This window comes from Devosia sp. Root413D1, assembly GCF_001425235.1.
Lineage (GTDB): Bacteria > Pseudomonadota > Alphaproteobacteria > Rhizobiales > Devosiaceae > Devosia_A.
Genome location: NZ_LMEA01000014.1, coordinates 177,195 through 232,930, shown reverse-complemented (window position 1 = coordinate 232,930; position 55,736 = coordinate 177,195). Strand labels below are relative to the sequence as shown.

The following is a 55,736-nucleotide window of genomic DNA, read 5'->3' as shown; positions in this document are numbered from 1 at the left end:
ACTTACCAATCCTACTCAGCAAAAGCCGCCAGAACCGCCCCCTCAGGGCTACGCCTGCGGCCCAAACCACCAGCCCTCGCCAACTGCGCAACAGTCCCTCAAGGGGAGAAGGTAGGTCGGTGCGCAACTGCAGGCTCTTACTGCCCCCTCCACCGCCTACGGCGGTCCCCCTCCCCCGCCACGCGGGGGAGGATCACTGAGAGGCCGGTGCCCGCGCGCGAAGGCACCCTGCCCACATTCCCATTCCCCCTCACAAAAGGAGATCGGCCATGGCTGATCGTAACGCCTATAGCCAGCCGCAGGTTGGCAACCAGGGCTTTGCCCGGACCATGAAGTGCCTTGGCGCCGATGTGGCGCTCGTCGCCGGCGACCTTGCCCTCAACAAGACCGTCGGCCTGTTCGTGGTGCCGCGCGGCTTCGTGCTCACCGGCATTTCGGTGGTGGTGCCCGACCTCGACAGCAACGGCTCACCGCTCCTCACCTTCGCCATTGGCGATGGCGGCGACGATGACCGGTTCATCGCCACCGGCGCCACCACCGGCCAGGCCGGCGGCACCAACACTACGCTGGCGGCGACGGGCCTGAACTACGAGTTCACCGCCGATACCGAGATCGTCTGGAAGACCGTCGCCGCGGCGGCCACGGCGGTCGCCGGCACCATCCAGCCGCGCTTTTTCGGCTACATGAAGTAGGCCCTGATATGGCGAAGGTCACCTACCACGCGCCCGAGGGCGACAGCGAAGTGGTGAGCCTTGCGGGGCTGCGCTTCTTCGATGGCGAGCCGCGCGAGCTCGACGATGCCGAGCACGTCGCCCTGCTCGGAAAGCTCATCCACAACCCACATTTCGGGGTCGAGGGCACGCTCACCGTGCTCGACGAAACCGACCCGCCGGCAATCGGGCTCAGGGCCATCCACAATGGCGGCGGGCGGTTCATCATCGTCCGTGGCGACAAGGACCAGAAGGTCAAGGACGGCCTCAACAAGGCCGAAGCCCACGCCTTCAACGCGCTGTCGGAGGCCGAGAAGCGGGCGTTTGTGGGTTAGGGCGCGGCCGGCGGCGAAAACTGGTTGGCCTCGCCCCTGCCCCACCCACCGGCTGTCATCCCTGCGAAAGCAGGGACCCAACTCGCCGCCCGCGCCAGCTGATGCTTGGGTCCCAGCTTTCGCTGGGATGACACCGAGTGTGGGGTGATTGCAGTGCGTCAGTTCGACTGCAGCGCAATCCCCCATCTCGCCGGCTGACTCGCACTTATCCCCTCCCACCCAGGAGCCCCCATGCCCAAAACCCGTCACGACCTCGTCAACCGTGCGCTGGCCGAACTCGGCGTCGTCGGCGCCGGACAGACCGCTGCCGCCGAGGATTTCGATGAGATTGACAACGCGGTTGCCCCTGTCATGAGCGACCTCGCTACCCGGGATATCTGGGTGTGGGGCGACCCCGATGCCTATGACGACGATGCCTTCGACCACCTCGCGGTGCTGCTCGCCAATGCCCGGGCCCGCGCCTTCGGCGTGGCGCCCGACGAGCAGAAGCGCTTCCTCGCCGAACAGCGGCTGCGTGGCCTGAAGCCCACGATCCTCTCCGGCCGCACCCAGGAAATCGAGTATTTCTGATGCCCCGATCCCCTGGCCTGCCGGCCAGGGGCCATGCCCGATGCGCTAGGCGCCTTTGGCGGCGCGCGTCTCCGTTAGTGAACGCATCCGGCCCGCGGAGTCCCCCTAGCAGCGCCACCACTCCATCGTCGCGTGGGCCAAGGCCGGCGCTACCGCCGGTTTCTCCTCCATAACCAACAGCTACGAGGTGCAATGATGGCTTGGGTACCGTTCGATCCAAAGCAGCCCCCAACGTATTCGGAAGATCCGCTGCTCGCGATCTATCTGGCCAGGGCGCAGGACGCCAACGCCAACCGTCCCGAGACTTACGGCGAAAGCTACCTTGCGCAGGGCATGTCCGGGGTGAACGGGGGCATCGGAAAGCTCCTCGGAGGGCCGGTCGATCTCGGTGCAGGCCTGATCAACCTAGGCATCGGTGGGCTGAACCTGATGCTTACGCCCGAGCAGACCCTGGCGGACCAGATCGCCGGCATACGACGGGAGCCGCCCCTCAAACCGATCGTGGACCCGGTAGGCGGCTCGCAGATGTTCAACCGCTTCATGGCCGATGTCGGCGCGATCACGCCGGAAACCGATGACCCCAGCAAGCAGTTTGTGCGCCGCGCTGGCGAGGAAATTGGCGCTTCGATCGTCCCGACGATGGCCACGATGAGCCGTGCGGCACGCCCCCTTGCCGCTGCGGCCAAGGAACTCACCCTCGCAGCCGGCGCGGGCATCGGCGCCGCTACTGCGGATCAGCTGGCCCCGAACAACCCTTGGGCCGAGCTTGTAGGACAGATATTGGGGACTGTTTCGGCAGCGGGCGCCACCAGGCTCGGCAAGAAACTCGTCACCCCATTTCCAGTTCGGGACCCCACTCAGCTCGGCGCGATGGAGATGTTGCGACGTGAGGGCATCGACCTTTCCGCGGGTCAGCAAACCGGACACAAGGGCCTGCAGAACATTGAAAGTGAATTGGCCGGTGCCCAGGTGGCGCAGCTCAGCGAGCAGCAGGCAGAGCAGTTCACCCAGGCCGTGCTCAAGCGGGCCGGCATTAACGCCAGTCGCGCAACCAAAGAGGTGCTGAAGGCTGGTTATGAGCGCCTGGGCACCGCATTTGGCGACATCGGCTCGCGCAATGACATCCTGCTGGCAGACGGAAAACTTGGCAAGAAGCTGGGCGAAGCATACCAGACGTATGCCAAGAGTACCGCTGAGGCCGATCGTCTGCCGGCGATCGATGACTTCATCATCGAAGCCGTCACGGCGATGAAATCGAAAGGTGGAGGTCACGTGATTGATGGAAGTGCCTACGCTAGCCTCAGGACCCGGGTTGGCCTGCTGGCGCATGAGACGGCCGACCGCGCACAGAAATCCGCGCTCCTGGACATCCAGCGGGCCCTGGACGACGCTATGGAGAGCAACCTTTCCAAGGGAGATATCGACGCGTTTCGGTGGGCTCGCGCTGCGGATCGCGACTTCAGCATTATTGAGAAGGCGGCATTGCAGGACCCGTCCGGCGGGCTGATCTCACCAGAGGCGTTGCAGAAAGCCGCCGTGGCCGGACAGGGAGATCTCGCAAAGCTCGCCGACAGCGGCAAGGCCTTGATGACACCCCTGCCGTCCGGCTCAGCACCTAACGTGCGAAATCTGCTCGCAACGGTGCCGGCTGTCGCTGGCGGCACTCTTGGCTACTACATGGGCGATGCGAATGGAGCGGTGAACGGAGCGGCGATCGGAGCGTTGGGCGGAGTTGCCGCGCCCTATGCCGCCGGTCGGGCAATCCTGTCGAAACCGGGACGACGGTACCTCGCTAACCAAGTGCTCAATGGATCACCTTCCGGGTCCAACGGTTTCGGACCGCTCGGTGCCATGCTAGCCGCGCAGACCAGCCAGATCAGTCCGTCGCGCGACCCACTGGGCGAGTTGAGTGTGTTAATGCATCAAGCCGGGGTCAATTGAGGTTGCCGTCCGCGGTGAGAATACGGGCGTTCCATGACCGGTCGCCGCTACATCGATCGCTCAAAGATGAGTTTCACCAGCGACTGCAATGGACGGACGACGAAGTGGTAAAAGAGTCCGCTGGCAACTATGCCGAAGAACACCCCGACCGCCACGTTCAGCGCGATCGGGTTGGTGATTCCAAACACGCCGAGTATGGAATAGAAAAACTCCTGAAGTTGCACTGTATCGCTCCCGTCGTTGCATCGCCAACGATACGGGTGCGTCTTCGGGGCAGCAATGCCTCGCGCTCGTCGTCCCACTGGATGGTGGAGCGCTCTGGTTCGGTAAGTCCTTCAACAACGCGCTGGGGAACAGCGAAACCGCTTCCCATCTTCCCGGTCAACCCGACGTTTCCCCGCGCAATCTAGCGACCTCTATCGAGCCTGTTCACCGCGATCCCGCGAACAGCGGCGAAAACTGCAGCCAGCATGCGGCCCGAAGCTGTGAGTACTCGTATCGCTGCGACGCAGATGAACCGGCCAACACCGGCCTATATCGACCAGTTGATCGCGGCGCGGGCTCTCGCCAACCGCAAGAGCCTTCTCCCGCCGGGCGGCGTCGCGGCAGCGCGGACAGCTACCCCCTCACGTTACGAAGCCACATTGCGAGGGACACGCCCAAGCCGCCGCCAAACAGCGCACCCGCAATCACCCGACCCTCAGCCGAGAACCCATCTCTGAACAGGTAGAGGGTCATCGCAAACCGCAAGCCTCGCGGCCACGATCCGCGACGTGGCGCAATCCAATGGGCTGATCTCACGTAAAGGCCGGCTGGACGCCTCGCGTACGCCCATCGTGCAGATCATCAAGTCCTTCGACGACCTCGCGGGCCGAAAGATGAGCGTCATGCAGATAAAGGCACTGCGGACCAGGCTCACCGACATTGCGAAAAGCAGCGACCCCGCCGAACGCCACATCGCCACCCAGATGCTCGAAGAGTTCGACACGTTCACGGACGCGCTGGCCGAGACTCTGAAGACGGGCAACGCACATAGTCACAGTGCCGCGAAGGGCGAGCGCATCGAAACCGCGATTGAAACTGCGGCCGAAAAGGCCAACGAGCCTGGTGGCACCGCCTTCGCGGACGCCTTGCGCATCCAATTCAGGGCCCTGCAGCACCAGATCAAAAGAGGCGAGCTTAGGGGGCTAACCGAGGCCGAGATCGATGCCATCAATAAGGTTGCCGACGGCACGCCCATCGCAAATGTACTGCGCGGCATTGGGCGGATTGCTCCTCCCGGTGCAGTCCCTGCCATGGCCCTTGGCATGGTTGCAGACGAACCCACGCTTGCCGGGTCGACTGCCATCGCGCTGGGCGCGGCGGGGATCGGCAGTCGCGTCACCGCAAATACCTTGACCAAGAACGCCGCTGAATCGGCAGCGTTGATCGCAAGGAACGGCGGCGTGGCCGTACCGCGCAAGCAACTCACTGCAGAGGAGTTGGCTCTGATCGCATGGCTGCGGCGCGGAGCAAGTCTCGAAGCAGGGCAATCGCCATTGGAGGCACCAGCGCCGTAGGCCTCGATGCGATCCGTCAGAGGCTCGCGTCCCGGGGCCCTGGACCGATTTACCCACGCCACCCCGTCCGGCGGAACAGCATGCTCCAGCCGGAGGGGTCGTGTCTTTGGACTTGATCGAGTTACTAGGGCCACCATGGCAAGTGCCACCAATCAGGCCACGCCTTGCCAAGGGCGAAAAATGCGGCCCAGGCGATGACGATCAGAACCCATCGAATGTACCGCAACTCAAAGAGCACCTCCCGATTGTTCTGCCTCATGACCAAGCGCGTCTTGTCGCCCTCGGACATGCGATCAAAGATCTCTTGTTGGCGCATAAGCTTGTCTGTGCGGGACATCGTGAGAACATATCCATGTCGAAGCGATCGGCAATATGGCCACAGGTCCTCAGCGCCGCAAGATGCTTGCGGTCCCCCTACTGCCAGGCCGAGCAGCTTCGACCATCGGCACGGCGGCCAACGACTTCAAGGTCCTGACGACGCGTTCAAGGGCCGGTCCGCCGAAGTCGGTCTCGATCCGTCGACAACGGAGAGCATGCTGTGGTCGCTAATGAAGTCAGATTACGGCGAAGCGGCCTTGCAGGCATCAGATCACCGCGAAGAAGCGGACGACACACCAAATGAACACGACCATCGATACGGCGACGAACACTGCGGCCCGCATGCGGCCAGAAGCCGTCAATGCTCGTATTGCCGCGGCGCTGATGAATCGGCCATCACCGGCCTACGTCGACCAGTTGATCGCGGCGCGGGCGCTTGCCAGTCGCCAGGGCCTACTGGCGCCGGGCGTTGCGGCGGCATTGTCGCAGCCTCAATGGCTTGAGATCGGCGGGCAGTGATCACCAGTCGAGGTGCTTCAGACTCATAGTGAACGTTCCGCCGGCCATGAACCCGAACGCGACAATCACCAAGTAGACCTGCCACTCCAAGATGTCGGTCAGAAACCCGAAATAGAACAGCGCCAAGGCCGCAAGCGCCACAATCGACATGATGCGGTTCAGCCCGCGATCAGGTCGCATGCGGTACTTCCCGTCCTCACCGCGGACCCTGTAGTCGGTCGTGTCAAGGTTGATGTCGGTAGGTCGCTTGCTTGCCATGGGCACGATTCCTATCCCTGCCTGGCTCGCGCGTGGCGTCGGCATCGGCGACAGGTCGTTCTCCATGGCACCGCCACCTCGACGCGGTGGGCCACCGATGCCGACGGCACGCTGAGCGCTGAACGAAACCACTGGCCCTTGCCGAAGCGCGCAGCATGCCGCCCGTGACTCACCCAACCCGCCCCCAATCGAGTATTTCCGATGCCCCCGATCACCTGGCCTACCGGCACCGCGCCGGGCGTGAACCCCACCGAAACCGGCGGCCGGCTGATCAATGCCATCGCCGAGCGGGCCCCAGCGGGCTCGCGCAGCGAGATCGTCTGGCGCCGCGTCGCCGGGCTGATCGCCCGCTTCACCACCACGCAGACCGCCGTTCGCGGCGCGCTGCTGGTGGGCTCGGTGCTCTATGTGGTTTCCGGCAACCGGGTCTATTCGATCACCTCGAGCTATGGGGTGACCGAGCTCACCGGCACAGTGGGCGGCGCCGGCCCCGTCACCATGGCGCGCAACATGAAGGCACCGGTGCCCGATGTGCTGATTGCTCACTCCGGCGGTATGTCCTCCATCAACATCTCCGGTGCCTCTGTCGCCGTGTTCAGCGATGGCGACCTGCCCTCGGTCAACTCGATCTGCTGGGTCGATGGCTATTTCATCGTCACCGCCGAGAACGGGCTCGCCTACCAGTCGGGGCTCAACGACACGGGTTTCGCCTCGGTCGACCGGACCACCGCCGAGGCCGACCCCGACGGGCTCTATCGCGCCATCGCCTCGGGCAGCGACCTGATCCTGATGGGGACGGCATCGCTTGAGTTCTATGCCAATGCCGGCAACCCCACCGGCTTCGCCTTCAACCGCTCTGTGGTGGTGCCGATTGGGCTCAAGGCCCCCTATGCGGTGGCCGGGTTCGAGCCGGGCTTTGCCGATACGGTGATCTTCGTCGCCAACGACAATACGGTGCGCCGGCTGCAGGGGTATGACCCCACGCCGATTTCGGGGCCCGACCTCAACCGGCTGATCGAGGCGGTGACGAACCCCGCCGAGCTGATCGCCTGGGTCTACCAGGCGGCGGGCCACGCCTATTGGGTGCTGAGCGGACCGGGCTGGACCTGGGTCTATGACGTTTCGACCGGCAGCTGGCACGAGCGGCAGAGCTATGGTTTTAGCGATTGGCGCTGCCGCTATGGCGTCGCCGCCTGGAGCAAGTGGTTCACCTTCGACCTCGAGAGCGGCAAGGCGTTCGAGCTGAACTCGGCGGCGCGGCGCGATGGCGCGAACCCGCTGGTCTGGACGCTGCGCTCCAACCAGGCGCATCGCTTCCCTGGCCGCGCCGTGATCCATAAAGCGAGCTTCGATTTCGAAACCGGCATCGGCATCGACGCCGGCATTTCGCCGATCGAAACCGACCCGGTGGTGCGGATCCGCTGGTCCGACGATGGCGGCCGCAGCTGGGGGAACCCCTTGACCCGGAAGCTCGGCACCCAAGGCGAAGACCTGCCCATCGACATCAACAATGCCGGGCTGACCGGCCGCAAGGGCCGGATCTGGGAGATGACCATCTCCGACCCCATCGAGATCGCGTTTTTCGGCGGCGCCATGGATATCGAGGAGCGCGCCGCGTGAGCACGCCGGACAGTCTCAGGCCGATCCCGCATCCGAGCGCCCGGCTGGTCGACGCCGACGGCGCGATCGCCAAGCCCTGGTATGACTGGCTGAACCAGCTGGCGACAAAACTTGCCGAGCTGACCCCGCTCGAAGCCAGCGCAACTTACGATCCGCCGGTGCTCGCCGATGGCGCCGGCGCCACCACCGACGTGACGGTGCCGGGCGCGGCGCTGGGCGATTTCGCCACGGCAGCGTTCTCGCTGGCCACATCAGGCATCACCATCACCGCCTGGGTGAGCGCCCCGAACACCGTTTCCGTCCGCTTCCAGAACGAAACCGGCGTGCCGCTCGACTATGGCAGCGGCAAGCTCACCGCCCGCGTTTACAAATAGGAGCCTCAAATGGCTGACATTTTCGAAACCATCGGCGACTGGCTGGGCCTCAACAAGGGCAAGGCCACGCAGAAGGCCGCCGAGCAGAACCGCGGCGTCATCGACCAGATGGGCAATACCGGCCGGCCGATCATCGAGGGGATCCAGGGGGTCACCGGCGATTACCTCGATCTCGGCAAGCTCGGCGCTGGACTCTACTCCGATGCCATGGGCCTCAACGGCGCCGAAGGCATTACCCGGGCGCAGGACTCGTTCCGCGCGGCGCCCGGCTACCAGTTCGCGCTCGACCAGGGGCTCGATGCGGTGGCGCGCAAGGGCTCGGCCATGGGCCGGCTCGATAGCGGCAATACCGATCTCGACCTGATGCGCTACGCCACCGGCTATGCCGACCAGGCCTGGGGCAACTGGATGAACGGGCTTTCGGGCTACAACAACATGTACGGCCAGGGCGTCGCCAACGACGTCACCGCCCGCGGCCTCGGCCTCGATTTCGAGAGCGGCCTCGCCACCAATTACATGGGCGCCAACAACCAGGTCGCCGCCGGCAAGGAAGCCGGCCAGGGCGCCATGCTCGATGCGCTGGGCGCCGTCGCCGGCATCGCCGGCCGCGCCTTCGGCGGCGGATCGTTCGGCGGCTATGGCGGCTTCGGCGGCAACTCCGTCAACCCCACCACGAAAATGCCCGCAAGCTTCTGAGGAGCCCGAAGATGGCGCTGAACTACCCCAGCTATGTCATTCCGCAGCCCTCGCAGACCAAGCCCACCGACCTGCTCGACCTGTGGGACCAGGGCGTCGCCCAGGGCAAAGCCGATCGCTACGAGCGCGAGGCGCCGCAGCAGTTCGCGAATGCCGCGGCCCCACTGTCGGAGTTCGGCCTCACCATACCGCCTGATCAGTTGCGCGCCCTGTTCGCCAATCCGCAGACGCGGCCGTTCGCGTTGCAGCAGGTGCAGGAGGCGACACAGCGTCGGGCCGATGCCTATGCGTCGCCGGGTCAGCTCGGAGGGACGCCCATGACGCCGCGGCCCACCGCATCGACCTCTCCCTACGCACCCCACCCCCTGCCGCGCGAAGCGCGGCCGACGCCGCCGGCCCGGCCCGGCATTGGCACGATCGAAGGTGGCTACCGCTATACCGGCGGCGATCCATCCAATTCTGACAACTGGGAGAAACTCTGATGGCTGGTCCTTGGGAGAACTACGGGCCCCATGTCGCAGAGCCAGCGGTGCCACCGGCGGGATTGAAGACTGGCACGCAGGGCTACCTTGATTGGGCGATCGAACAGTCGAAGGCGGGCAGGCCCCTGCCGAAGCTGTCACTAGAGGAGATGTTGCCTGCAGGCGCAACGCTCGTGCCAGGGTGGGAGACCCCGGGTGCGGGGGAGCTGCTCAGCGTTGGTCCGTTGGCTATTCCGCCGGGCATCACGGACATGATCCGCTCGCTCTATCCTTTCGAACGGAACACGAAGACAGGCGAGTACAGGCCGGCCATACCCAAGATAGTCCCCGGAATGATCGAGGGGATCGTCGACGCAGTTACGCTACCCCGCGACGTAGCGGACGGAATGTATGGCGATCTCGGCACGCCTTACTCCTATTCGCCCGAGTTGGCGGGGCGCGTCTTCAACCTCGCAACGTTGGGCGTCACAGGCCCAATGCCGAAGCTCGGTCCCGGCCGGCTGCCGCGTCTACGGCAGGAAGCCGCGACCCTGGAAGCCGACGGCTTCGGCATTCCTTTGACGTCGGGGCAAGCATCAGGCGACCTGCACCAGTTGCGGTCCGAGCAGCTGCTACGACAAGCCGATGCTTCACAGCCTCTAATGCGGACGTTCGACGATCGTCAGACTGAGGCGATCGGCGCCGCGACAGGCACAATAGGCAAGGAGTTTGGCGGCTCCGCCGATGATCTGTCTGGCACGGTTACCATTGGGTTGCAGAACAAGACCAAGTTGGCGAAAGAAGATGCCGACGCCTTCTTCGAGGTCGCGCAGGATGGCAAGCTTAAGGTCCGACTCGCCGCAGTGAAGGCGCTACCTGGCTTCGTCAAGCAACGCCTCTCGGGCGTGGTGGTTGACGATACCCTTACGCCCGCAGCGGCCACTGCGCTCCGGGAGATCGAGGGCGCGACGCTTGTCCCCTCTGGCCGTCGTTCCCCCCTGTCGTGGTCAGAACTCGAGAAGGTTCGGCGGAAGCTGGCTGGGCTTTCGGGAACCGGCCCTGATGATATCACCGCCACTCGTGGCGTGAAGCAGGCCTTTGACGACTGGCTGAGCGACGCGCTCGACCAACAACTGTTCAGTGGCGACGAGGCGGCGCTGGAGGCGCTCAACGCCGCCAGGGCGGAGTCGGTTCGGTATCTCAGCATCACCAATCCCAAGGGTGGTGATGCTGCCGGGGCAACAATCGCCAAGATGCAGCAAGGCAACGCATCAGCCGAGCAGGTCGCGAACTGGCTCTACGGCGCCGACATGGTATCACCGAACCTCGCCGCCACGGACGTGGCCAGACGCCTGAAGGCGGTGCTCGGACCCGCCAGCGAGGAATGGAAATCCGTTCGCGCCTCTGCTTGGAACAAGCTGGTTCATGACCCTGCGACCGGCGAAGCGAGAGTCCCAGCGGTGCTAACGAAGCGCCTCGACGACTTCCTCGCGAACAAGGACTCTTCTTTGGCGAGCACCCTCTTCAGCGAGGAAGAGCGCAACCGGATGAAGGCACTTTCGGCGGTCTTGAAACGAACAGTTCTACCACTCGAGGCGCGGAACCCCTCTCGCTCGTTTTTTGGGCTTGGCGACACGGTCAGAGATGTGACGGCGGCCGTCATCAGCGGCCTCGTGGGAGCCAAGTTCGGGGGTGAGATAGCAGGTATTGCGCCAGAGGTGCCGGGTATATTGGCCGCAGCAGCGGTGCCGATCTTTAGCAGGGTCACTCGCGAGGCCGAGGCGCGAGCAGCGATCGCCAACAAACTGCCCCCCAAGCCGATGTCGGACGCCCTGCTTCATGCCCCTAGCCTTGCAGCCAGAGTCGCTGCAATTACAGCCGAGCGCGAAAATGACATGGATCTTCGCAGACTCGCGCAACAGATGGTGCAGGGCGTGGCGCAACCCCAGGTCGACAACGATCTCGCCAGAGCGCTAGGCTCTATCGGGGTAAGGTACGATCCTCATGCGTCTTCGGAAGTTGATCGCGCGACACATCCTCAGCCGTTCCTGCCACCTTGGATGCGCCTAACTCAGCCGGAACCTGACCCCCTGTTTCAGTTGCACGCTTGATGCGGGTTCCGTCCAGGGCTTCGTGCAGGACGATCAGGACGATGCAAGGGGCCAGCACCACCCCCCAGGCAACCCACTGCGGGACGGGTGGGAAGAATGACAGCACCCCTGCCGCCAGGAACGGGGCCAGGATGCCGAGCGGAACAGCGAGCTTCACCAGCCAACTCATGTCACGCAAGCGATAGGTGGCCTTGCGGCGATATTGGTGTGGTTCAAGGTCGAGATCAGGCATCAGGTCACCGTGAAAGCAGCCTACAGTAGGGTCGAGCTTGGCGACATCAAGCATAGACACGTATGGCCAATATCGCGACCGCAACGATGAGAACCACCAACAGGGCAACGATCCAGCGGAGCGTCGGCTTCACCTCGAGTATGCCCAGGCTGTTCAGGACACTCATGCGCATCGCCGTCACGTGGATCCGTTCATCGTCGGGCGGCGTGGCATTGAACGTCTCCCAGTCCTGGTCCTTTGGCCCGAGGTCAGACATCCGCTGATTTCCCGTATCTTGAGACGATCACCATGGCCTGCGCCCCTTGCCGCCGCCCAACGACCGCTCGAACAAGCGGTCGCCAAGCCAGTTCTTCACGCTCCCCGCAGCCCAGCCCCAGAAGAAGGCCACGAAGGCAGCCGATACCGGGGACTGAAGCAGCGTATTGTCGGATCTGGGCATGTTGAGCGCCGGGCCGAGAAACACCAGCAGGCCCACCACGCCGCCGGCGACGGCTCCCCATAGCAGCGAGTTTGTTCGCTTCGTCCCTGGCTTTGGTTGCTGATCTGGATCTGTCATCTTCCCCCTCGCCTGAGCCCCTGGCTCGTTACAATCGTAAAGGCCGTCGGCCAGCCGCGCGAGGCTCGCTGTGAGTGACGCGGCTATCGCTACAGGCGAAACACAACGGCCAGCAGGAACAGGACCAGGCGCATGGCGATGCCAAGCGCCGTCGCGATGAGGGCACCGACGACCACCCCAACGCCGACACTTAGGGCGAGCGGGTCACTGATGCCAAGCCATGCGAATACGGCGTGCAGCCAGTCCTGGAGATTCAGGTCCGCGGGCCCAACAGCCCATTTGAACAAGCCGTAGCCACATCCCACGAGGATTGCGAGCAACAGCACAATCGCCGGTCCACGCGACCACCGAGAAGCCGCGCTGTCGTGGCTCAAATCAGACATCGTGCCCTCCCCCTGAGCTAACTCCCCGCACATTCAATGCACGGGGGCCTGAGACGCGTCCATCCCCCTCCCCGGAGACTTCCCCATGGCAGCCATCTGGCCTGGCTCGCGCGTGCCCAATTTCGGCATTGGCGACCGACTCTCTTTCTACGACACCGCCACCTCGACGCCGCAGGTGGTCTATGCCGATGGCGCGCTGAGCGTGGCGCATGATCAGCCGATCCTCGCCGATGCGCGCGGCATGTTCCCGGTGATCTACCTGAGCCCGGCGCCGGGCAGCTATCGCCAGAAGCTCACCGACGCCAATGGCGTCCTGATCTTCGACGACGACGACATCGACGTGCCGCAATCGGCCGATTACGAGCCGCCCGACCCCGGCGTCACCGACCCGACGCTGCTGGTCACCACCGGCATGCGCATCGGCTATTATGGCACCGCGGCGCCCACCGGCTGGGTACGCTGCAACGGCCGCAGCCTCGGCTCTGCCAGCTCGGGCGCCACCGAGCGCGCTAATGCCGATGCCCAGGCGCTGTTCCTCCACCTGTGGACCGCCGACGCCACGCTCGCCGTCAGCGGCGGACGTGGGGCATCCGCCGCCGGCGACTGGGCTGCCAACAAGACCATCGCGCTGCCCGACTATCGCGACCGCATCGCCATCGGGCTTGGCGCCATGGGCAATGCCGATATCAACCTGATCCCCGATGCGACGGTGGATGGTGGGGAAACCAACACCACTCTGGGCGCCACGGTTGGCACCGCGGCGCAGACGCTGACGGCAGCGCAGATCCCGGCCCATCAGCACAACGCCGGCACGCTGCTGATGCCCAACCACGGCCACCCCGCCAAGATATCTGCCAGAAACGACAGCGGACCGGTTCAGACCACATACGGTGGCATGGGGCTCATCGGGCTTGGTACCGCCAGCTACCCGGCCTACACCGGCGCGATCGGCGACACGGCGGGCCAGCAGATCGGCGGTTCCGGCACCGCGGGGATCACCGGCGCTACTGCCGACAGCACGGGCGGCGGCGCCTCGCACCCCAACGTCCAGCCCTCGCTGTTCGAACTCGTCATCATCAAACTCTGAGGCCCGGCATGTACGAGTTGCAGTTCTTTGCCACCGACGATGCCGATTGGGCGCAGCGGGTGGATTTGATCGACGACGCCACCAACCTGCCACTCGCCACGGCGGGCGTGCTGTTCGAGCTCGAGGTGAGCGAGAGCGGCGCCCGCCGGCTGTTCGCCACCACCGCCGACAACAGCATCGAGATCCCCGAGCCGGGCACCATCCAGTGGCGCTTCAGCGTGCCGCAACTGGCGGCGCTCGATATCCGCAACACGTATCGGGTGGGCTGCCGGATGACCAATGGCACCGGCACGACACAGCTCTTCACCGGCACGCTGGCCTTCGTCGGGGGCGGGTTCGGCAGATGAGCGACACCATCACCCCACGGCTCAGGATCAAGGCGCAGCCCGAATTCGCGGTGCGCGCCAAGGCCGTCCCGCCGCCAAAAGTGCGGCTGCGCGTCACCCCGGCGCTGCTACCGATGGAGATCGAGCTCAGAAACACCGGCATGATGGTGCAGTGGCGCTATCTGGGGCAGGACTGGCAGGACCTGATCGCCATCGACGACCTCGACACCACTGTCACGGTCGGCAGCGTCACCACCCTGCCACCAGGCTCGCCCGCCACGGTCGCCAATGTCGGCACCGTCAAGGATATGGTGCTCAACTTCGGCATCCCCGAGGGTATTCAGGGAATCCAGGGCAACGCCGCCACTATTGCCGTCGGTACGGTGACCACGGTCAACCCCGCCGACCCGGCTGAGGTGACCAATGTCGGCTCGCCCAACGACGCCATTTTCGATTTCGACATCCCACAGGGCGCGGCCGCCACCGTCGCGGTGGGCACCGTTACCACGCTGGCGCCGGGGGCTTCGGCCAGCGTCGTCAATGTCGGGACGCCTGGCGCCGCGGTGCTCAATTTCGGCCTGCCGCGCGGCGCGCCGGGCATCCTCACCTCGGTGGTCGCCGGCACCAACATCACCGTCGACAATACCGACCCGGCCAACCCGGTGGTCGCTGCGGCCGGCGATATCAGCGGGCCGGCGAGCGCGGTCGATAGCCGCGTGGCGCTGTTCGACGGCACCACCGGTAAGCTGCTCAAGGACAGCGGCGTGCTGCTCGGCAACGCGGCATCGCGCAATGTCGGCACTGCGGCGGGCACCGTGGCGGCGGGGGATGATGCCCGCATCACCGCCGCCATCCCGTCGAGCGCGCTGACCACGCAGGGCGACATTCTCGTGCGCAATGCCAGCGCTCCGACCCGGCTCGCAAAGGGCACGCAATACCAGGTGCTGCAGGCCGGGGCGACCGACCCGCTCTATGGCGCGCTGAACCTCGCCCAGGCGGCGGCGGTCACCGGCGTCTTGCCAGCGGCGAACCACCCTGATGCGACGACGGTCGCGAAGGGCATCTCGGAATTTGCCACGGCCGCGGAGTATCGTACCGGCACCGATACCGTGCGCGCGCTGGTCGTCGACCAGGTCTGGGCGGCGGCGGGCCTCGCCGGGCTCACGGACGGCGCCAACATCGCCGTGGATTTCGCCGCCGGCTTCAACTTCGGCGGCGCCGCCAACGCCGTGCTGGGGCTCAACGGCAACCAGAGCCTTTCGGCTCCGACCAACCTCAAGACCGGCCAGACCGGCATCCTCTGGTTCGGCGCCGTCACTTCCACCCGCATCCTGACGCTCAACGCCGCCTGGCTGCTCTGCGATGGCGTCGAGGCCGGCCCCTACTCCATCACCACGGCGCAGGAGCTGGGCATCGCCTACGTCATCCGGGCCAGCCGCACCTACGTCACAGCAATCATAAGGAGAGCCGCATGACCCTCGTTCACCAGGTCGACGGCGCCTGGACGCCGATCCACGGCGTGCAAACCCTCGAGCGCATGGTGGCGACCTGCACCGTCACCTATCACGATGGCCGCCAGGCGGAGATGTCGTGCGAGCCCTACCCGGTCGCCGAAACGCTCGACCTGGGCAAGGTCGAGCAGTTGGTGGCAGAAGGGCTGTGGGGCGTGGAGGAACTGCAGGCTTACGGGCTGCGGCCCGCCATGGCAGTGGACGTGCCGGAGGGCAAGCAGCGCGTCGGGGAGCCACGATACGTCGAGCGCAAGAACGAGGTTGTCGAAGAGTGGACACTGGAGCAGATCCCCGCACCGGCGGCCGATCCGACACCGGCCGAGAAGCTGGCGGCGTTGGGGCTCACCGTTGAGGATCTGAGGGCCTTGTTCTCCGTGGCGGGTAGTGACTAGATGTTGCCAGGCACGATCTCAGTAACAGGGGGACGTATTCGCGACCCCTACTTCGCCAACGTTGCCCTTTTGCTGCACGGGAACGGCGCGAACGGCGCCGGCATCGTCGATAGTTCGAGCAATGCGTTCAGTATCGTGGCTGGTGGAGACGCGGCATGCCGCACAGCGGTTTCGAAGTTTGGTGGTGCCTCAATCGGACTTGATGGTACTGGCGACTGGCTCGTCGCCGACTCCACGTTCGCCGCCCCAGGCAGTGGGGACATGACAATCGAGGCGTGGGTCTACCCGACGAACGGCGCGAAGCAACAATGCGTGATGGACTTCCGCCTTCAAAATGGCGACTACGAGCCACGCATAGACTTCGACAATACCTTTGATGGCGGCAACAACGACGGTTTTGTGTTCTTTGTGGGAAACGCCGCGAGGGCCGCCACCACCACCTTGGCGCTTAACACCTGGTACCATCTTGCGGTCTCGCGCAACGGCGGCGTTTGGCGCTTCTTCCTCAATGGCGCTCAGGTTGGGTCCGACTTCAGTCTGACGACCAACATGACCCGGAGAAAGTTGAGCCTCGGTACCTATTGGGACGCCCGCGGGACCAACGCGAGTTACAAGTTCCAAGGTTATGTCGATGACTTTCGTCTAACGATTGGTGTGGGTCGCTACGCGGCGAACTTCACTCCGCCGGCTTCGCAGTATCCTGATGGGTAGGCCGAGCTAGCAGGGCCGCACCCTCCTGAAGAATGCGTCCCATCGGCGATGAGGGGGGAGGACTGCCCAAGTGCAGTTTCCGATGCATCTCGTTGTACAAGTGAACAACCAGCGTCTGGGGTTGGATCAGATCCTGCAGACGCAGGGCTGGATCCCACAGCGCCCGCACGTCCGACCAATCGACCGGATAGAAGACGGCCCGTGCGCTCGCCATGTTCTCAACGTCGTGCTTGCGTGCGTAGTACTGCATGGCGCGCGGCCCCGCGGTGCCCCATTTCATGTTCTGCAGCTTTTTCGGTCTGCCCAACCAGCCCCGCAGACGGCGGTCGGCGCGCCTCCACCATGGCAACCACGGGGGGACAAAGCCGTGGTCGATTGACAGCAACTCCGCCAACAGGGGCTGTCGGGAGCGAGCTTCAGGACGGCGGTGTTCAAGCCGCTGCTTTCCTTGCCATAGATGCTGGGAGCATCAGCGATCGGCCGAATGCAGTAGCAGTCCGTGTCGACCCAAATGCCTAGCCCACGAGCGAGCATTGCGTACCGGAATAGATCGGACGCGCAAGCATAGGCCCCAGCCTCGAGGATCTCAGCCACCCGTCCCCATGGCAGCACGTCATGGGCATCCCCTGGCTCGATCCCAGGTGGAAGGTTCAGCGGAGCATATGAATACAAGACCACACGGTGGCCTTGTCGCACAAAGGAGACAAGACACGCTGCAGCACTCGGGCCCAATGCCGATCCGTGCCAGAACGACGCAATAGTCGGCAGTGCGTTTGGCATCGCGGTTCCTTGGGGCGCCCCATCGTCGCGGTCACGCGCTTCGTAGCGCAACACCCTGTCCTCGTGAAGACCGTACAACCCGCCTAAGAACTACCGTCTGACTGCCACGTAGTTAGTAATCCCAAACAGGGCCTCATCGCTGTCCCTGTACTTCTTGAAACTCGAGGGGTACTTGGCCCGCAAATGGGGGCTCACCGGCTCGCTGCGCGGCGGCCACCCATACAGAACCGCAGCCCCGCACGTCTGAGAGCCGCCGGTCAAAATTGCTCATGTGTCGGAGCTAGAGGCTTGAGCAAGCTCCACTAAATACGCTAAGTGACCGTGGTTCAGGGGGAGCCGCGTGTCAAAATCCAGAAGCTTGCGCGTCGTCACGGGGGCCAGTGCAAATCACGGCAAGTCGCTTCTGCAACTGCTGAGGTCGCTAAAGCGCTGGGAGAGAAACACTGCCGTTGCGGTTTACGACCTCGGGCTCGAAGATCATCACGTCGAAGCCGTGAGGCAGCTAGGTTTCGAACCGATCGTGTTTCCCTTCTCAGACTACCCGCCGCATTTCGACATCAGCGTCAATGCCGGCGCGTATGCTTGGAAGGTGGCAATCATAAAGCTGGAGATGGACAAGGGGGGTGCGCCGCTACTTTGGCTGGACGCCGGGAACCTCGTACGATTTCCGCTGCTGTGGGTTCGCTACTGCCTTCGCCGGGACGGTTTCTTTTGCCCAAAGACATGGTTCACCGTGACGAGGTACACCCATCCCGGTATGTATGAAGTGCTGGGCATCCCAGTCGGGTGGGCCGGTGAGCGGAAGCAACTGAACGCTGCGATTGTCGGCGTGAACCACACATTCTCTTCGACGCGGGCGCTCGTGGACGAGTGGCTCGCTGGAGCAATGGAAAAGTCGGTCATCGCGCCCCCAGGGTCTAGCCGCGACAATCATCGGTGGGACCAGTCGCTGCTTACCCTTCTCGCCTATCGTGCAGACATCCTTGAGAAGCCGAGCCGCACTGAACCCGGCATTCTGACCCACCAGGATATCCCCGAAGGTTCAGCCTAGAACCTCTGGCGGTCGTTTGACTCGACTCTATCGCCAGCCACGAGACCTGCCGCCAGGGCCAGGCGGCCCGTGAAACCGTTCCGCAACAGCGCCAATTACCAGATCAGCTCGAGCGCCTCGGCCAGATCACTCAGGTGCTTGCCCTGCTGGAATCGAGCGAGGGCACTCTGGCGCCCTGCCTGCCCGAGCCGATTGGCGAGCAATCGGTCTCGCACCAGAATTTCCACCTGCCGCTGCAGCACGGCCTGCCCGTCCTCCCCCGTCGGGTATTGATAACCGGTGACCCCGTCGACAATGATTTCCGCAGTGCCGCCGGCCGAGGTGCCCAGCACCGGGAGCCCGAAGGCCATGGCCTCTGTCGTCACGCGGCCAAAGGTTTCCCCTCTGCCTTTTGTCGCTCCCTGCGAGTTCATGATGAAAGCGTCGCTGGCGAGGTAAAACGAAGCAAATGCCGACTGCCGCAGGTAGGTTCTGGCTGGCGACAGGACGGCTTTCTCGTCCGAGGTCAGGTCCTCGAGAAGTGCCGCACGGTCGGAGCGGTTCAGGCCCACAAGCAGCAGCCTGATCGGAAGCCCGCTCTCCGCTGCCAGCCTCGCAATCGTCCGGATGAGCATCCGTTGCCCTTTCCCGGGCTCCAAGCTACCCAGGGAGAGCAGAAGAAAATCATCCTTCGACACGCCAAGTCGTCGGCGGATGTCGTCACGCGCGAGTTCCACCGGACGTTGCGTACGGGTCTGCGGCTTCATCGGAAAGGGCAGCGATGCGCGACTTGCCGTCTCCACGAAGTCATCGCTCAGCGGCGGATGCATGACGCGAACCTTTGGCGGCAACGCTACGGCTTCCTGCCAGGCGGCACGCGCCGCGTTGCTGTCGAAAATCGCAAGCGCCGCCAGCTGAAGCAGATCGGCCGCCTGCTTGAAATTCTCGATGTCGATTTCATGCACCCACCAGACCAGGCGCTGCGCCAGAAATGGATTTGCAGCGAGGCACTTACGCACCCAGGCTGCGGTTGGATCGCTCGCTGTATTGGCGATAATGGCGTCGGAAGCCGCCGCGACGGCGATGGCGCTTTCGATCGGGATCAGGGGTATGCCGAACTGGGACGCCAGGTTCCAGCCCCTCACGTCATCTGATGCGGTCGCGAGGCGGACGGTGGCGCCGCTCTCCATGAGGGCCTGAGCCGTTTCCAGCAGCAGGAGCGGCGCTCCGCTGCGGGACAGATCATGCGAAACCAGCAGTATCTTCCTGCCGGCGAAACCGGCGCCTTCACGCACCCGCGCCGCTGGTGAGGCCGGCAGAGTCGTCGTCAACATTTCGCGGGTGATTTCACCCGGCCGGTCGCCGTCCGGCAGGGCGCCGCGTTGACCAGCGACGACGAACAGCCGATCGCCGAGCCGGCCGACGACCGGAATCTTGAGCTTGTGCGGCAGGTAGCCGAACATTGACCAGCGATCCGCCAGCGGATCGTAGGCTTGTATTGCGTCGGTCAGCCTCAGGTAAAATTGCTCCGGGTCTTTATAGACCTGCCCGCCGATCAACAGAATCCGGCCATCGACGACTATGGTCGAGAAGTCGGCATGGGATACTGCGATGGGAAGGTCTGCAACTCTGGTCCACGGGCCCGAAGGATCGGACAGGCGGAAGGCGGAGGACAGATAGGTCTCCGGCGTGCGCCCCGTACAGGTGCAGTCCGGATCGCCTGGAATCGCCTGGAAATCGCCCTGCTGGCCGCCGAACACGTAGAGACTGTCGCCCAGCACAGCGCTCGATCCGTGCATTCCGGCAACAGGGATCGGCTGCTCGGCCCGCCAGCCCGCCTCATCAGTTCGCCCGCCCGACACGGCAAGGCTCCAATGGTCGGCCCTTGCTGTCCAGCGGTCCTCGTCTGCACCTCCGACGAGGTGCAAGCGTCCGCGCCAGTACTGCATTGCAGCAGCGTATCGAGAGGCCGGAACTGGCGGCAACTCGTGCCACCGATTTTCGCGGGTATCATACGAAAAGACACTCGGAACCGCTGGCCGGCATTGGGGCCCGAGCTGTCCAGACGCGAAGTAGATGTAGCGATGCCCGTCGGAAGCGACCGCACAGTGAGAATGCGCCAGCCCTGAAGGCGTCGCTATGCGGCCAACCCAGCGTTCCCTCTGCATATCGAACACGAAGATCGCTTCGTTCGCCGCGTTCGGGGATTTGTAGCCGCATGCAACGTAAAGCAAATTGCCGATCTGAGCACCGCCGGCATCCAACAGCGGTTCGGGGCACGGCGCGCCATTTTTCCATTCCAGCCCATCCCGCAGCGCCCTTCGCCTGAGCCACCAGGCTTCAGCTCGGCGCGCCCAATGCTCAGGCTTCTTCAGCCACGCGGAGACCCGGGCCATACTATCCTCTGGTTGATTGCGGCTCGGCACCGCTCGGCAAACACCACAGCGCCATCAGTTCATCGACCATCGCAGGGTGCGTGCGCTCTTATCCGGCCGGTATCGCGATGTCGATCTCGATCGGCCGCGGCAGTTCGGCAACTGGCGGCCGGCGAAACTCTCCCGGACGTCGATCACGCCGGCTGACCGCCGATCGATGCTCGCTCGGATGATCTTCACCGCTGCCGCGCCCCCCTGAACGCCCCGCAAGCTCGTGCGGCGCGAACTACCTCGTCAACATCGGAGAACCCCATGAACCCCAACGTCCCCCGCGGGGCGGCGACGCTGCTCGACTTCATCGCCGGCCTCGAGACCAACCGGCCAGGCCGGGCCGGCTATGAGACCATCATCGGCTATCGCAACGAGAAGCCCGGCGCGCTGCCCAAGCCCATCACCGAGATGACGCTCGACGAGCTGTTGGTCGAGCAGAAGCGCTGGGTCCGCAATCTCAAGGCGCCGAGCGGCGCGGCCGGGCGCTACCAGATCATCCGGCCGACCCTCCTCAGCCTCATCGCCGAGCTGGGCGTGCCGCTCTCGGCGACGTTCACGCCCGAGCTGCAGGACCGCTTCGGCCTCGCCCTGCTGCAGCGGCGCGGCTGGAGCCAGTTCGCCGCCGCCACCTTGTCGCTGCGCGATTTCGGCAACCGCCTGGCGCGCGAATGGGCGAGCTTTCCCGTGCTCAGCCGGCAGCAGGGCGCCCATCGCCCGGTGGAGCGCGGCGAAAGCTATTATGCCGGCGACGGCATCAACGCCTCGCTGACCAAAGCCACCAACGCCGAAGCCGTGCTGGCCGAAGTGCTGAACGAGCTTTCCCGCGCGCCGGCGCCGGCTAAGCCCACGCCGGTCCCGCTCCCAACCGACCCCGCGCCCACCCCAGAACCAACCCCGCCCCGCAAGGGCTGGGGCCCGCTGGGCTGGTCCATCCTCGGACTCGCCATCGCCGTGAGCCTGGTGGTCGCTGCCTTCACCCTCCCTCTCCCCTTCTGAGGACACTTGAAATGACCGCGTTTCTCTCTTCCGCCGCCCTCGGCTGGTTCCTCCGCCGCATCCTCGATTGGGGCGGCTGGCTCGGCGCCGCCTTGCTCGCCGTGATCAACTTCTACAACGCGCTGCCGCCCGAGCTGCAGGTGGTGATCACCAAGATCGTCGCCGGCAACTGGCAGGAGATCACCCTTGGGGCCGTGCCCGGGCTCGTGGCGCTGCTCTGGAGCCAGATCCAGTCGTTTCGCGCTACGGTCAGGCCTCAGGTGGTGATCGATGGCCAGCAGCTGCCGATCAACAAAATGCCCCACCGCGAAGCCACCGGCGTCGAGGAGCTGAGCCCCACTGCGCTGGAGAAGCGCGGCGAGACCCTGGTCGAGAAGCTGCTGAAGCTCAAGCTGGGGAGGCCGTGATGCCCACCCCCCGCTTCGATCTCACCATTAACCTCGGCCACGTCATCACCTTCGGCGGCCTCCTGGTTACCATGGCCGTCGGCTGGGCCACCTTCGATGGCCGGCTGCGGGCGGTGGAGCGGACGCTGGAAACGGCGACCGCGACACTGGTCGAGCAAGTGCGACAGGGCGCGCAGCTGGCGGCGGTGTCCGATCGGGTGACGCGGCTCGAGCGGGTCGCCGAAACGGGCCGATGAGTCCGGCGCGTCAGGCCACTCAGGTCAGCCCCGATGCCGTCTCCCGGGTCACCCACTGGTCGCTGCTCCAGTCGCGCACCGTCACCGAGATCTGACCGTTCTCGATGTCGATCAGGTTGTAGCCATTGGGCTCGCCCCGCAGCCGGGTCGAGATCGTCGACGACGCCTGCGCCACGAGGATCGGGGCGCTGGCGGCCTGGCGCAAGCCCTGCGGCGCCCCTTCGGCCACGCTGCCCGGCCGCTCGTGCTTGCGCACATAGGACAGGTGAAAGTGCCCCGAGAGGACCAGCCGCACCCCCAGCTCCGAGAAGGTCTCGAGCGCCTGGTCCGCTCGCTTCACCAGCCGCATCGGTTTTTCGCCCGCCGTTTCGGGCTGCATCAGCGGGTGGTGCGCCACCACCACCCTGAGGGCGTCGGGCGAGGCCTTGTCGAAGCGCGCCGCGAGGCGGCGAAGCTGCCCGCGGTTGATCGCGCCATGCGCCCAGTTCAGCCCGGCGCGCAATCGCCGTGAGGTTTTGAGCCCGGCAATGGCGACACCGCCGAGTTCCACAAACGGTTCGAGCTCGGTGTCGATATAGCGCCGGTAGAGGCCATAGGGGTCGAGGAAGCGGCGCATCAGGTTGACGGCCGGCACGTCATGATTGCCGGGCACGGCAAACACCGGCGCCTCGAGCGTATCGAGAAACGCCCGGGCAGCGCGAAACTCGCTCTCGGAGCCAAGCTGGGTGAAATCCCCACTGACCACGACGATGTCGGGGCGCTGCGCCGCGAGATCATCGGCCAGCCCTTCGGCCACGCGCGCATCGTGATGGCCGAAATGCAGATCAGAGAGGTGGCAGATGCGCATGGTTCAACCGGCCTCCGGCTCGGGCTCGACCAGCCCTGGTTCGGTCTCGGCCACCGGCGGCGCCAGCACCGACAGCGCCAGCGGCAGCGAACGGAAGCGCAGTGGACCCTGCAGCGTTACCACCTCCCCATCCAGCATCGCCCGGACCAGCGGGCGGCGGGTCCGCACTACCACGGCGCGGACGCTCTCCATCTCGAGCACTTCGTCGTTCCGCCATGAGCCAAGCACCATCTCCGTTGCCAGGCGCAGCGCATCGCGCAGGCGCAGCTGCCGCAACAGGTAGAGGCTCAGCATTCCCTCATCGAGGCGCGGCCGGTGAAACACCTGGCCCAGCCCCTCGCCATAGTCGTTATTGGCAACGGCGATCGATTGCACCCGCTCGATCCGTGGCTCGCCGGAGCGCGGCGTGATCTCAGCGGCAAAGCGGCGAAGCCGCGACAGCCGGCGCACGAAGTGTCCGAGAAAGGCGATCCGGGCGGCAAACCCATCGCGACCGCGCAGCTTTTCCCGCGCCGCAGCGATGCCGGGCACGGCGCCGATCACCACCTTGTGGAGAAATATCTGCCCGTTCACTTCCCCCACGTCGATCTTGCGCGGCACCATGTCGCCGAGCGCCTCGAACCAGGCTTCGAGCGCCGTCGGGATGGCAAGGTCGCGGGCGAGGAGGTTTGCGGTCCCCAGCGGCAGCACGGCGAGGCTGCGTCCGGTGGCAATCGCCACCTCCGCCAGGGCGGTCACCGTGCCATCGCCTCCGGCCGAAAGCAGAACTTCTGCCGGGCTGTTGCGGGCGGTTTGCAACCGCTCGGCGAACGTCCGGCTGGCATCGGCATCGACACTGACCGCAATGCCGCGCTCGGCGAACAGCCCGTGCAGGCGCTCGGCGGTGATACCCAGCCGTGTCGCGCCGCCCGAATTGGCATTGAGCACGATATGAAACTTCGTCTGTAGCACGGCGCGCCTTCTGGAGGAGCACTGGCTCCGTCGTCCTCAACGAAGCCGAGGAGCCATCGGTTCCGGTCAAGCCGGCTTGCGCCTGGCTCCGGGCCAACTGCCCATTCCCAATCACCGCCATGGAACTTAATCGCCGGTTCCGGCATTTATGGCGCTGCGCGAGGGGGCATTTGGGATATGGCAGACCGTCCGGCTTCGATGAAGCTGCGTCCACATGTTGTGGCCGTCGGGGCGATCCTGGCTTTGCTGCTGATGCTGATCGGGGGCACCGCTTACCTACTGACCTCGAGCTATTTCGATACAAGGCGGGCCGTGCATGATGATGCGGGCTCGTCCTCGCAGGTGGTGGCGGCCAACGCCAAATGGGCCTTCGAGACGGCGCGCCAGACGCTGCTCAGGGTCGACGATACGCTCGGGGCCGACATCTCGGCACCGCCACCAGGTGCGGCTGCGCAGCTCAAGGAGGCGATCTCCACTCTGCCCGGCCAGCCCAGGATCTATGTGGTCGATGCCGCCGGCGCCACCAGCCTCACCACCGACGAGCAGTTCAAGCCGATCGATGTGCGCGACCGGGAGTATTTCGCCGCGGTCGCCGCCGGCGAGCCGTTCCACGTCTCGGCACTGCTGGTCAGCCGGCTCAACAGCGAGCAGATCTTCACCATCAGCAAGCGCATCGAGCGCAACGGCCAGTTTGCCGGCGCCGCCATCATCTCGTTCAACTCCGAACTGCTCGAGGAGGTCTGGCAGTCGCTGCATCTCGACGGGCAATCGACCGTGGGGCTGCTGCGCGAAGACGGGCAGCTGGTCTCGCGCTACCCGCTGCCGCCCGGACCGCAGGATCTCAGCCAGTACATCCTCTTCACCACCTATCTGCCGCAGGCGCCGAGCGGCAGCTATGACGCGGTCTCCCCCACCGATGGCGTGCACCGCGTTGTCGGCTATCGCCGCGTCCCCGGCACCAACCTCATCGCGCTGGCTTCGGTCAGCAGCGACAATGCCTTCGCCTCCTACTGGGCGGCGACCTGGGGCGTGCTGGCGCTGGTGATCCCGGCGCTCGTTGCTTTGGTGCTGATCGCCTGGGGCACCTTCCGGCTGCTGCGCGCCGATGCCCGGCAGCGCGAAGCCGAAGCGCAGTTCCGGGTGTTCGCCGAGGCCATGCCCAACCATGTCTGGAGCGCCCGGCCCGACGGCAAGCTCGACTGGTTCAACTCCGGCGTCTACCGCTATAGCGGCCGCAACGAAGGCGAGCTCGACGGCGACAACTGGACCAGCATCATCCACCCCGACGATCTGCCCGAGGCCGGCAAGCGTTGGGCCGCAGCGCTCCGGGTCGGCACCCCGTACGAGGTGCAGTTCCGGGTGCGCGGCGCCGATGGCAGCTATCGCTGGTTCTTGGCGCGGGCCGTGCCGCTGCGCAACGCCAGGGGCGAGATCAGCAAGTGGATCGGCACCAATACCGATATCGATGACGAGAAGGCGACGCTCACCCGGCTGGCCGAGAGCGAGGCGCGGTTGCGGCTCGCCATCGAGGCCGGCCAGCTGGCGATCTGGGAGCTCGATATCGACGCCCTGCAGATCACCCCGTCACCGGCCCTCAACCGGCTCTATGGTTTCCCCGAGGAGGCCACCCCGACGCTGGCCGAATATCAGTCGCGTTACGCCCCCGGCGAGGCCGAGCGGGTGGCGGCGATCAGCGCCGCCGCCGTGGCGCGCGGCGATCTCGATCTCGAGGTCGAGTTGAAGCATGTCTGGCCCGATGGCACCGAGAAGTGGCTGCTGATCCGCTCGCAGCTGAAGCCGGGTTCGACCGTGAGTTCGGGGCGTGCCATCGGCGTGGTGATCGACGTCACCGAGCGCCGCCGCATCGAAGAACAGCTGCGCCGCAGCGAACAGCGCTTCCGGCTGAGCCAGCACGCCGCCGGCATCGCCTCGCTCGAGGTCGATATCGCGACGGGCACCATCCAGGGCTCGGAAAAGTTCTGGGAGCTGTGGGGCCTCGAACCGCGCGACAAGGCGCATGTCAGCCTGTTCGAAAGCATCGTCGTGCCCGAAGACAAGGATGTCCGCTCCAACGACGAGACGCGCCGCTCGGGAACCGCGACGCCCAATGTCGAATACCGCATCCGCCGGCCGGACACCGGCGAGCTGCGCTGGCTCAGCCGCCACATGGAGTTCATCCATGACGAGACAGGCAAGCCACTGACCATGTTCGGCGTGGTGCAGGATATCACCGAGCAGAAGGAAGCCCGCTCGCGCCAGGAAATGCTGACGCACGAGCTGTCGCACCGGATCAAGAACATGCTCGCCATGGTGTCGGCGCTGGCCACCCAGACGCTGCGCGACACCACGCTCGAAGCCGGCAAGGAAGCGCTGATCCAGCGCCTCGGCGCCTTGGGCACTGCCCATGATGCGCTGCTCGGGCGGAACTGGACGGATGCACCGATGCAGGCCGTCATCGCGGCGGCAACCGCCCACCTGCCATCGGAGCGCATCACGATCGGCGGCCCCAGCTTTGCCCTGTCGCCCAAGATGGCGCTGTCGATGGCGCTGGCGGTGAACGAGCTCGGTACCAATGCGCTGAAATATGGCGCGCTTTCCAACGAAACCGGCCGCGTATCGATCGACTGGTCAGTGGAAAGAGACGAGCGCGGCGAGCGAACCCTCACCTGGACGTGGCGAGAGACGGGTGGCCCGCCCGTGGCCCCGCCGACCCGGCGCGGCTTCGGCTCCCTGCTGATCAAGCGGGTGCTGGCCTCGGATTTTGGTGGAGAGGTCGACGTGGCCTACGCCCCCGAGGGTCTGACCGTGACGTTGAGCGCACCGCTCGAACCACCCGATGCGGGAGCTGCCCCATGACGACGATGCACAATACCACCGTGTTGGTGGTCGAGGACGAAGCGCTGCTGCTCTACTCCATCGCCGACGAGCTGCGGGATCAGGGCTTTGACGTTGTGGAGGCCCGCAACGCCGCCGAGGCGCTGCGCGCACTGGAGGCCAACCCTGAGATCCGCCTGCTGTTCACCGATGTCGACATGCCGGGCACCATGGATGGGCTGGCGCTCGCCGCGGCGGTGCGGCACCGCTGGCCACCGATCAAGATCATCGTCACCTCCGGCAAGGGCCGCCCAGCGCCTTCGGCACTGCCGGACGGGGCATTTATCCCAAAACCATATACGTCGATCGCGATATCAGAGGTGTTTCGCCGCCTCGGGGGGTAGCAGGAGAACTGTCGGCCCTCACCCCCGCCCCACCAGCTTCGCCAACCTCACATAATCCACCTTCGAGTGATGCCGCCGATCGAGTGGCATTGCCACCTTCACCGCTCGTGCCCCGAACGCCCGCTGCGCCAGCTCGGTCCACTGCTGCGGGCCGAGTTCCTCGCCTTCGAGCGCGATCACCATCGGCTCGGTGCCGGGCACCAACGCCGCGCGGCGGACGCCGGGCCATTGGCGGGCGACGGTCTCGACTTCGAACGGGTAGTGCCCCGCGGCAGCGGCCGAGAGGCGGCCGCGGAGCCAGAGGTTGCCATCTGCGTCGAGGCGGCCGGCGTCGCCGGTGCGGTGCCAGATTTCGCCATCTCGCCAAAGCTTGTTCTCGGCGTCGCCGATGCCGTCCATATAGCCCTTATTCACATGCGCGCCGCTGACCACGATCTCGTCGTCGACGATCTCGAGCGCCACTGCAGGCACCGGCTTGCCGGCGAGAATCCCGCCCCCCTCCTCCATCTGCTGCCATTGGTCGGCAGTGATGTCGCGCACGTGCAGATGGGCGATCGGCTCGGCTTCGGTCGAGCCGTAGACGGCGACGATATCGGTGCGCGGCAGCACCTGTGACAGGCGCTTGAGCAGATCGGGGAATACCGGCCCGCCACCGGTAAACAGCACGTCGAGCGCCGCCGCTTCGCCGCTATCGGCCACCCGTTCGGCGATCACTGGCGGCACCATGGCGCGGGTAACGCGGTGCGCTGCGAGGTGGCGCAGCAGCGCGGCGCCGCCGGCCTCGTCATGGCGGCTGAGCCGCCAGTTCGGCAGCACCGAGGTGGTGCCGAGCGACAGGTTGGCGATGACGAACACCGGAAAGGCGACGAGATCGGTTTCGTCGTCGCGGCGCGGCGCGATGAGATCGTGGAGCGCGGCGTTCTGCGCCGCGAGAAAGCCGTGGCTCCGGACGATCCCCTTCGGCCGGCCGGTCGAACCGGAAGTAAAGGAGATCAGCGCCGGGTGTTCCGGTGCCAGCTCCTCGAGCGGGTCGCCCTCGGCATAGCCGAACTGCAGCCGCCTGGTGCCCCAGAGCTGCGGCACCAAGTAGGGCAGCAGCCGATAGACCCCGCCGACCAGCACCGCCGCGGGCGCGGCAATCTCCACGGCGCGCTGCACCCCGGCAAACCCCATTGCCGGCTCGGGAAAGACGATCGTCGCGCCCAGCCGCCACAGTGCCGCGATGGCGAGATAGAGCTCGATGCCGATCGGCAGCGCCACCAGCACCCGATCGCCGCGTTGCACCCCCTGCCCCCGCAGCGAAGCGGCAAGCCGTCCGCTCCTCAGCGCCAGTTGCTCATAGCTGATCGTCTCGCCGGCGCCGGTGATGATCGCCGGTCGCGGGCCGAGCTCAGCGGCTTTGTCGAGAAAGCCGGCGATCAGGTTCATGGGCCGAGGTCGCGGCCCATCAGCGCATAGCGGCGGAACACGCTGGCGCTGTGCCGCTCGCTGCGCTGGCGCGAGACGTTATCCTCGTGCATCAGCGCATGGATCACCTCGGTAAAGCCGAGATCGAGGGCGCTCCGATGATAGCTGTCGGCCAACAGGTGCCCGACGCCGCGCAGGCCGCTGGCATAGGTCTTGAGGATGGCGGTGGGGATGGCCGACCCGTGGTCCGGCATGCCGAACAGGAAGCCGACTAACTGCGCCCCCGGCCCATAAGCGAAGAGAATGTGGCGCGGGTCGAGCAGCGGCAGCAGCGGCCGGTAGAGCTCGAGAAAGGCCTCGCGGCTGATCGGCTTGAAGAAGCGGTTGCCGGCAAAGGCCGAGCCGGACATATCGAACAGCTTGCCGATCAGCAGCTCGGCGCCCTGGCCGTCCCAGGCGGTGACGGTTACCCCGGCCATACTGACCGGGGTGTCGCCGATAGTGTCGACGAGCCGGGCCCGCGACGAGACATAGCTGGAGATCGGCGCGTAGCCGGCGGCGATGAAGGCAGCGTGATCGTGCGGGCCACTCTGCGGCTCGAGCGCGAAGGGCGGCGTGCCGTCGCTCTCCGACACCAGCCGGTACTTGTGCCAGGTATCGCCATCCATCGGGCCGATGAGCGCTTCGAAGCCCTCGGCGTGGAGCTCGGCCGCGGCGCGCGAAAGCAGCTCGGCGCCCGCCTCGAGCGAGCCGAAGGCCACCGCGCCAATGGCGGCGGTGCGCTTGCCATCCCAGCTCGGCGAATCGCGATAGAGCATCGCCGTAGCATCCTGATGCGTGATGGGCGTCGGCGTGGTCATAGGAACATTCCCCTGAAATAGAAGACCAGCGGCACCAGCATCGCCACGGCGAACAGCTTGGCGCTGCGACGCGTGGTGAACCACTCGGGCCGGAGCATGGCGAGCCCCGCCGGCACCGCCAGCGCGGCGACCAGCCAGGGCCAGTCGGCATCGAACCAGGGCGGGTGCCATGGGGTGTTGAGTTTGGCGACCCAGCTGAACAGCCCACCGATCGCGAAGCCCAGCGGCAACAACACCAGGCGCCACCAGCCGCGCGTCGCCAGCGCCGCAAAGCCGAGCGCCACGGCGGCGAAGGTGAGGTTGAACAGGGCAAGCACCGAGCGCCCGGCGAGCTCGCCGGCGATGAGCCAGAACAGCGCCACCACCGCGGCGACCGCCAGGAGGTCGAGCTCGGGCCGCTGGCTGGTGCCAGGCCGCCTGGCGCGCGCCCATACCTGGCCGACGATCACCAGCCCGGTCAGCAGCGCATTATGCGGCGCCATCAGCGAGATCATCAGGAAGAGCAGGATCGCATAGCCCCGCGCGGCGCGCGGCGGCAGGCGCAGCGCCTCGGCCACCAGCAGCATCAGCCCGAGGAACAACAGGAACCCGACCGCCACCACCACCAGTTCGGCGGAGCTGCTGGCAAGATATTGCTGCAGCAGGAGATGCGCGCCGACGGGGACGAAGAGGTTATCGAGCCCGCGCCAGGAATCGGCCTCGACCAGCGCGCAGAAGGCGGCAACGAGGAAGGACAGCACCACCACGTTGAGCCGCGGCGCATCGGTGAGCAGCAGCAGGGTCACCAGCGCCACCAGCCAGGTGACGACGAAGAACGCCGCCACGCCCTCGAGGCTTTTGGAGCCGTCCTCGACCGCGAAGCGGCGCTTGCCATACTCGGTGCCGACCAGCGCCGACGCGGTATCGGAGAGGGTGATCACCAGCAGTGGCAGCACGTAGAGGATCGGCTCGCCCAGCCCGCGAAAGAAGGTGAAGGCGATGGCCAGCGCCAGGTAGATTTCGCCCCACGACTCGCGCTTCACCTCATGCAGCACCCCGCCGACCGAGGCGAGCATGGGGCTGCGCAGCGCCAGCATCAGGATCACAGCCGCGCCGATCAAGAGGAACACCGGCAGGGCATTCGAAAACAGCAGCGGGAAGAACAGGGCGGCGGTGCCGGTCGCCACATGCACGAGCTTGCGCTGGGTTTCCGGCCCGATGCTGTAGCGCCCGGCGAAATAACGCACGCCGCCCATCAGCGACAGCATGCCGACGATCACCGCGGCGATGAAGATGCCGTCGCGCCAGGTGAGGCTCACTTCACCGCCTCGACCACGAAATCGGAATAAAAGAACGCCTTGTCCGCCGCCTTGCCGGCAGCGATCTCCGGCTCGAGCCGGGCTACGCGGTGAGCATGCGCGGCCGGTACGCGGCGCGGCACCATCATGTTCCAGTAGACCAGCCGCGCCCCGGGATTGGCGGCGGCGAGGATCGCGCCATAGACGGTCTCGAACACCTCGGGGCTCATATATTCGAAGATATCGGAGAGGTTGAAACCATCGGCCGTCTCGCCGCTCTCGACCAGCGTTTCGAGCGCCCCCTCGCGGATATCGAGCCGGTCGAGCCGGGTGCGGATGGTGTCGTAATGCTCGGCCCGCCAGGCCAGCGGCAGCGCTGCGCCGTGTCCCGGCTTGAGGATCCAGTGCAGATACGGGTTCTGCGAGGGGTCGAGATCGACCGCCGCATGCCGGAGCCGGCCCGCGACATGCTCGGCAAGGCTGCCCTCGACATGCTGGAAAAACGCCGGATCGCGCCCGAGCCGCCCCATGACGAAATTCGAAAAGAACAGCTTCAGCAACAGGTTCCAGCGCCAGTTGTTCCAGCGCCGATCGAGGAACTCGGCCCGTGCCGCGAGCGGCTTCGACACGAACACCTCGTCGATCGTCGCCCGGCTATGCACCAGCGGCAGCAGGCATTGCCTGAGGATGCGGAAATAACGTTCGAACTTGCCGACGCCGCCCAGCCCATACGCCACTACGGCCTCGCGCCGCGCGCCCCAGAAGGCTGCAAGCTCCGCGGGAAGACCCACGGCGGCCATGTCGAACAGTTCGCCACGGCGCTCGGAGGGCCGCGAGCCCATCAGTTCGACAAAGCCCTGGTGATCGAGCGCCCGATAAGCCGCGACCCGCAGCTTCAGGCAGGCGACCTGCGCCGGCGAGAGATCGATGGTGATGACCTTGGCCGGGTCGAGCAGCAGCATGCCGAGCGCGTTGTCGCCGGCCGAGCAGATCGAGACCAGCACCTTGCCGTGCTGCTGCCCGAGCGCCGCGTTCAGCACATCGGCATCTTCCCACAGCTGCGCATAGCGAATGTCATCGAAGCGCGCGTGGCTCGAAATCTCGGCGCCGTTCATTTGACCCTCCGGACCTGGCCCGTTGCGCCATCCACTTCGATCATTTCCCCGTCGGCGATCCACTCCATGGCGCCCTTCAGCGCCACGACGCAGGGAATGCCCAGTTCGCGCGCCACGATGGCCGAGTGCGACAGCGGGCTGCCCCGCTCGACGACGATCGCCGCGGCATTGGTGAACAGCGCGATCCAGCCCGGATCGGTGTGCCGCGCCACGAGGATCTCGCCGCGCTTCAGCGTCCCGGTGCGCGGATCCGCGATCACCCGCGCCACTGCGCGGACGACGCCCGCACTGCAGCCGACGCCACTCCGCTCGCGCGCCTCGTCCCGGGCCCGCGGCGCCAGCGGTGCGATGGCACTGCCGACGGTGGCGACGGCGCCCTTGAGGCTGAGCCGCTCCGGCGGATCGCGGCGCGTCGCGGCCGCCGCCATCTCGGCGCGCCGCAAGCGGGCGAGCGCCGCAAGATCATGGCTCACAGCAAAGCCCTCGATCGCCCCCAGCACTTCGGCAACGGTGAGCATGAACACGTCGTCGGGTGTATCGAGCAGGCCGAGCGCATGGAACTGCACGCCGACGGCCCGGAACAGCCGCCGCCCGCGCCCGAAGATGCGGGTCCGCTCGAACCGCAGGTTCTCGCGATCCCGCACCCGGCGCTTGGCGATCCCCAGCACCACCCCGGCAATGGCGCGCCGCAGCGGGTGCCCCTTGAACAGGCGGTCGAGCGCCGCCACCGGGTCGACCCGCTCGACGGCATGCCCCGGGCCGGCCGCCGCGGCAGCGGCGATTGCCTTGTAGAGCGGCGACGGATCGCGATCGAGCGTCACGCTCTCGAGCTTCAGCTCCTCCGGGCAGCGATCGGCGAAGCGGTCGAGATAGTCGCGCACTGCCTGCTGCAGCGCCGGGTTGCGTGCAAGCCCTTCGCCCTGCCCGGCCTCGAGCTCGGCCACCAGTTCCGGATCATCGCCCAGCAGCTTCCCCATCGCGCGGATGCGCTGCGCCGGCTCGGCCGAGACGATATCGCCCTGCCCGATCATGATGTCCGAATGCACGGCGAGCCCGGCCTCGCCGGCCCAGCCCTGCATCAGCTTCCGCGAGCCGCCGAAGGCGATCATGCAGAGGAAATCGTTGACCAGCGGCGCGTCCCAGCGGTCGAGCAGGTCGGCCTCGATCCGCCGATACTCGGCGGCGAGCGCCGTCAGCGGCTTATAGTCCAGCGTCGTCGCCGGCTCGGCCAGGGCTGCCCCCAGTCGTGCGTAAAATCCCCGCTTGGTGCGGCCCAGCCTGAGGCTCGCGCCGGCCAGCGCCAGGCCGATGCGCGCCATGCCGAGGGTGCGGCGGAACCGCGATTGCGGCGGCGCTGCCATGGCGGCAACCAGCTCCGCCGGCAGCGGCTCGCTCACCCCCATCATCAGTTCCATGCTGGCGCTGTTGCTTGAAAACCCCGGCAGCAGCGCCAGCGCCCGGTACCAGTTGCCGAGGTTGTAGTAGACCCGGGCATCGACCCGGCTCAGCAGGTTGTCGAACAAAGCCGCATGGCTGCCGATCGTCGCGGCGTCGATCCCCACCAGCCGCATGAAGGCCCGATAGACCCGCGCATAAGCATATTGGGCAAAGCTGAAGGTGAGCGGCGAAACGAGCCCGGGATAGCTCTCGACGATATTGGAATTGTCGAGCACCACCAGCACCTCGTCGGCGATCGGCGCCGGCCGGAGGCTGGTGGTGATCGGCCGCGCCTGTAAGAGGTGCAGCCGCTGGCCGGCAAAGGCCCATTCCATATCCTGTGGCGCGCCGAACGCCGCCTCGGCGCTGAACGCCAGGGCCCGGAGCGCTGCGAGATCGCTGTCGGTCAGGCTCGCCTCCGCCGGCCGCTCCAGCACCTCGCCGCTGGTTTTGCCCAGCACGTAGCGCTCGCCATCTTCCTCGCCGCCGACCAGCCGATCGGCGAGCCCGGCTATGGCCGAGACGACGATGCGGTCGCGGCGGCCGCTGACCGGATCGGCGGTGAACAGCACGCCGGCGCAGCGCGCATCGACCATCTGCTGCACCACCACGGCCGGGGCGCCGCCATCGGCGCCGAGCTGGCGCGAGCTGCGATATTCGGCGACGCTTTCGGCCGCGCCGCTCTCGAACACACTTCGCGCGGCCGCGGGGACGTCCTCTGCCCTGACATTCAGCAGCGACAGGAACTGCCCGGCATGCGAGGCGGCGCTGCCATCCTCTTCGCGCGCTGACGAGCGCACCGCATAGGGCCCGGGGCCGATGCCCGTAAGTTGCACCAGCAGCGCCGCGCCGGTTGCCGCCTCGGCAGCGGCCGACGTGAAGGCCGCCGCCTCGACCACGACAAAGGCCGGCACGTCGAACCCCAGCCCCGCGAGCCGCATCAGCGTCGCGCCCTTGCCGCCGACAACATCAGCCCCTGCGGCGCTCCGCATGTCATGGATGAAGCTGGTCACGACAGCGGCCCCGCCAACCCCACCATGACGTAGCAGGCAAATACCCAGAGCCCCGCAGCGAGATCGATCCGCTTCTGCCCCGCCACGTCCGGCTGCCGCATGAACCGGCCGGCCAGCCACAGGATCGGCAGCAGCGCCGCGAGGCCCAGGACCCAGATAATTATGCCGGCGCCCGCCAGCGTGCCGATGCAACCGACGAGGATATAGGAGAGGGCGCAGCAGCCGGCCCAGATGGCGGCCGAGCGCCCCGGGCCATAGAGCGCCGAATAGGTCTCGACTCCCGGCCGCTCGCTCTCGGGCGCCCAGGTCTTCCGGCCGAACTCCAGGACGCACCCATTGACGCAGCTCAGGATGACGAAGATCCAGATCCCCGGCGGCGGCAGCGCCGCGTGCGGCAGCCACTCGGCGGCGGTGACGTAAAAATCGATGAAGGCCATGATGGCCATGTGCGAGACAAGGTAGAGCAGCGGCCGCGCCTTCAGCCAGGCCGGCACGAAGAACTCCGCCGTCATCAGCCCCAGCCACAGCCAGACCAGCGCCAAAGGCAGCAGCAACAGCGGCGAGATGCTCAGGCTAAGGACGATGGCGAGCCCGCCGGCTCCGAGCCCCAGGCGCCGCAGCAGTTTGAGGCTCACCAGCCCGCGCGGCACCGGCCGCTCCGGACGGTAGCGGCTATCGTCGTCAAAATCCTTGAACTCGTCGGCGACCCGCAGCTGGAACAGAATGCCGATCGCCACCAGCCACACCGCGACGAACACCCAGATCGACGGCAGGGGCCGCCCGCCAAGATGCGCCGAGAGGCTGAGGCCAGCGGCGGTGAACACGGCGAGCAGCACGGCGGTCTTGCCAAGCGGGAAGCGCTCGGCCTGGTAGATCCAGAGTCGCTGCATCAGGCTCAACTGAGCCTCGGCGGTGGTGCTCATCTGAGCCGCGCCAGCTTGTGATGTGCCCGGGTGAACTGCCCGCCGGCAATCGCCGCGATGATCGAGATCTCGCCGCAGAGGCATAGCGCCGCCACCACTTCGGCCAGAGCCGCGGCCTTGCCTGGTCCGGCCAGCCCCAGCAAATCGAGCGCCGCCGACTGGCTGGGCAGCCCGGTGCCGCCGCCGACCGAGCCGACCAGCACATTGGGCAGCGTCACCGAAAAGAACATGCCCTTGTCGCGCGGCTCCATGCGGGTGAAGCCGACCGCCGATTCCGACACGCAGGCCGCATCCTGCCCGGTGGCGATGTAGAAGGCGGCGAGCCCATTGGCGTAATGGGCCTGCGAGCCGAGCTGGCCGCTCAGCACCGCGCCCAAAGCCGCCACCCGCCCATAGGCGACCAGCGCCTCGGGCGTCACGCGGAGGGTACGCGCCATCAGCTCGTAGGGCAGCTCGACGCTGGCCGAGACTTTTCGCCCGCGACCCGCAAACATCCCCAGATACGAAGCTTTCTTGTCGCCCGAGAAATTGCCCTCGATGAACGAGAAGCGCGGGCGGATCGGCGAATGCGCAGCGATATAGGCGCAGATCGCCTCGGTCGCGACGGTCACCATGTTCTGCCCGGCCGCGTCGCCGGTCGAGTAGCGGCAGATCACGAACACCGTGTCGCTGTCCATGAACGGCTCGAGCGATTGCAGCTTGCCATGCCGCGTCGTCGCCTCGGCCACGCTCCGCAACTGCTCGGCATTCTCAGCGATCCAGCTGATGAACGCGCCGCATTCGTAAAGCCCGCTGAACACGAACGCCGGGGTGCGCAGCACGCCCTCGCCCAGCATGCCTGCGCTCACCCCGCCGGCCAGCGACACGATATCGGCGCCGCGACCGTAGGAGGCGACCAGCGCCGCCTCGGTGGTCGCCAGCGGCACGTAATAGTCGCCGCTGGCATGGACGCCGTTGACCCTGAGCGGCCCGATCACCCCCACCGGCACTTTTACCGTGCCGACAAAATTCTCGATATTGCGGCCATAAGTTTCGGCCGCCGCGAGGCTTCCCGCGTCGGCCAGCCGGTCTTTCGATGAGGCGGGCACCCCCGCCTCGATGAGGTGCGACCACACTGCCTCGGCCGATGCGCGATCGCTGCTCTGATGCATGCGCAGCCGCTTCGGCCGCCCGGCCCCAGGCGACGGGCGCAGCCGGGCCGCGAGATCGGCAGTTGCCGACTTGGCCCGCAACAGCTCAAGCATGTTCAGCACTCGTGCCGGCAACAGCGACGCCAAGATTGCCCCCAGTTTGGTCAGCCAGACAATGCGGAGCCAATACTGAAAGGCTCGCTAACGCAACGCGGACGCAACTTTCGAGCTGCAGCAAGCAGTTAACGGCGAGACTATTTGCAGCCGCTATTGCCGGTGATGCTGGCCAATCAGAGCACCGTCACCTGGAACAACCGGACCAGGATACGCTGCTGCTTCAGCTCAGCCTCCAGCGTTTCGCGATAGTGGCGCCACCAGGCGGTATCGACGTCGGTGACCATCACCTCGAAGATGGCGATCCGATCGTGGATGGCCTCACCGCTCAGCGGCTTCCAGGCGCCTTCGGCCGGCGATTGCAGGAACGCCGTCACTCCGCCAAAACTCTCGGTCAGTTCGGCCTTGGTGCGCTCGAACACATCAGGCGGAATCGGTGCGCCGTCGGGCAGCTCGAGCGGTAGATAGATCTGGACGACAAACATCTCGCAGCCTGAATAACACCCGGGACCAGCAACCTGCCAGTGTGCATGGCGGATCGTCCAGCCCCGTCTCCGGCGGGTGCGCGCTTATCCCGGGCAGAACTGGACTGCCCGCTCATGGCGCTATTCTAGCAACCAATATCGGCGGGGCAGCTCCCTCTAGCATGGGCAGCCACCGGCCTCGGCCCGAGTAAAAAGCCCTTCCAACCCATTGCGGCGTCTGGGCGCGAGGGGCACGTTTCAGCCCAAAGCCGGGGGCAGATGACCCACCGGCCAATGGAGAAGAAACATGAACATCCTCAAGTCCGTGCTGGCGATCGGCCTTGTCGGCCTTGGCCTTTCGACCCCGGCGCTGGCCCAGACGGCGCTCGACCAGGTCAAGACTGCGGGCGCGCTGCGGGTCGGCACTGAGGGCACCTATGCCCCCTTCACCTTCCACGATGCCTCGGGCGCGCTGGTCGGCTTCGACGTCGAGATTGCCGAAGAGATCGCCAAGCGCATCGGGGTGAAGGCCGAGTTCGTCGAAGGCCCCTGGGATGGGCTGATCGCCGGCATCGATGCCAATCGCTATGACGTGGTGATCAACCAGGTCGGCATCACCGACGCGCGCAAGGAGAAGTACGATTTCTCCGAGCCCTACATCGCCTCGAAAGCGGCGCTGATCGTCAAGGCCGACAATGCCGACATCACCTCGTTCGAGACGCTGAAGGGCAAGAAGGCGGCGCAGACCACCACCTCCAATTTCGGCAAGCTCGCCGAAGCCAGCGGCGCCGAGATCGTGCCCACCGACGGGTTCGACCAGTCGATCGCGCTGGTGATCCAGGGCCGCGCCGACGCCACCATCAATGACAGCCTGTCGTTCTTCGATTTCAAGAAGCAACAGCCCGACGCGCCGGTGAAGATCGCCGCTACCCAGGCCAATGCCGACTATTCCGGTGTGCTGCTGGCCAAGGGCAAGCCCGAGCTGCTGGCGGCCATCAACGAGGCGCTCGCGGCGATCAAGGCCGATGGCACCTATGCGACGATCTCTCAGAAGTACTTTGGCGAGGACGTCTCGCAGTAGTCGAGCAACTGCCAGCTATTGTATGGATCGGCCTTGAACGAGGCCGATCCATTCTCTTTTGGGGGACGTGCGATGATCTTTTGGGAAGTGCCGCCCTGGCTGAACCTGATGCTCGAGTCGCTGCCCTCGCTCCTCTGGGCCTGCCTGCTGTTCACCGTACCGCTGACGCTCCTGAGCTTCGCCTTCGGCCTTGCCGTCGGCTTCGGGGCTGCACTGGTCCGGCTGTTCGCGCCCTGGCCGTTCGCGGCGCTGATCCGCTTTTATGTCTGGATCATCCGCGGCACGCCGCTGCTGGTGCAGCTATTCCTGATCTTTTACGGGCTGCCCAGCGTCGGCATCACGCTCGATGCGTTCCCCGCGGCGCTTATCGGCTTCACCCTGAATGTCGGCGCTTACACTTCCGAGATCATCCGCGCCACGCTGATCTCGGTGCCCAAGGGGCAGTGGGAAGCCTCGTTCTCCATCGGCATGACCTGGACGCAGGCGATGCGCCGCATCATCGTGCCGCAGGCTGGCCGCGTCGCCGTGCCGCCGCTTTCCAACACCTTCATTTCGCTGATCAAGGATACCTCGCTCGCCGCCGCCATCACCGTGCCCGAGCTGTTCCGCGCCGGCCAGCGCATCGTCGCGACCACCTATGAACCGCTGATCCTCTATGTCGAAGTGGCGCTGATCTACCTGGCGGTCAGCTCGCTCCTGTCGATGCTGCAGGGCCGGCTCGAAAAGCGCCTGGCGCGTTACGGCGGCTTCATTGGAGCCGCGTCATGATCGCGCTCGAGGCCATCCACAAGCAGTTCGCCGATGTCGAGGTGCTGCGCGGCGTCTCCGTGCGGGTGCCGGAGCGCAGCGTCACCGCGCTGATCGGCCCCTCCGGCAGCGGCAAGAGCACGCTGCTGCGCTGCGTCAACCTGCTCGAGCTGCCGCAATCGGGCAGCGTCACGGTCGGCGCCAACCGCCTCGAATTCGGCGCCGGCTCGCACCACTCGCGGGCCGAGATCCTCACCATGCGACGCTCGACCGGCATGGTGTTCCAGAACTTCCAGCTGTTCCCCCACCTGACGGTCGAGGAGAACGTCATGGAAGGGCTGGTCACGGTGCTGCGCTGGCCGCGCAACGAGGCGCGCGCCCATGCCCGGGCGCTGCTCGACAAGGTCGGGATGGCGGCGAAAGCCGAAGCCTGGCCGGCCAACCTCTCTGGCGGCCAGCAGCAGCGCACCGCCATCGCCCGGGCGCTGGCGCCATCGCCCGAAGTGCTGCTCTGCGACGAGCCGACCTCGGCGCTCGATCCCGAACTCGCCGGCGAGGTGGTCGAAGTGCTGGCCCAGCTGGCGCGCGAGGGCACCACTATGCTGATGGCCACCCACGACCTGCGCCTCGCCTCGACCATAGCCTCGGACGTGGTGTTCCTCGACCGCGGCGAAGTGGTGGAAGCCGGCCCGGCGCAAAGCCTGTTCCGTGCCCCGCAAAAGGAGCGCACCAAGCAGTTCGTCGCCAGTCTCTCGGGCTAGAGCGTTTCGCCGCTTCGCTTTCGAACCGGAAAAGTCTGCAACTTTTCCTGAAAGCGCTCCAGCCGAAAGGCGCCTCCGAAATAATTCCGGCTCGCCTGTCGATCTCGCCTGACCTCCGTTCGACCGATCGCCGGTAGCAACTGCCAGCATATGGAGATGACAATGCAGTACCTGCTGATGATCTACGGCGACGAAGCGGCGATGGGCGCGGCGACGGCGGAACAGGGCAAGGCCATGGGCGAGGCCTATGCGCGCTTCACCCAGGATATCGTCAAGAGTGGACACCTGAAGGGCGGCGACAAGCTGAAGCCGTCCAGCACCGCGACCACCATCCGCCGCGGCGACGGCAAGTCGCTCACCACCGACGGGCCGTTCGCCGAAACCCGCGAGCAGCTGAGCGGCTATTACATTGTCGAGGCCAGCGATCTCGACGAAGCGCTGGCGATTGCCGGCAAAATTCCGTTCAGCGCCGGCGCGGTCGAAGTCCGGCCGATCGACAGCTTGTCGCGCATGTACTGAGTGCGTGCATGCTCGACCGGGCGGCCATCGAAACGGTCTATCGCCACGAGGCGGGGAGAGTGCTCGCCACTCTCATCCGCCTTGTCGGCGATTTCGAGCTCGCCGAAGAAGGCGCGCAGGATGCGTTCGAGGCGGCGCTGACCCGCTGGCCGCAGACCGGCCTGCCCGACAATCCGCGTGCCTGGCTGGTCAATACCGGCCGGCACAAGGCCATCGACCGTCTCAGGCGACGCATTTCGCTGCGCGGCAAACTGAAGGTGCTGGCCGCCGAAACCGCAGTCGCACCGCAACCGGATGCCGAGGACATCGAGGATGACCGGCTGCGGCTGATCTTCACCTGCTGCCACCCGGCGCTGGCGCTCGAAACCCGGGTGGCGCTGACCCTGCGCACCGTCTGCGGGCTCGCGACCTCGGCGGTGGCCAGCATCTTCCTCGTCAGCGAGGAAACCATGGCGCAGCGCCTGGTGCGCGCCAAATCGAAGATCCGCGAAGCCGCCATTCCCTATCAGGTGCCGGATCGCGAGCACCTCGCCGAACGGCTCGCCGGGGTGCTGGCGGTGGTCTACCTGGCGTTCACCGAGGGCTATGCGCCGAGCGCCGGCACGGCGAGCACCCGGCCAGAACTCTGCGCCGAGGCGATAAGGCTCTGCCGGCTGCTCGACCAGTTGCTGCCGGGCGAGCCTGAAATCGCCGGCCTCCTGGCGCTGATGCTGCTGCACGCGGCGCGGCTTGGCGGCCGCAGCGACGGCGCCGGCGAATTGCTGCTGCTCGAGGAGCAGGATCGGACGCGCTGGGATCGGGCTGCCATCGGCGAAGGCAAGGCGCTGGTCGAACGCGCCCTGGCGCAGCCCGGCCGCATCGGCCCCTATGGCGTGCAGGCGGCGATTGCGGCGCTCCATGCCGAGGCCCCAAACTTTGCCGCAACCGACTGGCCACAGATCTCGGGGCTTTACCAGGTGCTGCTGCGGCTGCAGCCCTCTCCGGTGGTCGAGCTCAACGCCGCCGCGGCTTTATCGATGGTCGATGGCCCGGAGCGGGCGCTGCAGCTGGTCGAAGCCCTGGCCGCCGCCGGCACGCTCGACGGCTACTGGCCGCTGCACGCGGCGCGCGCTGACCTGCTCAATCGGTTGGGGCGCGGGGCGGAGGCGCAGGCGGCTTATGCCAGGGCGTTGCCGTTGGTGCGGCTCGAGGCGGAGCGGCGGCTGCTGGAGCGCAAGATGCGGGGGTGAGGGCGGCTGGGTGCGGTTCAGCGCGTGGGGCACCCACGCTCAAACCTACTTCGCAAACCGCCGCGCCCCCGCGACGCAGCCGATCACCGCCACAGTCACCAGCAGCATCGCCGGCGTCACCGTCTCGCCCAAGAGGCTTGCCGCCAGCGCCAGCCCGAAGAACGGCTGCAGCAATTGCAGTTGCCCCACGGCCGCGATGCCGCCCTGCGCCAGGCCGCGATACCAGAACACGAACCCGATCAGCATGCTGAACAGCGACACGTAGCCGAGGCTGAGCCAGGCCGGCAGACTGACCGCGGCGAACGACTGGGGCCAGTAAACCACCGTCAGCACCGCCATCAGTGGCAGCGACAGCACCAGCGCCCACGAGATCACCTGCCAGCCGCCCAGTGTGCGCGACAGCTTCGCCCCCTCGGCGTAACCGAGCCCGCAGACGATGATCGCCGCCAGCATCAGCCCATCGCCGAGCGGCGAGGCCTCGCCGCCCTGCGCCAGCGCGAAGCCGGCGACCAGCGCGCTGCCGGCGAGCGAGAAGGCCCAGAAGGCGGGTTTCGGCCGCTCGCCGCCACGGATCACCCCGAAGATCGCGGTCGAGAGCGGCAACAGCCCGATAAAGACGATGGAATGCGCCGAGGTGACGTGCTGCAGCGCCAGCGCCGTCAGCAGCGGAAAGCCGACCACTACCCCGAAGGAAACGATCACCAGCGACAGCAGGTCGCTCGCCTTTGGCCGCGGTTGTCGGAACACCAGCAGCAGGCCGAGCCCGAGCAGCCCGGCAATGCCGGCGCGGGCGACGGTGAGGAATACCGGATCGAAGGCCGCGACGGCGAGCCGGGTCGCCGGCAGCGAGCCCGAAAAGATGATCACCCCGATCAATCCGTTGATCCAACCGCTCGTCGACCGGTCCATGGCGCACTCCCGCGGAGCGCTTTCAGGAAAAGTTGCAGACTTTTCCGGTTCGAAAGCGCGACAAAACCAACAACCTTCCCCGCCGCCTTATCGGTTGCCGACGCCAGCCGCGCCAGCTACAGTCCAGTACAGTCCGAGCAAACTGTTATGTTAACGGATACAGCACAATCTGCTCCACCAAGCCGGATCGAACACCTCATGGCGACCATGCGCGCCCGCATTGCCGCGCGCAGCCTCGTCGCCGGCGCCCGGCTGCCCTCGGTGCGGGCGCTGGCGAAATCCTCCGAGGTCTCGGTCTCGACGGTGGTCGAGGCCTATAGCCGGCTGGTGGCCGAGGGGGTGCTTGTCTCGCGCCCCGGTTCGGGCTTTTACGTCGCCCCGCAACTGGCGCCGATGCAGCTCTCGGCGGTGGGGCCGAAGCTCGATCGCGCCATCGACCCGCTCTGGGTCTCGCGCCAATCGCTCGAGGCCGACGATACGGCGCCAAAACCCGGCTGCGGCTGGCTGCCCGCCGCCTGGATGGCCGAACAGAGCCTCCGGAAAGCCCTGCGCACCGCCTCCCGCGCCAGCGTCGATACTCTCACCAACTACGGCGCGCCGCTCGGGCTTCCGCCGCTGCGCCAGCTGATCAGCCGAAGGCTGGGCGAGCGTGGCGTCGAGGCGGCGCCCGACCAGATCGTCCTCACCGAAAGCGGTACCCAGGCCATCGACCTGATCTGCCGCTTCCTGCTCGAGCCGGGCGATACCGTGCTGGTCGACGATCCCTGCTACTTCAACTTCCAGGCGCTGCTGCGCGCCCATCGGGTGCGCGTCGTCAGCGTGCCCTATACGCCCAACGGACCCGATATCGAGGCCTTCGCCGCGACGCTCGTGGCGGAGAAGCCGCGGCTCTACATCACCAATTCGGCCATCCATAACCCCACCGGCGCGACACTCTCGCCGACGACCGCGCATCGCGTGCTGAAGCTCGCCGACCAGCATGGGCTCACCATCATCGAGGACGATATCTTCGCTGATTTCGAGCACAGCCCGGCGCCGCGCCTCGCCGGCTTCGACGGGCTCGACCGGGTGATCCAGATCGGCAGCTTCTCCAAGACCCTCTCCGCCTCGGTGCGGTGCGGCTTCATCGCCGTGAAGCGCGACTGGCTTGAGCCGCTGATCGAGCTGAAGATCGCCACCATGTTCGGCGGCGCCCGGCTCAACGAGGAACTGGTGCTGAACGTCCTCAGCGACGGCCGCTTCCACCGCCATGCCGAGGCCCTGCGCACCCGGCTGGAGCGGGCCCGTCGCAGCGTCGGCGAGCGGCTCGGCGAACTCGGCATCACCCCCTGGCTCGAGCCGCGCGCCGGCATGTTCCTCTGGTGCGAACTGCCCGACGGTCGCGACAGCGCCGAACTCGCCCGCGCCGCCCTGGCCGAGGGCATGGTGCTGGCCCCCGGCAACGCCTTCAGCGCCGCCCAAACCGCCGGCAACTTCATGCGCTTCAACGTCGCGCAGATGGATGAGGGGAGTTTTGCGGTGTTGCAGCGGTTGCTGTAGTCGCTCTTAACATTCACCCAAGCTCGCAGTCGGCGCACCCTCTCCCGCTTGCGGGCAGGGCTATCGCATATGGCGGATGGGCACCTCTAGCCTTCTCCCCTTGTGGGAGAAGGTGCCCGAAGGGCGGATGAGGGGTCCGCGCAACGAAGTGTAGCGCGGCCGGAGCGAAGCGACGCCGGCCTTCGGCCACCTTCTCCCACAAGGGGAGAAGGCCATCCAACTACTGTCAGTGCTCCATATGCGATAGCCCTGCGCTTGCGGGGGAGGGGGGACCACGCGAAAGCGTGGTGGGAGGGGGGCCCCACGCACTGATCGTAAGCAGATGGGGCAGAGGCCAGAGTTTGTGGCACCCCCCTCCCACCAGCCTGTCGGCTGGTCCCCCCTCCCCCGTAAACGGGAGAGGGCCGCCAACTGCTGGTCGCGGTGAGCCGCCCCTACTCCGCCGCTGACTGCACGGCCACGGCCACCGGTCCTTCATCCTCCGGCTCGTCGAGCACCGGCGGTTCGGCTTCGGCTTCCTGCTTGGGCTCGACCAGCAGCAGGCCGAGGAAGACCAGCGCCAGCGCGCCCCAGGTCAACAGCGGCACGGCCTCGCCCAGCAGCAGCATGCTCCAGCCGATACCGGCAGCGGTGCCGGCATAGGCGGTCTGGCTGCCGAACACCGCGCCGGTGGTCTTGATCAGCCACATGAACAGCAGCATCGCCGCGTTCGAGGCCACCGCCATCAGCAGCACGATGATGCCGGTCTGGCCGCTCAACTGTTCGAACGGCACGAAATCATTGGTCACGAAGGCGATCGGGATCAGCGTTGCGACCGAGACGACCTGCACCAGGCCGAACAGGGCGATGGTGTCGATCCTGGCCGGCCGCCGCTCGGCGATGAACAGATCCTCGGCGGCATAGGTCACCGGAATGAGCAGGGCGAGGCCGACCCAGAGCCAGTTGGCGGCGATGTTCACCGGCATGCCGAACAACAGGATCACGATGATCCCGACGAGGCCAAGGCCGAGGCCGGCGAAGCGCTTGAGGCTCGCGACCTCCGTGCGCATGAGCGCGGCGAACAGAAAGACGATGAAGCCTTCGAGCACGATGACGATCGAGACGATGAAGGCCGGCAGCTGGCTCGCCATCCAGTAGACCAGCACCTGGTTCAGCACTGCGCTGAGCAGCGCGAACAGCACGATGAAGCTGATATCGCCGCGCCCGAGGCTCGACAGTTTCGGCAGCGTGCCGCGTTTGAGGCTGATGCCGATGCAGAGCACGGCCCCCAGCGTATCGATCAGGATGGCGAGACCTACCGGGTGCGCCTCGACTTCCGACGCGAGCTTGGCCAGCGGCACCACCAGTCCCCAGAGCACCCCGCAGGCGATGAGGATCAGCGCACCGCGAAACGTCCGGATGCTCTGGCGGAGCTTGCGTTCCCGCTCGTAGACGCTCTGCGCCATGGTGGAGAACACCTTGGCGAGCGTGCCGAGCCCGTCGCCCCGCGCCGCGACCTCGTTAATCCCCAGTTTTTCCGGGTTGAACTTGCCCAGTTCCAGCGTCGACGCAGCGCGGGTGAGCTTGGTCACCTCGCGCAGGTATTCCTTCTCGTTGTCGCGCAGCCGCTTCTTTTCGACCGAGGTCGAAAGCCGCGCCCTGAGCAGCGCCACCTCGAAATCCTTGGGCAGAAAATCCTCGGCGCCGAGCTCGATCGCCTTGACCACGCTGCTCATCTCTTCATCGAGCGCCGAAATGACGATCACCGGCAGGTCGCGGGTGCGGGTTGAGGCCTTCAGCGCTTTCAGCACCTCGAAGCCATCCATCTCCGGCATCACGATATCGAGCAGCACCACGTCGAAGGCCGCGCCGCCCAGCCGCTTCAGTGCTTCGGCGCCACTGCCCACGGCTTCGGCCGCATAGCCCAGCGCCTCGACGGCCTTGCTGAGCTTGGTCCGCACCATGGCGGAGTCGTCGACAATGAGGACCGTGCCGGCGCCGCTCATTGTGCGACCGCGGGGAACGCAGCGCGCAGCTCGCTCGCTGCTTCGGCCAAAGCACGGCGCACCGCCTCGACGTCGGCCGCGCCGGGCAGGACGCCGGCCGCGCATTGCGCCTCGAGCTCAGCTGACAGTTGGGCCAGCTCGCCTGCCCCCATGTCCCGGGCGTTCGATTTGAGCGAATGCGCCGCCCGGCGTGCGCCCTGAAGATCACCCGAGCCCTGCGCTGCGGCCAATGCTTCGACGAGTTGCGGGGCTTCTTCGAGGAAGGAGTCGATCAACTCGACCAGATCAGCCGGATCGCCGCCGACGATTTCCTGCAGCTTGTCGAGTGCCTGCCTGTCGATCGTCACCACGCCCTCACTACAACATTTCGCCATCACATTACTGAACTGGCGTCCCGCACTTTTTGTGGATTGCACGCCGATGGCTTGTCAATGGAACCGGAGGTCTGATGTCCAGCAGATAGCGACCAGCGCACAACTTGCTGTGGCTTGGCTGATTTGTTGGGGCCGATGCACTTCCCAGAGCCGCCGTCAGTGACCACAGGCCATCCGCCAGACGAGCTCACGGCCTCACCCACGCACCGGATGTCATCCCAGCGAAAGCTGGGACCCATTCCTCAGCCCGCGCCAGTGGAGAGTTGGGTCCCTGCTTTCGCAGGGATGACACCGAGTGGGCGGAGCAAACGGTGCCCACTAAGGCCCGCCGCCCTACCCCCGCGCCGCTGCAAAGGCGCGTCGCAGCGATGCCACCAGTTCCTCGATATGCAGGGGCTTGCTGACATAGTCGTCGAGCCCCGCCTCGAGGTAGCGCTCGCGGTCGCCGGACATGGCGTTGGCGGTGAGCGCCACGACATAGGGCTGGTGTGCCGCGCCGGGGATCGAGGCGCGGATCAGCCGCGTTGCGTCGATGCCATCCATGTCAGGCATCTCGATATCCATCAGCACCACGTCATGCGCACCGCGGCCGTAAGCCTCGATGGCCGAATGGCCGTCCGAGGCCATATCGGCCCGATAGCCCAGCCGTTCCAGCACCTTGGAGGCCAGCTTGCGGTTGGTGGCGTTGTCGTCGACGAGCAGGATGCTGAGCGGATACTGGCGCGCTGTCTCGGCCACCGCCACGTCCTGGCTCTGGCCCGCCCGGTCGACGCGCAGGGCAGCGCCCGCGAAGATCGCCATGAACGCATTGAGCAGTGGCGAGGCCTTGATCGGCCGGTTGAGCACCACGGCAAACCCAACCGTCTCCATCTCTCGCTTCTGCCGCTCCGACAGCGGCACCATGGCGCTGAGCAGCACCAGCGGCATGCCGCCTCGCGGCCCAAGGGCGCGGATCTGCCGGGCCAGGGTAATGCCGTCAGTGCCACCGAGGTCCATGTCGAGCACCACGACGTCGAACGTCTCACCGGCTGAAAGCAGCGCCAGGGCCTCGGCCGCCGAAGCGCTGGCGCTCGGCGCCATGCCCCAGGATTGCGCCAGCTGCGTAACGATCCGCTGGTTGGTCAGGTTGTCGTCGACGATCAAGAGCCGCTTGCCGCTCAGTTCGCGCGCCGGCGGCAGTTGCGGCCGGCTGGCTGACGCGGCCGGCGTGGTGAGGGTGAAGCTGAAGGTCGTGCCCTTGCCCTCGGCGCTCTCGACCGACACTTCGCCGCCCATCAGTTCGATCAGTCGCTTGCTGATGGCGAGGCCGAGGCCGGTGCCGCCATAGCGGCGGGTGGTCGAGGCATCCACCTGACTGAACGACTTGAACAGTCGATCCATGCGATCGGCCGGAATGCCGATGCCGGTATCGCGGATGGCAAAGCGCAGCGCCAGCTGGTCGCTGCCGGCACTCTCCGCCTCGGGCAACGGCATCACCGACAGGACGATCTCGCCTCGCTCGGTGAACTTGACCGCATTGTTGAGGAAGTTGAGCAGCACCTGGCGCAGCCGGTCATTGTCGGCGACCACCAGCTCGGGCGTCCCCGGCTCGATCACATAGCCGAGGTCGAGCCGTTTTTCCGCCGCCCGCGGCGCGACGAGGTCGATGGCGCTCTCGAGGCAATCGCGCAAGACGAACGGGCGCTGCTCGAGATCGAGCTTGCCCGCCTCGACCTTGGAGAAATCGAGGATGTCGTTGATGATAGTGAGCAGCGCCTCGGCGCTGTCATTGACGGTCTGGCCGAGATCGCGCTGCTCGGCATTGAGCTTGGTGGCGAGCAGCAGGTTCATCATGCCGATAATGCCGTTCATCGGCGTGCGGATTTCGTGGCTCATGGTGGCGAGGAACGTGCTCTTCGCCTCGTTGGCCGCCTCCGCCGCTTCCTTGGCCTGCTGCTGCGACAGCGAAAGCTGCAGCGTCTCGGTATAGAGCTGGGCATTGTGCAAAGCCGCGCCGGCATTGGCCGCCATGGTCGAGAGCAGCCGCACCGAATTGTCGTCGAACATCCCCTCGCGTGTCGTGCTCTGCACGCTGATGACGCCCATGGTGCCCTGCACGGTCTTGATCGGCACGCCGAGATAGGACGCGGCGTTCTTTCCCACGCGGGTGGCGCCGATCTGGGCGCTGCGCTCGTCGAGATCCTGGTTGATCAGCAGCGGCTCGCCGGTTTCGATGATCTTGCTGGTCAGCCCTTCGCCCAACTTCAGCGTCGGGAACTCATCGCCAAACTGATACGGGAAGTCGATCAGCCCGGTCTCGGGGTCGAGCAGCGCCACATAGACGATATCGGCCTCGAAGATGTCGCGCATCTGGTTGCCGATCAGCTGGATGGTGCTGTCGAAGTCGGCCTCGGCAATCAGCGCCTCGCTGACCTTGCTGATGGCGCCAAGCTCGGCGGCGCGCTGTTCGGCCTGCTTGAGCAGGCGCTGCGTCTCGTCGAACAGGCGGGCATTGGCGATGGCGACGCCCATGCTGGCCGAGAGCCCCTGCAGCAGCCGCACATGGGTCTCGTTGAAGGCATTCTGCTCATAGGCCTGGACGCTCACCACGCCCAGCACCTCGTCGCCGGCAATGATCGGCACGCCCAGATAGGCCTCGGTGCGGTCGTCCTCGGTGGGGATCAGTGCCCCCAGCGCCACCTGTTCCTCGCTCGAGCGGAGCAGCAGCGGCTGGCCTGAAAGGATCACCTTGGAGGTCAGCCCCTCGCCCATCGCGAAGGGCTCGGGCTCATGATAGACGCCATAAAAGGCGTAGGGCACGACGATCATCGCCGCGCTGTCCTTGAGCAGGATCTCCACCACCTCGACCGAGAAGATCTCCCGCACCTTGTCCCCGACGATGCGGGTCACCGTCTTGACGTTCAGCGCCTTGCCCATCGCCTCGCCGACGCTGTTGAAGATGGCGAGTTCCTTGCTGCGCTGGTCGATCTCCTGCGTGGCGTGGATGAAGCTCCGCGCCAGGGCGGCGACATCGTCATTGCCCTCGGCCAGTTGCCTGAGGCCGTCGAGGTCGAGCGGCTCGGCGCTCGCTGCCCGCAAGGCGCTGAGGCGATCGGCGGGTGGCATGGGGCTGGTGCGCGGAGGCAAGTCGTCGGCGACGGTCATCCTGAACTCCACTGCCCCCTGGAGCACGTCCGGCAGGCGCGCCACTCTGCTGCGCCCGTGAAAGTCCGTCAATTGCGGGTGAAGCCGACCGCCGGCGGTGCGGCTGGTCCTCCCCCGCGGGGCGGGGGAGGGGGACCATCCGAAGGATGGTGGAGGGGGGAGCAAGAGTCGCCAGTTGGTTTGCCCGCCCCCTCCACCAGCTTCGCTGGTCCCCCTCCCCCGCCTCGCGGGGGAGGATACCGACTGCCCACCTCAGCGCAGCCCCTAACTCCCCCACACCAGCTTCGCATTGGTCAGCTCCCGCGCCCCGAGCGGTCCGAGCTCCCGCCCAAACCCGGAACCCTTCACCCCGCCGAACGGCGCGCGTGGGTCGGAGCGGACGAAATCGTTGATGAACACCGCGCCGGCTTCCAGCCGGTCGGCAACCCGTTGCGCCCGCACGGCATCACTGGTCCATACCGCGCCGCCCAGCCCATATTCGGTGGCATTGGCAAGGCTCACCGCCTCGTCCTCGCTGTCGAACGGAAACAGCAGCGCCACCGGCCCGAAAAACTCTTCCTGGATGATCGGTGCATCCGGGTCGGCGCCGACGATCACGGTCGGCTCGTAATAATTGCCCGGCCCGTTCAGGCGCTTGCCGCCGGCCACCACCCTGCCCCCGGCCGCCACCGCGTCTCGCACCTGCCGCTCGGTGGTATCGACCAGGTCGGCGCGCGCCATCGGCCCGAGCTTGGTGGCCGCATCCATCGGGTCGCCGATCGCCAGCGCGCTTGCGGCTGTGGCGTAGCGCGAGACATAGGCGTCGAACACGCTGCGCTCGACCAGGAAGCGCTTCGCGGCGATGCAGCTCTGGGCATTGTTTGAGTAGCGCGACACCACGCCCAGCTGCACCGCCTTGTCGAGGTCGGCATCGGCAAAGACGATGAAGGCGTCCGAGCCGCCGAGTTCGAGCACCACTTTCTTTCCCACCGAGCCGGCAGCAGCCGCCACGGCGCGACCGGCGCCGGTCGAGCCGGTGAGGGTCACGGCGCGAATCCGGTCGTCGAGCACGATCTTCCGGGCCTCGTCGGCAATCGTCTCATTGGGGATGGCAAGGTTGGTGTAGAGCCCGGCCGGACCGCCGGCATCGCGCACCAGTTGCTCGATGGCGCGGGCCGCCCCCTGCACTGTCTCGCCGTGCTTCACCAGCACCACATTGCCGGCCAGCGCCGTCGGGATGAAGAAGCGCAGCACCTGCCAGAACGGCAGGTTCCACGGCATGATGCCGAAGATCGGGCCGAGCGGCTGGTAGCGCACCAGCGATGGCGTGCCCGCGATCGGCTGGTCGGCGAGATAGGCCGGGCCCTCGGCGGCGAAATGCCGGGCCCCGGATGCCGCTTTCAGCACCTCGGCCTTCGCCTCGCCGATGGGCTTGCCCATCTCAGAAGTAATCAGCCTGGCGTAGTCGTCGGCCCGCTGCTCGAGCAGGTCGCCGAGCCGCAGCAGCAGCGCGCTGCGCGTGGCCAACGGCGTGCGGCTCCAGGCCTGCCAGCCCTCCCAGGCCGCGGCGAGCTTCTGCTCGATCTGCTGAGCCGTATCGGCGGGATACTCGGCAATCAGTTGGCCGGTGGCCGGGTTGATCGACTTGAGCGGCATATATTCCTCCTCATTTCGGCGCCCACCAATGCGGCGTCACAAATTCCAGAACATGGCGAGGCCGAGCAGCGCCGTGCCCGCCGCAGCGGTGGTGAGCCGCCGCGCCGGCGCCAAAGCCAGCGCCAGCATCCAGACGGCGCACAGCGCCATCCAGCCGAGCTCCATGCCTCCGATCAGTTGCAAGGCCACCATCGCGGCGCCGGCACCCAGCCGCATGGGACCAGCCGGCAGAGCGGCTTCGGCAACCAGCGCGCTGCCGGCGATCGCCAGCAATATCGGGGCGCCGAGCGCCACCGGCGTCAGCGCCATGCCGAGGCCGATGGCGAGCAGCGTCGGCGGCGCGATGCAGACGAGGGTCAGCCTCGCGGCGGCGCGCCAGCCCTGGCGGGCGGCCGCGGCGATGTCGTGGATGGCGCAGGGCAGCATCATGGTCGCGGCCATCAGCCCCCACATCAGCGCCGCCCCCACCAGCAGCGGCAGGCCGCTGCCGCCGCAGATCGCCTCGATCCCGCCGGCGCTGAGGGCCATGAGCCCGGCCCAACCCAAAGCCGTCGCCGCCGCGATGGCGGCGAAGGCGGGCCATGGAGCCGGGCCAGACATCAGCAGTGGCAGGCGATGCTGCCATCGGCCAATACGCTCGCCGTATTGGTTTCACGCGGCAGGTCGTTGGAGGGGTTGAGGTTGAAGAACCCCGACGGCATCAGCGCAAAGCCCGCCGACATGGTGGGCTGCACCGGGAAATCCTCCGGCCGCACCACGTGATGCAGCCCGAAGCAGTGCCAGACCACGATATCGGTATTCTCCACCGGCCGGTTCTGCTTGACGATCTCGGCCAGCCCATCCGAGCCGTCGGAATTGCAGACATACTCGCCCGCCGGGTAGCGCTCGTCCGGGTGGAAGGGTGTCACCCACACATGGTTGCGCACGAAGTTGGAGCGCGTGCCCGATGGCCCGTTCTCGGCGAGGAACGGCGTGACGCAATCCTTGGCGTGCAGCCGGTAGCCGACCGGCTTGCCCACGGCGTTCAGCTTATTGGGGTTGATCACCTTCCAGGTGCGGTGCGTCTCGGCACTGGCGCGGCGGCCGGCTTCGAGCTCGGTTTTGAGCACCGTCTCGGTGGCAAAGAAGCCATTGCCATGCGGATTGTTCGGCCCCACCGGCTCGGCAAAGCTGTTGACCTCGACGAGGCTGTTGCCGCCCCCATCCAGTGCCATATCGAGCCGGGCGCAGAAGATGTGCTGATGAATTGGCGCGGTCAGCCCCGGCGCGATCTCGCTCACATATTTGCTGGGGCGACCCGGCTCGCACGCCATGGTGTTGACGATGCCGGTGGCCTTCACCTCGAAGCTGATCTCGCCGGCCTGGTCGAGATACCAGTATTGCGCGTACTCGTAATTGCCGACGGTGTTGACGCAGGAGATCACCAGCCGCCGGCCACGACGCAGTTCGGTGCGATCGGCGCGGAAATCCCAGTGCTTCCAGAGGATTCCGGTATCTTCCTCATGGATGCAGATGCCCTTCTCGATGGTGATCAGCCCGCCATCGAGCCCACAATAGTGGCTATCGAGATAGTGAATGGCGCCAAGGCAATCGCAGCCGAGCTTCAACGAGTGGTTGAACTTGCCGAAACCGTATTCGCCGATATCGAAGATGTTCTTGCGATAGTGACCGCGCTCCGGCGAGCCATAGGGCACCACCAGTTCGCCGAGCGCCGCACGGCGCACCACCGGGCGACCGGCATAGCGGATATCGTGCAGGATGATGCCGTCGCGCGGCGAGAAACCAATGCCGAGCGTCCACTTGTCCCAGGCGATGGCGTGGCCATCGAGGGTGAAGCTGGTGCCTTCGGGCTGGATAACATTCAACGGCTTCAGCGGCGCCCGTGCCGGCGGCATGAACTCGGGGTCATAGGGAGTATCGGTCATCGGGATCGGCGGGCCGCCATGATCGTCGATACGCAGCACCTCGCCGGTCTTGACGTCGACGGCGACGTTCAGCCCGTCGATCGGGTGGGCGTAGAAATTCTCGTTGGCGTAAAGCCGCAGCCAGCAATGGGCATAGGAGACCATGTGGCCCTCCTCGCCCGCGTCGCCGAAATTGCCGCCTGACCAGCTGTCGACGCAGACTCCGGTCATGTCGGTAATGCCACGTTTGCGGCAGGCCTCGATGAAGCGCGGATCGGCCTTCACCACCCGCTCGACATCGAGCAGCTGCTCGACCTGGAAGGCGGATTTGGCGGTGGGGAAATGCCGGCGCGATACGATCGTATTGGTCTCGAGCGAGACGATCACCATCCACACTCCGGGGCGATCCTTATGCGAGATGTTGAGCCGCGCCTCGCGCTTCAACTGCGTGCCGGCAAGGTGGGCGCGCCATTCATCCGGCGTCGGCTCGCGCAGGTCGAGATTGCCATAGAGCGCGCCGGGCCCGAGCTCGGCATCGGCCTTGATCACCGCCACCGCGGCATTGATCTCGGCGGCACTGAGCGGCGCCAGCGCCCGCAGGTAACGCGGCGGCGGCAGCGCCGCGACCCCGTGGGAAACGGCATGGGCCGCGTGGGCGTGATGGTGGCCTTCGTGAACTTGCGTCATGACAATCGCCTCGTCTCGAAACTAGGGATGCGGGCTCATTTGCCGTAGCCGGCGCTGAGCCCGCGGATGAACTGGCGGGAAAAGATGGTGAAGAGCACGACCAGCGGCAGCGCCCCCAAAGTCAGCGCCGCGAGCAGCGCCGGATAGTCGTTGAGGAACTGGCCGACGAATTGCTGTACCCCCAGCGTCACCGTCTGGTTGGCCTTGCCGGGCGCGAGGATCAGCGGGAACCACAGGTCGTTCCAGATCGGCAGCATGGTGACGGTGGCGACCGCCGCGAGCCCCGGCCGCACCAGCGGCAGGATGATCGAGAAGGTGCGGAACTCGCTGGCCCCATCGACCCGCGCCGCTTCCTTGAGCTCGCCCGGCACGGTGCGGAAATAGGTCATCATCAGCGTGACGCCGAGCGGGATGCTCATCGCCGTGTAGACGAGGATCAGCGCCCACAGCGTATCCATCAGCCTCAGCCCGATCATGATCTGGATCAGCGGGATGGTGCCGAGCCTGATCGGCAGCATGACGCCGACGATGAACAGCCCGGCGAGCAGCGGCACGAAGCGCACCCGGTACTCGACCAGCGCGAACGCCGCGAGGGTCGAAAGCCCGACGGTGAGCACCACCGAGACCAGCGTGACGATCAGGCTGTTGCGGTAGTTGAGGAGGAAATTGCCGCGGGTCAGCACCCGCTCGTAGCCGGCAAGGCTGAACGTCTCGGCGGTGGGCAGCGCGAACGGCCCGCCGAAGATCGCCGGCGTGGTCTTCAGCGAATTGAGGATGACGATGAGGATCGGCCCGAGCGCCAGCGCCACGAAGGCCACGAGCACGGCGTGCACCGCGATGCGCTCGACATTCCAGCGCCGGCGTTCCCTGGTGAGGCGGCTTTCGTGGGCGAGTTCGGTGGTCACGGTTGTCATCGCCGCCTCCTAAGCCGAATGGGCTTTGAGCCGGCGTTGCACCAGCCAGAAATAGGCGGTGGTGACGCAGAGCATCAGGGTGAAGATCACGGTGGCGACGGTAGCGCCGAGATCGAGGTCGGCCACCTGGCCGCTCGAGCCGAAAAAGGTGCGGTAAAAGAACGTGCCGAGGATATCGGTCGAATAGTTCGGGCCGGGCGCCGAGCCGTTGAGCGCGAACACCAGGTCGAAGCCGTTAAAGGTCCAGATGAAGGTGAGGATCACGATCAGCCCGAACTGCGGCAGGATGAGCGGGAACTTGATGCCCCAGAAGATCCGCCAGGGGCTGGCGCCATCGATCCGCGCCGCCTCGATCACGTCATTGGGCACCGCGATCAGCGCCGAATAGAGGAACACCATCGGGATGCCGACATATTGCCAGACCCCCATCAGCGAGATGGTGGGCAGCGCCGTCAGCTGGTTGCCGAGCAGCGGGAAGCCGACGAGGCCCCAGAGCGGGTTGATGATCAGCCGCCAGATGAAGCCGACAATCACCACCGACAGCGTCGCCGGGATGAACAGCAGCGTGCGGTAAATGCCCTCGCTGCGGCTCAGCGTGCCGCCGGTCAAGAGCGCCGCAAGCAGCAGCCCGATCGGAATCTCTACGGCAACATGAATGGCGAAATACTTGAAATTGTTGAACAGCGCATTCCAGAACCGGGCGCTGACCACCGGCTGGGTGAACAGGTAAATGTAGTTGCCCAGGCCAATGAAACCGGTCCCCGACTTGCCGGTATCGAACAGGCTCATGAAGATCGAGATGAGCAGCGGCAGCACCGCAAAGCCCAGGTAGATGGCGAGGGCCGGCAGCACGAAGATCAACAGGCTGCGGCGAGCCGTTGCAGGACGTATCACGCGAGCGTTCCTCTGGAGTCAGGGCAAATAGCAGTCATTGGTCAGTTCCGTTCACCGGCCTCTCCTTGATCCTCCCCCGCGTGGCGGGGGAGGGGGACCGCCGAAGGCGGTGG

The 55,736-nt window shown here is 66.2% G+C and carries 54 protein-coding genes; 28 read left to right on the top strand and 26 right to left on the bottom strand.

The window, feature by feature from the left end:
• The first annotated feature begins 269 nt into the window (after nucleotides 1-269).
• From ASC89_RS28020 to ASC89_RS28005, 4 genes are all read left to right on the top strand, one after another.
• A complete protein-coding gene (locus ASC89_RS28020; RefSeq protein ID WP_055877244.1) occupies nucleotides 270-692 on the top strand; it encodes a hypothetical protein in 423 nt (140 codons plus the stop codon).
• Nucleotides 693-700: 8 nt separating this feature from the next.
• Nucleotides 701-1,045: a hypothetical protein gene (locus ASC89_RS28015; RefSeq protein ID WP_055877247.1), complete on the top strand. Its 345-nt coding sequence runs from the start codon at nucleotides 701-703 to the stop codon at nucleotides 1,043-1,045.
• A gap of 231 nt (nucleotides 1,046-1,276) precedes the next feature.
• Entirely contained in the window at nucleotides 1,277-1,615 is a 339-nt protein-coding gene (locus ASC89_RS28010; protein ID WP_055877250.1) for a hypothetical protein, read from the top strand.
• 195 nt (nucleotides 1,616-1,810) lie between these two features.
• Complete coding sequence (locus tag ASC89_RS28005; protein ID WP_156384808.1) at nucleotides 1,811-3,556, top strand: hypothetical protein; 1,746 nt, start codon at nucleotides 1,811-1,813, stop codon at nucleotides 3,554-3,556.
• Between the two features lie 47 nt (nucleotides 3,557-3,603).
• On the opposite strand, the gene ASC89_RS28660 is transcribed toward ASC89_RS28005, so the two are convergent.
• Nucleotides 3,604-3,780, bottom strand: a complete 177-nt coding sequence (locus ASC89_RS28660) for a hypothetical protein (protein ID WP_156384807.1) — start codon at nucleotides 3,778-3,780, stop codon at nucleotides 3,604-3,606.
• Between the two features lie 549 nt (nucleotides 3,781-4,329).
• Between ASC89_RS28660 and ASC89_RS28000 the strand changes: the two genes are divergently transcribed.
• Complete coding sequence (locus tag ASC89_RS28000; protein ID WP_056004433.1) at nucleotides 4,330-5,115, top strand: hypothetical protein; 786 nt, start codon at nucleotides 4,330-4,332, stop codon at nucleotides 5,113-5,115.
• 618 nt (nucleotides 5,116-5,733) lie between these two features.
• Entirely contained in the window at nucleotides 5,734-5,952 is a 219-nt protein-coding gene (locus ASC89_RS27990) for a hypothetical protein (RefSeq protein WP_056004428.1), read from the top strand.
• Here ASC89_RS27990 and ASC89_RS27985 read toward each other — a convergent pair whose 3' ends face one another.
• On the bottom strand, nucleotides 5,953-6,276 hold the full coding sequence (locus ASC89_RS27985) for a hypothetical protein (RefSeq protein WP_055877266.1): 324 nt from the start codon (nucleotides 6,274-6,276) through the stop codon (nucleotides 5,953-5,955).
• Between the two features lie 135 nt (nucleotides 6,277-6,411).
• Between ASC89_RS27985 and ASC89_RS27980 the strand changes: the two genes are divergently transcribed.
• The 5 genes from ASC89_RS27980 to ASC89_RS27960 all read left to right on the top strand — a co-directional run bounded on the left by ASC89_RS27980 (nucleotide 6,412) and on the right by ASC89_RS27960 (nucleotide 11,472).
• A complete protein-coding gene (locus tag ASC89_RS27980) occupies nucleotides 6,412-7,830 on the top strand; it encodes a hypothetical protein (RefSeq protein WP_056004425.1) in 1,419 nt (472 codons plus the stop codon).
• Nucleotides 7,827-8,204: a hypothetical protein gene (locus ASC89_RS27975; RefSeq protein ID WP_056004422.1), complete on the top strand. Its 378-nt coding sequence runs from the start codon at nucleotides 7,827-7,829 to the stop codon at nucleotides 8,202-8,204. Before ASC89_RS27980 ends, ASC89_RS27975 begins: the two co-directional genes overlap by 4 nt.
• Before the next feature lie 9 nt (nucleotides 8,205-8,213).
• Nucleotides 8,214-8,900: a hypothetical protein gene (locus tag ASC89_RS27970; protein ID WP_056004420.1), complete on the top strand. Its 687-nt coding sequence runs from the start codon at nucleotides 8,214-8,216 to the stop codon at nucleotides 8,898-8,900.
• Nucleotides 8,901-8,911: 11 nt separating this feature from the next.
• A complete protein-coding gene (locus tag ASC89_RS27965) occupies nucleotides 8,912-9,382 on the top strand; it encodes a hypothetical protein (RefSeq protein ID WP_056004417.1) in 471 nt (156 codons plus the stop codon).
• A 62-nt stretch (nucleotides 9,383-9,444) separates the two neighbouring features.
• Nucleotides 9,445-11,472: a hypothetical protein gene (locus tag ASC89_RS27960; RefSeq protein WP_156384806.1), complete on the top strand. Its 2,028-nt coding sequence runs from the start codon at nucleotides 9,445-9,447 to the stop codon at nucleotides 11,470-11,472.
• Nucleotides 11,473-11,750: 278 nt separating this feature from the next.
• Here the strand turns inward: ASC89_RS27960 and ASC89_RS27955 are convergent, their stop codons facing one another.
• The 3 genes from ASC89_RS27955 to ASC89_RS27945 all read right to left on the bottom strand — a co-directional run bounded on the left by ASC89_RS27955 (nucleotide 11,751) and on the right by ASC89_RS27945 (nucleotide 12,643).
• Complete coding sequence (locus tag ASC89_RS27955) at nucleotides 11,751-11,960, bottom strand: hypothetical protein (protein WP_056004410.1); 210 nt, start codon at nucleotides 11,958-11,960, stop codon at nucleotides 11,751-11,753.
• Between the two features lie 27 nt (nucleotides 11,961-11,987).
• Nucleotides 11,988-12,260 (bottom strand): hypothetical protein, encoded by a 273-nt coding sequence (locus tag ASC89_RS27950; RefSeq protein ID WP_156384805.1) that lies wholly within the window; start codon nucleotides 12,258-12,260, stop codon nucleotides 11,988-11,990.
• A gap of 89 nt (nucleotides 12,261-12,349) precedes the next feature.
• Entirely contained in the window at nucleotides 12,350-12,643 is a 294-nt protein-coding gene (locus tag ASC89_RS27945; RefSeq protein ID WP_156384804.1) for a hypothetical protein, read from the bottom strand.
• Between the two features lie 85 nt (nucleotides 12,644-12,728).
• Between ASC89_RS27945 and ASC89_RS27940 the strand changes: the two genes are divergently transcribed.
• From ASC89_RS27940 to ASC89_RS27920, 5 genes are read left to right on the top strand one after another with little or no spacing between them, the layout of a single operon-like run.
• Nucleotides 12,729-13,730, top strand: coding sequence for a hypothetical protein (locus ASC89_RS27940; protein ID WP_055877291.1), 1,002 nt, complete (start codon nucleotides 12,729-12,731; stop codon nucleotides 13,728-13,730).
• An 8-nt stretch (nucleotides 13,731-13,738) separates the two neighbouring features.
• Nucleotides 13,739-14,077: a hypothetical protein gene (locus ASC89_RS27935; RefSeq protein ID WP_055877294.1), complete on the top strand. Its 339-nt coding sequence runs from the start codon at nucleotides 13,739-13,741 to the stop codon at nucleotides 14,075-14,077.
• Nucleotides 14,074-15,531, top strand: coding sequence for a hypothetical protein (locus tag ASC89_RS27930; protein WP_056004401.1), 1,458 nt, complete (start codon nucleotides 14,074-14,076; stop codon nucleotides 15,529-15,531). The genes ASC89_RS27935 and ASC89_RS27930 overlap by 4 nt, the downstream gene beginning before the upstream one ends.
• Nucleotides 15,528-15,959, top strand: coding sequence for a hypothetical protein (locus tag ASC89_RS27925; protein WP_056004398.1), 432 nt, complete (start codon nucleotides 15,528-15,530; stop codon nucleotides 15,957-15,959). Before ASC89_RS27930 ends, ASC89_RS27925 begins: the two co-directional genes overlap by 4 nt.
• Entirely contained in the window at nucleotides 15,960-16,670 is a 711-nt protein-coding gene (locus ASC89_RS27920) for a LamG domain-containing protein (RefSeq protein ID WP_056004395.1), read from the top strand.
• Here ASC89_RS27920 and ASC89_RS29265 read toward each other — a convergent pair.
• Nucleotides 16,636-16,950 (bottom strand): hypothetical protein, encoded by a 315-nt coding sequence (locus tag ASC89_RS29265; protein WP_407065089.1) that lies wholly within the window; start codon nucleotides 16,948-16,950, stop codon nucleotides 16,636-16,638. The genes ASC89_RS27920 and ASC89_RS29265 overlap by 35 nt on opposite strands.
• 840 nt (nucleotides 16,951-17,790) lie before the next feature.
• Here ASC89_RS29265 and ASC89_RS27910 point away from each other — a divergent pair.
• Nucleotides 17,791-18,501: a DUF1647 domain-containing protein gene (locus ASC89_RS27910; RefSeq protein WP_156384803.1), complete on the top strand. Its 711-nt coding sequence runs from the start codon at nucleotides 17,791-17,793 to the stop codon at nucleotides 18,499-18,501.
• Nucleotides 18,502-18,596: 95 nt separating this feature from the next.
• Here the strand turns inward: ASC89_RS27910 and ASC89_RS27905 are convergent, their stop codons facing one another.
• Entirely contained in the window at nucleotides 18,597-20,876 is a 2,280-nt protein-coding gene (locus tag ASC89_RS27905; protein ID WP_082533663.1) for a glycosyltransferase, read from the bottom strand.
• 291 nt (nucleotides 20,877-21,167) lie between these two features.
• On the opposite strand from ASC89_RS27905, the gene ASC89_RS27895 reads away from it, so the two are divergent.
• Genes ASC89_RS27895 through ASC89_RS27885 form a run of 3 tightly spaced genes read left to right on the top strand, consistent with a single transcriptional unit; the run spans nucleotide 21,168 to nucleotide 22,545 of the window.
• On the top strand, nucleotides 21,168-21,902 hold the full coding sequence (locus ASC89_RS27895) for a hypothetical protein (RefSeq protein ID WP_056004377.1): 735 nt from the start codon (nucleotides 21,168-21,170) through the stop codon (nucleotides 21,900-21,902).
• A gap of 11 nt (nucleotides 21,903-21,913) precedes the next feature.
• Nucleotides 21,914-22,309 carry a hypothetical protein gene (locus tag ASC89_RS27890; protein ID WP_056004374.1) on the top strand — a complete coding sequence of 132 codons (396 nt, stop codon included), beginning with the start codon at nucleotides 21,914-21,916 and terminating at the stop codon, nucleotides 22,307-22,309.
• A complete protein-coding gene (locus tag ASC89_RS27885) occupies nucleotides 22,309-22,545 on the top strand; it encodes a hypothetical protein (RefSeq protein ID WP_056004372.1) in 237 nt (78 codons plus the stop codon). Before ASC89_RS27890 ends, ASC89_RS27885 begins: the two co-directional genes overlap by 1 nt.
• Before the next feature lie 19 nt (nucleotides 22,546-22,564).
• On the opposite strand, the gene ASC89_RS27880 is transcribed toward ASC89_RS27885, so the two are convergent.
• Entirely contained in the window at nucleotides 22,565-23,392 is an 828-nt protein-coding gene (locus tag ASC89_RS27880) for a metallophosphoesterase (RefSeq protein ID WP_056004369.1), read from the bottom strand.
• A gap of 3 nt (nucleotides 23,393-23,395) precedes the next feature.
• Entirely contained in the window at nucleotides 23,396-24,343 is a 948-nt protein-coding gene (locus ASC89_RS27875; protein WP_056004366.1) for a diacylglycerol kinase family protein, read from the bottom strand.
• Nucleotides 24,344-24,520: 177 nt separating this feature from the next.
• Here ASC89_RS27875 and ASC89_RS27870 point away from each other — a divergent pair, with 177 nt between their 5' ends.
• Together ASC89_RS27870 and ASC89_RS27865 are read left to right on the top strand one after the other, a co-directional pair.
• Nucleotides 24,521-27,199, top strand: a complete 2,679-nt coding sequence (locus ASC89_RS27870; RefSeq protein WP_082533662.1) for a PAS domain-containing protein — start codon at nucleotides 24,521-24,523, stop codon at nucleotides 27,197-27,199.
• Nucleotides 27,196-27,561, top strand: coding sequence for a response regulator (locus tag ASC89_RS27865; protein ID WP_082533661.1), 366 nt, complete (start codon nucleotides 27,196-27,198; stop codon nucleotides 27,559-27,561). Before ASC89_RS27870 ends, ASC89_RS27865 begins: the two co-directional genes overlap by 4 nt.
• A gap of 18 nt (nucleotides 27,562-27,579) precedes the next feature.
• Here the strand turns inward: ASC89_RS27865 and ASC89_RS27860 are convergent, their stop codons facing one another.
• The 8 genes from ASC89_RS27860 to ASC89_RS27825 all read right to left on the bottom strand — a co-directional run bounded on the left by ASC89_RS27860 (nucleotide 27,580) and on the right by ASC89_RS27825 (nucleotide 37,322).
• Nucleotides 27,580-28,989, bottom strand: a complete 1,410-nt coding sequence (locus tag ASC89_RS27860; protein ID WP_056004360.1) for an AMP-binding protein — start codon at nucleotides 28,987-28,989, stop codon at nucleotides 27,580-27,582.
• Complete coding sequence (locus tag ASC89_RS27855; RefSeq protein ID WP_056004357.1) at nucleotides 28,986-29,828, bottom strand: hypothetical protein; 843 nt, start codon at nucleotides 29,826-29,828, stop codon at nucleotides 28,986-28,988. The genes ASC89_RS27860 and ASC89_RS27855 overlap by 4 nt, the downstream gene beginning before the upstream one ends.
• Complete coding sequence (locus ASC89_RS27850) at nucleotides 29,825-31,126, bottom strand: diacylglycerol/polyprenol kinase family protein (RefSeq protein ID WP_056004354.1); 1,302 nt, start codon at nucleotides 31,124-31,126, stop codon at nucleotides 29,825-29,827. The genes ASC89_RS27855 and ASC89_RS27850 overlap by 4 nt, the downstream gene beginning before the upstream one ends.
• On the bottom strand, nucleotides 31,123-32,220 hold the full coding sequence (locus ASC89_RS27845; protein WP_056004351.1) for a DUF3419 family protein: 1,098 nt from the start codon (nucleotides 32,218-32,220) through the stop codon (nucleotides 31,123-31,125). The genes ASC89_RS27850 and ASC89_RS27845 overlap by 4 nt, the downstream gene beginning before the upstream one ends.
• Complete coding sequence (locus ASC89_RS27840; protein ID WP_056004348.1) at nucleotides 32,217-34,670, bottom strand: PEP/pyruvate-binding domain-containing protein; 2,454 nt, start codon at nucleotides 34,668-34,670, stop codon at nucleotides 32,217-32,219. The genes ASC89_RS27845 and ASC89_RS27840 overlap by 4 nt, the downstream gene beginning before the upstream one ends.
• A complete protein-coding gene (locus ASC89_RS27835; protein ID WP_056004345.1) occupies nucleotides 34,667-35,593 on the bottom strand; it encodes a UbiA family prenyltransferase in 927 nt (308 codons plus the stop codon). Before ASC89_RS27835 ends, ASC89_RS27840 begins: the two co-directional genes overlap by 4 nt.
• A complete protein-coding gene (locus ASC89_RS27830) occupies nucleotides 35,590-36,837 on the bottom strand; it encodes a hydroxymethylglutaryl-CoA reductase (RefSeq protein ID WP_055877341.1) in 1,248 nt (415 codons plus the stop codon). Before ASC89_RS27830 ends, ASC89_RS27835 begins: the two co-directional genes overlap by 4 nt.
• A 176-nt stretch (nucleotides 36,838-37,013) precedes the next feature.
• A complete protein-coding gene (locus ASC89_RS27825) occupies nucleotides 37,014-37,322 on the bottom strand; it encodes a hypothetical protein (protein ID WP_055877344.1) in 309 nt (102 codons plus the stop codon).
• 286 nt (nucleotides 37,323-37,608) lie between these two features.
• On the opposite strand from ASC89_RS27825, the gene ASC89_RS27820 reads away from it, so the two are divergent.
• The 5 genes from ASC89_RS27820 to ASC89_RS27800 all read left to right on the top strand — a co-directional run bounded on the left by ASC89_RS27820 (nucleotide 37,609) and on the right by ASC89_RS27800 (nucleotide 41,638).
• A complete protein-coding gene (locus tag ASC89_RS27820) occupies nucleotides 37,609-38,382 on the top strand; it encodes an amino acid ABC transporter substrate-binding protein (protein WP_056004342.1) in 774 nt (257 codons plus the stop codon).
• An 87-nt stretch (nucleotides 38,383-38,469) separates the two neighbouring features.
• On the top strand, nucleotides 38,470-39,150 hold the full coding sequence (locus ASC89_RS27815) for an amino acid ABC transporter permease (RefSeq protein ID WP_055877370.1): 681 nt from the start codon (nucleotides 38,470-38,472) through the stop codon (nucleotides 39,148-39,150).
• Nucleotides 39,147-39,890 (top strand): amino acid ABC transporter ATP-binding protein, encoded by a 744-nt coding sequence (locus tag ASC89_RS27810; protein WP_056004339.1) that lies wholly within the window; start codon nucleotides 39,147-39,149, stop codon nucleotides 39,888-39,890. Before ASC89_RS27815 ends, ASC89_RS27810 begins: the two co-directional genes overlap by 4 nt.
• A 162-nt stretch (nucleotides 39,891-40,052) precedes the next feature.
• Nucleotides 40,053-40,409 (top strand): YciI family protein, encoded by a 357-nt coding sequence (locus ASC89_RS27805; protein ID WP_056004336.1) that lies wholly within the window; start codon nucleotides 40,053-40,055, stop codon nucleotides 40,407-40,409.
• Between the two features lie 8 nt (nucleotides 40,410-40,417).
• Nucleotides 40,418-41,638 carry an RNA polymerase sigma factor gene (locus tag ASC89_RS27800; protein WP_056004334.1) on the top strand — a complete coding sequence of 407 codons (1,221 nt, stop codon included), beginning with the start codon at nucleotides 40,418-40,420 and terminating at the stop codon, nucleotides 41,636-41,638.
• A gap of 45 nt (nucleotides 41,639-41,683) precedes the next feature.
• Here ASC89_RS27800 and ASC89_RS27795 read toward each other — a convergent pair whose 3' ends face one another.
• Nucleotides 41,684-42,547 (bottom strand): DMT family transporter, encoded by an 864-nt coding sequence (locus ASC89_RS27795; RefSeq protein WP_056004331.1) that lies wholly within the window; start codon nucleotides 42,545-42,547, stop codon nucleotides 41,684-41,686.
• Between the two features lie 198 nt (nucleotides 42,548-42,745).
• Here ASC89_RS27795 and ASC89_RS27790 point away from each other — a divergent pair, with 198 nt between their 5' ends.
• Nucleotides 42,746-44,086 (top strand): PLP-dependent aminotransferase family protein, encoded by a 1,341-nt coding sequence (locus tag ASC89_RS27790; protein WP_244488580.1) that lies wholly within the window; start codon nucleotides 42,746-42,748, stop codon nucleotides 44,084-44,086.
• Nucleotides 44,087-44,520: 434 nt separating this feature from the next.
• On the opposite strand, the gene ASC89_RS27785 is transcribed toward ASC89_RS27790, so the two are convergent.
• The 8 genes from ASC89_RS27785 to ASC89_RS27750 form a co-directional block, all read right to left on the bottom strand.
• Nucleotides 44,521-46,071 (bottom strand): response regulator, encoded by a 1,551-nt coding sequence (locus ASC89_RS27785; protein WP_056004325.1) that lies wholly within the window; start codon nucleotides 46,069-46,071, stop codon nucleotides 44,521-44,523.
• On the bottom strand, nucleotides 46,068-46,418 hold the full coding sequence (locus tag ASC89_RS27780; protein ID WP_056004322.1) for an Hpt domain-containing protein: 351 nt from the start codon (nucleotides 46,416-46,418) through the stop codon (nucleotides 46,068-46,070). Before ASC89_RS27780 ends, ASC89_RS27785 begins: the two co-directional genes overlap by 4 nt.
• Nucleotides 46,419-46,778: 360 nt before the next feature.
• Complete coding sequence (locus ASC89_RS27775; protein ID WP_056004319.1) at nucleotides 46,779-49,589, bottom strand: response regulator; 2,811 nt, start codon at nucleotides 49,587-49,589, stop codon at nucleotides 46,779-46,781.
• Between the two features lie 264 nt (nucleotides 49,590-49,853).
• Nucleotides 49,854-51,224 (bottom strand): aldehyde dehydrogenase family protein, encoded by a 1,371-nt coding sequence (locus tag ASC89_RS27770; protein ID WP_056004316.1) that lies wholly within the window; start codon nucleotides 51,222-51,224, stop codon nucleotides 49,854-49,856.
• Nucleotides 51,225-51,260: 36 nt separating this feature from the next.
• On the bottom strand, nucleotides 51,261-51,824 hold the full coding sequence (locus ASC89_RS27765; RefSeq protein ID WP_056004313.1) for a hypothetical protein: 564 nt from the start codon (nucleotides 51,822-51,824) through the stop codon (nucleotides 51,261-51,263).
• Entirely contained in the window at nucleotides 51,824-53,815 is a 1,992-nt protein-coding gene (locus ASC89_RS27760; protein WP_082533658.1) for a primary-amine oxidase, read from the bottom strand. Before ASC89_RS27760 ends, ASC89_RS27765 begins: the two co-directional genes overlap by 1 nt.
• A gap of 35 nt (nucleotides 53,816-53,850) precedes the next feature.
• On the bottom strand, nucleotides 53,851-54,729 hold the full coding sequence (locus ASC89_RS27755) for a carbohydrate ABC transporter permease (RefSeq protein WP_056004310.1): 879 nt from the start codon (nucleotides 54,727-54,729) through the stop codon (nucleotides 53,851-53,853).
• A 9-nt stretch (nucleotides 54,730-54,738) separates the two neighbouring features.
• Nucleotides 54,739-55,623 carry a carbohydrate ABC transporter permease gene (locus tag ASC89_RS27750; protein WP_056004308.1) on the bottom strand — a complete coding sequence of 295 codons (885 nt, stop codon included), beginning with the start codon at nucleotides 55,621-55,623 and terminating at the stop codon, nucleotides 54,739-54,741.
• Nucleotides 55,624-55,736: the final 113 nt, after the last annotated feature.

Excerpts from the sequence above, each read along its gene's own strand:
- ASC89_RS27760 (WP_082533658.1), bottom strand. The coding sequence starts at position 53,815 with ATGACGCAAGTTCACGAAGGCCACCATCACGCCCACGCGGCCCATGCC.
- ASC89_RS27805 (WP_056004336.1), top strand. The coding sequence starts at position 40,053 with ATGCAGTACCTGCTGATGATCTACGGCGACGAAGCGGCGATGGGCGCG.
- ASC89_RS27870 (WP_082533662.1), top strand. The coding sequence starts at position 24,521 with ATGGCAGACCGTCCGGCTTCGATGAAGCTGCGTCCACATGTTGTGGCC.
- ASC89_RS27765 (WP_056004313.1), bottom strand. The coding sequence starts at position 51,824 with ATGTCTGGCCCGGCTCCATGGCCCGCCTTCGCCGCCATCGCGGCGGCG.
- ASC89_RS27865 (WP_082533661.1), top strand. The coding sequence starts at position 27,196 with ATGACGACGATGCACAATACCACCGTGTTGGTGGTCGAGGACGAAGCG.
- ASC89_RS27785 (WP_056004325.1), bottom strand. The coding sequence starts at position 46,071 with ATGAGCGGCGCCGGCACGGTCCTCATTGTCGACGACTCCGCCATGGTG.
- ASC89_RS27770 (WP_056004316.1), bottom strand. The coding sequence starts at position 51,224 with ATGCCGCTCAAGTCGATCAACCCGGCCACCGGCCAACTGATTGCCGAG.
- ASC89_RS29265 (WP_407065089.1), bottom strand. The coding sequence starts at position 16,950 with ATGAAATGGGGCACCGCGGGGCCGCGCGCCATGCAGTACTACGCACGC.
- ASC89_RS27810 (WP_056004339.1), top strand. The coding sequence starts at position 39,147 with ATGATCGCGCTCGAGGCCATCCACAAGCAGTTCGCCGATGTCGAGGTG.
- ASC89_RS28020 (WP_055877244.1), top strand. The coding sequence starts at position 270 with ATGGCTGATCGTAACGCCTATAGCCAGCCGCAGGTTGGCAACCAGGGC.
- ASC89_RS27930 (WP_056004401.1), top strand. The coding sequence starts at position 14,074 with ATGAGCGACACCATCACCCCACGGCTCAGGATCAAGGCGCAGCCCGAA.
- ASC89_RS28005 (WP_156384808.1), top strand. The coding sequence starts at position 1,811 with ATGGCTTGGGTACCGTTCGATCCAAAGCAGCCCCCAACGTATTCGGAA.
- ASC89_RS27885 (WP_056004372.1), top strand. The coding sequence starts at position 22,309 with ATGCCCACCCCCCGCTTCGATCTCACCATTAACCTCGGCCACGTCATC.
- ASC89_RS28015 (WP_055877247.1), top strand. The coding sequence starts at position 701 with ATGGCGAAGGTCACCTACCACGCGCCCGAGGGCGACAGCGAAGTGGTG.
- ASC89_RS27945 (WP_156384804.1), bottom strand. The coding sequence starts at position 12,643 with ATGTCTGATTTGAGCCACGACAGCGCGGCTTCTCGGTGGTCGCGTGGA.
- ASC89_RS27970 (WP_056004420.1), top strand. The coding sequence starts at position 8,214 with ATGGCTGACATTTTCGAAACCATCGGCGACTGGCTGGGCCTCAACAAG.
- ASC89_RS27790 (WP_244488580.1), top strand. The coding sequence starts at position 42,746 with ATGGCGACCATGCGCGCCCGCATTGCCGCGCGCAGCCTCGTCGCCGGC.
- ASC89_RS27795 (WP_056004331.1), bottom strand. The coding sequence starts at position 42,547 with ATGGACCGGTCGACGAGCGGTTGGATCAACGGATTGATCGGGGTGATC.
- ASC89_RS27800 (WP_056004334.1), top strand. The coding sequence starts at position 40,418 with ATGCTCGACCGGGCGGCCATCGAAACGGTCTATCGCCACGAGGCGGGG.
- ASC89_RS27830 (WP_055877341.1), bottom strand. The coding sequence starts at position 36,837 with ATGCTTGAGCTGTTGCGGGCCAAGTCGGCAACTGCCGATCTCGCGGCC.
- ASC89_RS27755 (WP_056004310.1), bottom strand. The coding sequence starts at position 54,729 with ATGACAACCGTGACCACCGAACTCGCCCACGAAAGCCGCCTCACCAGG.
- ASC89_RS27835 (WP_056004345.1), bottom strand. The coding sequence starts at position 35,593 with ATGAGCACCACCGCCGAGGCTCAGTTGAGCCTGATGCAGCGACTCTGG.
- ASC89_RS27955 (WP_056004410.1), bottom strand. The coding sequence starts at position 11,960 with ATGTCTGACCTCGGGCCAAAGGACCAGGACTGGGAGACGTTCAATGCC.
- ASC89_RS27925 (WP_056004398.1), top strand. The coding sequence starts at position 15,528 with ATGACCCTCGTTCACCAGGTCGACGGCGCCTGGACGCCGATCCACGGC.
- ASC89_RS27940 (WP_055877291.1), top strand. The coding sequence starts at position 12,729 with ATGGCAGCCATCTGGCCTGGCTCGCGCGTGCCCAATTTCGGCATTGGC.
- ASC89_RS27880 (WP_056004369.1), bottom strand. The coding sequence starts at position 23,392 with ATGCGCATCTGCCACCTCTCTGATCTGCATTTCGGCCATCACGATGCG.
- ASC89_RS27990 (WP_056004428.1), top strand. The coding sequence starts at position 5,734 with ATGAACACGACCATCGATACGGCGACGAACACTGCGGCCCGCATGCGG.
- ASC89_RS27985 (WP_055877266.1), bottom strand. The coding sequence starts at position 6,276 with ATGGAGAACGACCTGTCGCCGATGCCGACGCCACGCGCGAGCCAGGCA.
- ASC89_RS27845 (WP_056004351.1), bottom strand. The coding sequence starts at position 32,220 with ATGAACGGCGCCGAGATTTCGAGCCACGCGCGCTTCGATGACATTCGC.
- ASC89_RS27920 (WP_056004395.1), top strand. The coding sequence starts at position 15,960 with ATGTTGCCAGGCACGATCTCAGTAACAGGGGGACGTATTCGCGACCCC.
- ASC89_RS27935 (WP_055877294.1), top strand. The coding sequence starts at position 13,739 with ATGTACGAGTTGCAGTTCTTTGCCACCGACGATGCCGATTGGGCGCAG.
- ASC89_RS27980 (WP_056004425.1), top strand. The coding sequence starts at position 6,412 with ATGCCCCCGATCACCTGGCCTACCGGCACCGCGCCGGGCGTGAACCCC.
- ASC89_RS28010 (WP_055877250.1), top strand. The coding sequence starts at position 1,277 with ATGCCCAAAACCCGTCACGACCTCGTCAACCGTGCGCTGGCCGAACTC.
- ASC89_RS27965 (WP_056004417.1), top strand. The coding sequence starts at position 8,912 with ATGGCGCTGAACTACCCCAGCTATGTCATTCCGCAGCCCTCGCAGACC.
- ASC89_RS27950 (WP_156384805.1), bottom strand. The coding sequence starts at position 12,260 with ATGACAGATCCAGATCAGCAACCAAAGCCAGGGACGAAGCGAACAAAC.
- ASC89_RS27825 (WP_055877344.1), bottom strand. The coding sequence starts at position 37,322 with ATGTTTGTCGTCCAGATCTATCTACCGCTCGAGCTGCCCGACGGCGCA.
- ASC89_RS27855 (WP_056004357.1), bottom strand. The coding sequence starts at position 29,828 with ATGACCACGCCGACGCCCATCACGCATCAGGATGCTACGGCGATGCTC.
- ASC89_RS27890 (WP_056004374.1), top strand. The coding sequence starts at position 21,914 with ATGACCGCGTTTCTCTCTTCCGCCGCCCTCGGCTGGTTCCTCCGCCGC.
- ASC89_RS27905 (WP_082533663.1), bottom strand. The coding sequence starts at position 20,876 with ATGGCCCGGGTCTCCGCGTGGCTGAAGAAGCCTGAGCATTGGGCGCGC.
- ASC89_RS27895 (WP_056004377.1), top strand. The coding sequence starts at position 21,168 with ATGAACCCCAACGTCCCCCGCGGGGCGGCGACGCTGCTCGACTTCATC.
- ASC89_RS27820 (WP_056004342.1), top strand. The coding sequence starts at position 37,609 with ATGAACATCCTCAAGTCCGTGCTGGCGATCGGCCTTGTCGGCCTTGGC.
- ASC89_RS27860 (WP_056004360.1), bottom strand. The coding sequence starts at position 28,989 with ATGAACCTGATCGCCGGCTTTCTCGACAAAGCCGCTGAGCTCGGCCCG.
- ASC89_RS27775 (WP_056004319.1), bottom strand. The coding sequence starts at position 49,589 with ATGACCGTCGCCGACGACTTGCCTCCGCGCACCAGCCCCATGCCACCC.